This window comes from Paractinoplanes atraurantiacus (assembly GCF_900215205.1).
GTDB lineage: Bacteria > Actinomycetota > Actinomycetes > Mycobacteriales > Micromonosporaceae > Actinoplanes > Actinoplanes atraurantiacus.
In genome coordinates, this window is the sequence record NZ_OBDY01000013.1 from 1 (window position 1) to 56,035 (window position 56,035).

The window sequence follows — 56,035 nt, forward strand, 5'->3', positions numbered from 1 at the left end:
CACGCCCCCCTTCCCGCCGCAGCCCTCGGCACGCCCCCCTTCCCGCCGCAGCCCTCGGCACGCCCCCCTTCCCGCCGCAGCCCTCGGCACGCCCCTCCCCCCGCCGCAGCCCTCGGCGCGGGCCCGGGCAAGGAGGGCCGGCGCGGGCCCGGGCAAGGAGGGCCGGCGCGGGCCTGCGGCAAGGAAGGTCGGCGCGGCCCGGGCAAGGAAGGCCGCAGGCCTGCGGCAAGGAAGGTCGGCGCGGCCCGGGCAAGGAGGGCCGCAGGCCCGGGCAAGGAGGGCCGGCGGGCGCCCGGGGCAGGGAAGGCCGCAGGCCCGGGGCGAGCAGGGGCTGCCGCTGGGTTTCCGGGGCGCGGCGGTCGGGTGACATGTGTTGCGAGTCGGGGTGGCGGTGGGTTTCGGCCGTGCAGGATGGGAGTGTGGAGACGGATCTTCAGCTGGCCCAGCGGGCCGCCCTGACCGGGGCTGCCGTGGCGCTGCCCCACTTCGCCGCCCTGGCCGAGCTGCCGCGGGAGCTCAAGGCGGACGGCTCGGTGGTCACCGCGGCCGACCGGGCCGTCGAGGCCGCCATCCGGGAGGTGCTCGGCGCGGCCCGGCCCGGCGACGCCATCCTCGGCGAGGAGGAGGGCCAGACCGGCGACACCGGCGGCCGCCGCTGGATCATCGACCCGATCGACGGGACCGCGCTGTTCGTGGCCGGGGACACCCGCTGGCTGATCCTCATCGCCCTCGAGGAAGCCGGCGCGATCACCGCTGCCGTGGCCGCCCACCCCGCCCAGGGCAGCCTCTGGTGGGCCGCCCGCGGCGAGGGCGCCTTCGAGGGCCGCATCGTCGGCGGCCGGGTGGTGGCCGAGACCCGCGTCCACGTCACCCCCGACGGCGCCGACAGCCTGACCGGCAGCCGTTTCGCCGTGGTTCCCGAGGACTGGGCCAAGGAACTCGTCGCCCCCATCAAGGCCCTGACCCCGGCCATTCCCTGGCCCATCCATCCCGCGCTGATGATCGCCCGGGGCGACCTCGACGTGGCGGTGCAGACCGGCGGCCAGATCTGGGACTTCGCCGCCACCTCCCTGATCGTCCAGGAGGCGGGCGGGGTCTACAGCGGCATCGACGGCCGCCCCACGCCGGGGCCGGGTGCCTCGGTCTATGCCCGCGGCGAAGCCCTTCGCCAGGCCGTAGTCGATCTCGTCAACACCCCTGCCACCGCGTAGCACTCCGGCCTGAAAGACTTTCACCCATGACGACGCCGCAGCACCCGGACCCCACCGAGCCCGCGAACACGGCGCCGCAGGCCGGTTCGGAGCCGTGGGCCGCGCCGAGCCACGGTCTGTTCACCGATTCGCCCGCGCCGGGCGCCGCCACCACCACGATGACCGGGCTTCCTTCGTACGAGCAGGAAACCCCGCGCCGTCGCACCGGCTCTCTGCCTCTGCTGCTGACCGGGCTCGCCGGCCTGCTCGTCGGCGCCCTCATCGTCGGCGTGGTCTGGGCCGCCAGCTCCTCGCTCGGCGGGGACAAGTCGAACGCCGCCGCCGACGTCCGGGCCTCCTGCGACATCCTCGATCGTCTGCCCGGCACCTGGACGCGGGAGAGTTTCGACCTGGCCAACACCAACCGCCTGGCCGCCGCCTACGCCCTGGCCGCCTCCGCCGCCAAGGACGACACCCGCTACCAGACCTTGGCCGAGACGGAGCAGGCCGCCCACCAGGCTTCCCTCTCGTTCCAGTTCGACATCCTGTCGATCCGCGTGCAGGACGCCCGAAACGAGTGCGACAAGCTTTAATCACTGGCATGGATATCCTGGCCGGCCCGGCGATCGTCGCACTGCCCGACCGGCACACGGCCGGCATCCGCGTCACCACCCCTTTCCGCGGCATGTTCGCCGTCCGCGACGAATTGATGCGGGAGTTGTACGCCGGGCTCGACGCTCACGGCCTCGACTACGGCGTCACCTTCTTCCGGTTGCACGTCGTCGCCATGGAGGCCGACATGCAGGTCGAGGTCGGCGTGGTCACCGGCGCCCCGGTCGAGCCGGCCGGCACCCGGATCGCCGCCGGCGTTCTCCCGGCCGGGCGGTACGCCACCATGACGTACGTCGGCCACGGCCGGCGGGCCAACGGCACGCTCATCGACTGGGTCAACGCCGGCCCCGAGTCCTTCGACCGCACCGAGAGCCCGGCCGGCGACCGGTTCGGCTGCCGCTACGAGGCCTACCTGACCGATCCGCGCAGCGAGCGCATGAAGACCAGGTGGCGGATCGAGCTGGCCATCCGCCTGCGTGACTGAACGGCGCCGGCTGTCGTATTCTGGCCGACTTTGATCGTCACGGGAGGTTCAGTTGACCGAGTATCCGCGGGAAGTCCGGCAGCGCTTCGACGGCACCCCTGATCAGAACGCGACAGCCCTGGTCCGCGAGCCTCCGAAGGGCTGGCGGACCGTCGTCATCGAGGACTACGACCCGGCCTGGCCGCAGCGCTATGCCGCGGTCCGGTCGGCGCTGTACGAAGTGCTGGGCGACGCCGTCCTCGGCATCGAGCATGTCGGGTCCACTTCGGTGCCGGGCCTGGCCGCCAAGCCCATCGTGGACATCGACCTGGTCATCGCCGACACCGCCGACGAGTCCCGCTATGTTCCCGCGCTCGAGGCGGCCGGCTACTGGCTCATCCTCCGCGAGCCGTGGTGGCACGGGCATCGCATGTTCGTCGACGCCGACGAGGACATTCATCTGCACGTCTGGCCGCCGGACGCGCCGGAGACCGTGCGGCACCGGCTCTTCCGTGACTGGCTGCGCACACACCCCGAGGACCGGGAGTTGTACGCCTCGACCAAGCGCCGCTTGGCCGGCGAGACCGGTGAGGGCTGCGACTACACGATGGCCAAGAGCGACGTCATCGACGAGATCTTCGGCCGTGTCTTCACGGCCGGGCCGCCCGCAGCGCCGTCAGGACCGCGGTGATCTCGGGGCGGGGGCCGGCCGGGCGGCGGACCGCGGCCGTGATCCGCCGGGTGACCGGTGGGGTGAGCGGCCGCGTCGTCACGCGGTAGCGCGGGTCGACGGCCAGGCGGGGCAGCAGGGCGATCGAGCCGCCGTCCTCCACGTGCCGCAGGGCCAGCATGTAGTTGTTGAAGCGGCAGATCACCTCCGGTTCGAAGCCGGACTCGCGGCAGAGGCGGGTGGCCAGCTCGGACATGTAGGAGCCGGCCACGTCGAACGTCCACCGATGGCCGGCGCACGCCGACAGGGGCACCGCGTCGTGCCCGGCCAGCGGATGGCCGGCGGGCAGCACGAGCACGACCTCGTCCGAGCCGATCGGCATGAGGTCGATGGCCGGGTCGAGCGACTGGCCCACGAAGTCGGTGGTCGTGATGATGACGTCGGCGTCGCCCCGGCGCAGGGCGGGCATGCTCTCGTGCGGTTCCAGCTCGAGCAGCACGACCGTCACGCCGGGGTGACGCTCGGCCAGGAGCTCGACGGCCGGGGAGGCCAGGGCGTGGACGGCGCTCTGAAAGGCGGCCAGTGTCACCGTGCCGGCCGGCTCGTCGGCCAGGCCGCGCAACTCGGCCTCGGTCGCGTCCATCAGGGCCAGGATCTCGCGGGATCGGCCGGCCAGCAGCACCGCGGCCGCGGTGAGCCGCACGCGGCGGCCGGTGCGCTCGATCAGGGCCGTGCCGGTTTCCCGTTCCAGGGTTGCCAGCTGTTGTGACACCGCGGACGGACTCAGGTTGCCCCGCTGCGCCACGGCGCGCACCGTGCCGTACACCGCAAGCTCTGTCAAAAGGCGAAGCCGCCAGGGATTGAGCGTCACGACGCGTCACTGTACGGCTGTGCTTAACAGCGTACAGCTGTGCTTAACAGCGACAGCGGAAATGTGAAATGGACGCGGCCGGCGGCGGGTGGCAGCGTCGGGGGCATGGACGACTTCTGGGGAGACGCCGAGCGGCATCTGATCCGCTACAACGGCGCGGGACGGTTCGTGCCGGAGATCATCGAGCGGGCCGAGGGCAGCTTCGTCTTCACGGCCGGGGGCCGGCGGCTGCTCGACTTCACCTCGGGGCAGATGAGCGCCATCCTCGGGCATTCGCATCCGGCCGTGGTGGCCACGATCCAGCGCCAGGCGGCCACGCTCGACCATTTGTTCAGCGGCATGCTGAGCCGGCCGGTCGTCGACCTGGCCCGCAATCTCGCGGCGACGCTGCCGGATCCGCTGAGCAAGGTGCTGCTGCTGACCACGGGGGCCGAGTCGAACGAGGCCGCGATCCGGATGGCCAAGCTCGTCACCGGCCGCCACGAGATCATCTCGTTCGCCCGCTCCTGGCACGGCATGACCCACGCGGCCGCCGCCGCCACGTACAGCTCGGGTCGCAAGGGTTACGGGCCGGCCGCCCCCGGGAACTTCGCCATCCCCACGCCGAACGCGTACCGGCCCGATTTCACCACCGACGGTCAAGAGCTTGATTGGGTACGCCAGCTGGAGTTCTCGTTCGAGATGTTCGACGCGCAGTCAGTGGGCAGCCTGGCCGCCTGCATCGTCGAGCCGATCCTCAGCTCGGGCGGCGTCATCGACCTGCCGCCGGGCTATCTGGCCGCGCTGCGCGACAAGGTCCACGAGCGCGGCGGCCTGCTCATCCTGGACGAGGCGCAGACCGGGCTGTGTCGCACGGGCGACTGGTACGCGTTCGAGCGCGACGGCGTCGTCCCGGACATCCTGACCCTGTCCAAGACGCTCGGCGCGGGCCTGCCGCTGGCCGCCGTCGTCACCACGCCGGAGATCGAGCAGGCCGCCCACGAGCGCGGTTTCCTGTTCTTCACCACGCACGTCTCGGATCCGCTGGTCGCCGCCGTCGGCAACACCGTCCTGGACGTTCTCCAGGGCGACGGTCTCGATCGGCGGGCGGCGGAGCTCGGTGCGTACCTCAACAAGGGTTTGACCGAACTCAAAGAACGCCATGAGGTGATCGGTGATGTGCGCGGGCGCGGCCTGCTCGTGGGCCTGGAACTGGTCGAGGACCGGGCGACGAAGAAGCCGGCCGACGAGCTGGGCCAGGCCGTGACGCGGCGCTGCCTCGAGCTGGGCCTGCACATGAACGTGGTGCAGCTGCCCGGCATGGGCGGCGTCTTCCGGATCGCGCCGGCGCTGACCGCGACGACCGGCGAGCTCGACCTGGGGCTGGAGATCCTGGACCGGGCGATCACCGATATTCGCTAGCCCACCGCTCGCACCGGCGGGGAAGATCGTCGGATGCCACTGCACCCGGATGAGATCGTGATCGACGCCGAGACCGTCCGTTCGCTCCTGGTTTCACAATGCCCGCAGTGGGCCGATCTCCCCCTCTCCCCCGCCGGCGGCGGCACCGAGAACACGATGTACCGGCTGGGCGACGACCTCTTGGTCCGCCTGCCGCGCAGCGTCTCCCGGGCCGCGCCACTCCTGATCGAGCAGCGGTGGCTTCCGCGGCTGGCTCCGCATTTGCCGCTTTCCATTCCGGTTCCTTTGTACGCGGGCCGGCCCTCCGCCTCGTATCCCGCCGCATGGTCCGTGCTGCGCTGGATCGACGGCTCACCGCCGTCCGGAGACCTTGATTGGGCTTCCTTAGGGCGCGACTTGTTCGGATTTGTTGCTGCTTTGCATGACATCGACATCGAGGACGCCGTAGTTCGCCGCTGGTATCGAAGCGGTGAGCTCGCCCCCTGCGACGAGGACGCCCGCAAGGCCCTCGCCGCCTGTCGCCCCCTGGTCGGCGACACCATCGACATCGACCTGCTGGAAGACCTGTGGTCCGCCGCGCTCACCCTTCCCCGGACCAGCTCCGCCGAGGTCTGGCTGCACACCGACCTCAAACCCACAAACCTTCTGGTACGGGGTGGGCGCCTGTCGGCGGTGATCGACTTCGGCGGCCTGACGATCGGCTTCCCCGACGCCGAACACGCCCCCGTCTGGGACCTGCCACCAGCGGCCCGCGACGCCTATTGGAACGCCGCCGGCCTGGACGGCGCGACGTGGCAGCGCGCCCGGGCGTGGGCCATCTTCATCGGCGCCAGCGGCATCCCGTACTACTGGGACACGTACCCCGCCTTCGTCACCGAGTGCCGCTCCCGCCTGCAGGCGATCGCCTCGGCGTCCTCCCGGAGCTGACCACAGTGACCGTCGACCGCGTCGCCCTACCGGACTCCCACCAGCTCACCTGGCGGGACGTCGACCCGGCCACCCGCACCGGCTTCGATCCGGCCCGGGCGGCCGAACTGGTGCGGTCGCTGCCCCCGGCCGCCGAGATGCCCCCGGCCGGCACCGACTGGAGGCTCGCCGACTTCTGGTGGGACCGGATGACGGAGGCCCTGGTCGAGCGCCTCGGCGCGTGGGCGGTCGGCTGGCAGCACACCGTCGCGATGGAGGACTACCCGGACCGCGGCGTCATCCCGATCTGGCGGACCGTCGATCCGCCGATCACGACGCCGGCCGCGACGTTGGACAGCCTGGCCCGCGCCCTGGTCGCGTGGCATGAGCTGACCGTCGAACTGGCCACCGACGCTCGCGGCCGCTTCGCGGGCTCGGCGCCGCCCGTCACCGACAGCACCGGCGATCCGGCGGCCTGGCGGGCGGTGAAGGCACCCGGCATCAGCCGCTTCACACCCGGGCACTTCACACGGAGCCTCCCGCACCGGGCCCGCCTGAGCTGGGCCGACGTCGACCCGCGGTCCCAGCACTTCGACCCGGCAGCGGTCGCGGCCGTGACGGCCGAGCTGGTCACCGCCGGCACCGTCCCGGCCCAGGGCGCGGACTGGCGCCTACGCGACCTGTGGCTGGAGAGCGTCTCGGCCGGTTACGCCGAACGGTACGGGCTGTGGGCGATCGGCTGGCGCTGGTCGGCCGGCGAGTTCCTGGAGGCGGCCGGGATCGCCCCCGGCGAGCACCGGAAGCTGCTCGGCCGCGCGATCGGCGGCCGCTTCGCCAGCTGGGCGGAACCGGACCGCGAGCTCGTCACCTCGGTGGCCGAGCGCCTGGCCGGCCGCGGGTCCCGTCATGGCCGTACGGGACGGTTTCACCGCCCATGCCTCGATCGGCGAGGACCTTCAACGCCAAAACCTGTTGCTGTCCGCGTACGAAGACGTCCGGCGCACGGCAGCGACCGGTGCCGCCCTCACTTCGGAGGTGACGGCCCGCTGGAACGGCATGCTGCGCGGTCTTCCGCCGGCCGCCTTCCGCCAGGGCCCGGCCTTCGCCAAGAACGGCCGCGAGCGGTACGGCCTGCACGCCGACACCGAGCAGCGCTACGCGTCCTGCCTGTCGCAGGCCGCCACCCCGACGATCCCGGCCGCGGCCCGCGCCTATCTGGACGTGGCCTTCTTCCACCCGTACGACGACGGCAACGCCCGCCTGGCCGCCTCGTGTGGCGGCGATGTGGTGCGGGTGTGGCGGCGCCCGTGACGCTGCTGCTCAACCGCCGGAAGCTCCGGCGAGTGAGGAGACAGCGACATGACCACCTACGAGATCGTGGTGCGCACCGGCACCGAGAGCGGCGCCGGCACGGATGCCGACGTGTTCCTGACCCTCTACGGGGAGCGGGGCATCGCACACCAGGTCCAGCTCGGCAACGACGACGACAACTTCGAGGCCGGCGACGTCGACCGCTTCATCAAGGACCTGGAGGACGTGGGCGACCTGCGGGCCGCCCGGGTGTGGCACGACAACAGCGGCAGCCGGCCCGGCTGGTTCCTCGACCAGATCGTGGTGACCAAGCAGGATCCGCCCATCACGCAATGGGTGTTCCCCCTGCACGACTGGCTGGCCTCGGACGAGCCCGGCGGTACGGAACGGATGCTGTTCCCGGCCGGCGGCGGCGGCCGCGTCCTCGCCCGGCCGGAACGCGCCGAGGCCGACCTCCTGGGCAACTGGGAGTCGGTCGCCAAGGAACTGGAGACCCGGATCGGCGGCGCGGTCGCCGACCCGGCGTTCCTGACCGCCGCCGCGCTGGCCAACTCCACCGCGGCCGCCACCGCGTTCTTCGGTGTGGCCCCGGATCCCGTGGCCGGCGACCGCGGTGGCCGGCTGGCCCAGGCCCGCGGCGGCACCGTGGTCCGCGCCTTCTGGTGGGGCTTCCATGTGCAGTTCAGCCACGAGGATCTGGTCACGATCCTCGACTCGGCCGACATGATCAATACGACGGTGGCGGTGATCGGCGGCAACATCCCGAGCCCGGCCGCGCCGTGGATCAAGATGCTCGCGCCGTTCGTCGCGGCCCTGCACAACGGGCTGCGGTCCCTGGACCACGGCAACGGCATCTACGTCAGCATGAGCTGGTTCGCCCCGGGGGTCTTCGTACCCACCACCGTCTGACGAGTCAGCCCGAGCGCACCGGGTGGCCACGCAGGATGGCCTGGTAAAGGCGGCGCAACTCGGCGCCGGGCTCGACTCCGAGCTCGGCGCCGAGGGTGTGCCGGAGGCAGTGGTAGGCGTGCAGAGCGGCCGCGGGCTCGCCCGCCTCGTACAGCGCCCGCAGCAGCAGCCCGTGCACGCCTTCCCGGCGCGGATGCTCGACGACGAGCTGGCGGAGGTCGGCCACGACGCTCTCCGGTTCGCCGGCGGCGCAGGCCGCGTCGACCAGGTCGGCGTAGGCGCGGAGCCGGATCTCCTCGAACCGGCAGGCGATGCCTTCCGCCACCACCGAGCGGTCGCGCATGGCGGCCGTGAGCGGCGGGCCGCGCCAGAGCTCCACCGCCGCGCGCAGCACCTGCACCGCCCGGCCGGGACGCAAGGTCCGGCCGTAGGCGGCGAGGTCGACGAAGCGGCTCAGGTCGCATTCGCCGGCCGTCAGGTCCAGGCGGTAGGTGCCACATCCGTACGCCAGGCGCCGCTCGCATGTCAGCACGGAGCGAACCCGGGACGCGTACGTCTGAAGGTTGGCCGTCACGGACCGCGGCGGCCGTTCGCCCCACAAGACGTCGATGATGACGTCGATGCCGACCGGGCGGCCCTGCCCGGCGACGAGCAGGCGCAGCAGCTCGCCCGGCTTGCCGCGCACGGCCGGCGACGATCCGGCGCCGTCACCGACGCGCAGATCGCCGAGCACGTCGACGCGCATGTCCCCGCTCCCCTGCCCTCAGTCCATTGCGACCTGTGCGGTGAACTCGCCCGTGCTGTCGCCGGCGTCCAGGTCGTTCGTGCCGAGATAGAGCTCGCCGCCGCCGGGGGCGCGCAGCTCGGTGCCCGCGCCGACCTCGAAGGGCGCCGCACCGCCGATCCGGCCGATCAGCGCGCCGTAGTTCGACGAGGACAAAAGCCGCAGGCCGGGGTACGTCTGGACGGACAGCCCCTCGGGGCCGGCGGCGATGCCGGGCCGCGGGCTGATCCGCCCGGAGGCGGTGATCCGGACGTGCTGGCCGGGCTGGAGCACGACGCCGGTTCCGGTCCAGGTGACGTTGGCCGGCACCGCCACCGACGTACCGGTGCCGCCGACCCCGGACAGGACGGTGAACGCGACGCCGGCCACGGCCACCGCCAGACCGCCGGAGGCGAGCGCCCACCAGCGGCGAACGGGCACGCGGCGGCGCCCGGCCCGGCGGGCCGTGACCGACGGCGGCGGGCGACGCGACGGGGCCGGCGCATGAGGCGAACGCTCGGGCGACTGTGCGGGACGGGGTGATGCGGTGCCCGGCGATCCGGTGGGCGGCGAACCCGTCCGGGAAGGTGAGTGGCGCGGGGGCGCGGACCGGGCCGGCACCTCGAACACCTGCCCGTCCCGCTGCCGCAGGAAGAGCACCGGCGTACCCCACTCCAAGGTGTCCGGGAAGGCCAGGCTCAGCTCCAGCCGGGCGTTGCGCACAGCCACGTCCAGCGGCAGCCCGGACGCCACCCCGGCGTAGAAGGACCGGGTGAACTCGACCGCCGCCCGGTCGGAGATGTCGAACTGCATCGCCAGCACGGCCGGCACGCCGCGGCGGATCAGCGTCGTGGCCGTGCTGGAGAACGGGTCGTCCGCGCTGCCCGTGGCCGACTCGCACGAGTTCAGCACGATCAGGCCCAGCGACGGGTGCAGCGCGGCGATCTGTGCGAGCCGGCTGGCCCGCAGCGGATAACTCGCCCCGCCCTCGGTGGCCAGGAAGAACACGCCCTCGCCGTGTCCCTCGTCGTACGCGCCGTGCCCGACCAGGTGCAGCACGTGCCACTGTCCCCGGCCGAGCGCGTTCAGCAGGTCACGCCACGTCTCGCCGGTCGCCCAGTCCAGGGTGACCCGGCCGCGGCGGTCGAGCCCGCTGATCGCGGTCTCCAGATTTGCCCGTTCCGCCGCGGCGTCGATCTCGTCGAGGGTGCGCGGGCGGGCGCTGAGCGCGACCACCCGCAGCGGCGGCTCGACCCGCAGCGGCCGCACCGGGTCCATCACCTCGGGGAAGCGCACCAGCGGCATGCTCAGCCCGAGGTAGTCGTCGCGGCGCTGGTCGTACAGGAACTCCCACGGCAGCGCCGCCAGCTCGGGCGGCCGCACGCGCAGCACCAGCCGGACCCGGCTGCCGCGCAGCGCCGCCTGCTGGCGGGTGGTGTCGAACAGCGTCCGCACGTCGCCGGTGAACAGCAGGTCGAACAGCGTCGTGCCCAGTTCCTGCGCCGCCTTCTCGTCGCGGGCCGCGACCCGGCGAGTCCCGGCCGCCGACGACAGCAGCGCCACGTGCAAGCGGCGCAGCCGGCGTTCCAGCGTCCGGTCCTCCGGGTCCCACCGGGTGTCGACGGCGCACTCGCCGCCGACACCCGACCGGCTCTGGATCCGGAAGCCGCCCGCGGTGGCGTCGACGTCCAGTTCCAGTTCGATGCTCGGTTCGGTCATCACAGTCATCCGGTCAGTAGAGGGGCGCCGAGGTGACGCCGCCGGTGTTCGGGTCGGCGGGCTCGGCGCCGGTGAGCTGGTTGCCGCAGGAGGAGCAGAACAAGGCTTCCGGCTCGTACGGGCTGCCGCAGCGCGAGCACCGCGCCCGGTCCGGGATCACCACCCGCCCGATGACCGCCGTGTCCGCCGGGAGAACGCCGATCGCCGTCGTGCCGCGGTAGATCTGCGAACTGCGGTGCTTGCCGGTCCGGCGGCGCATCAGCAGCCACACCACGACCGCGACGGCGATCAGCAGTGCCGCGGCGGCGGCCCCGATGATCAGCAGCCGGGACCGGCTCGCCGGCTCCGCGGCGGCGGTCGGCTTCGCCTGGTCGCCGTGCCGCTGCCGGTACTCGACCGCCTGCTTGCGCTTCTGCGACGCCAGGTGGTGAGCCGGCATCATGGCCAGCACCTGGTCGAACTTGGCGATAGCGTCGGTGTAGTAGCCGCGGTAGAAGTCGTCCAGCCCGGCCCGGTACGTGGTGTCGATCGCCCCGAGCTCGTTGCGCACCTGGTGCTTCGCGAGCAGGTCGCGGATCACGTCGGCGGGCACGATGAAGTTCGTCTCGCCCACGATCTCGAAGCTGGCCGTGCCGACGACCTGTCCGTCCAGGTTGACCGCCGGCCCGCCGCTCTGCCCCTGCGTCACCTTCGCGCTGACCTCGTAGAAGCGGTTGCCCGGCCCGTGGATGCCCTGGGTGTCGACGCTGCTGATCTCGCCGCTGCGGTTGGAGAGCGAGATCTTCTCGCCGTCGGTCAGGTGGAACGGGTAGCCGATGACCAGCACCTCCTGGCCGGGCTGGACCTCCTGGTCCCCGGCCAGCTGGGCCGCCGGCAGGGTGGACGACTCCAGCTTGAGCAGCGCCACGTCGCCCTTGGCGAACGGCAGCGACTCGAGCACCCGCGCGTCGACGCCGCCCTTGGCGTCCCGTTCCCGGGGCCAGGTGGCGACGCCACCGCCCACCTGCACCTGCATCTCGGGTTCCGGCGCGGCGGAGGAGTTGTGCTCGGTGATCCGGGCGTTGCCGGTGGTCGCGTCCTCGATCGCCTCGTCGCGGAACGAGGCCGCGATGATGTCCTCCTCGATCAGCACGTCGACGGCGCTCTCGACGGCGTAGTCGCGGGCGTCCTCCGGACTGGTGCAGTGGCCGGCGGTCACCACGTAGCCGGTGCCGTTGACGATGAAGCCGCTGCAACTGCCGGTGTACGGCACCCGGACCGTGAGGCCGAACAGGTGCACGTCGAGATCCCAGTCGGAGCGGACCATGACGATGGCCGGCTGCACCAGCTCGATGGCCCGCAGCTGCGGGGTCACCGGTGGCAGCGGCCCGCCCGGCCCCGGCGGGGAGGGCGCGCCGGCCGCGGGCACGGCCGAGACGAGCAGAACCGCGGACGCCGCGGAGGCGAGAACGGCGGCCCGCAGCCTCGATAATGGACGGGACATGGTCATCGGATTTCTCCTTCGTGAGGTGGTCGCGATGGAACTATCGGCCGACCTGCTGGTCGACCCGGGCGTGCCGGCGGCGGACGCCGACCTGCTGGCCGAGGCGCTCGCGCAGTGCGGTGTGGCCGCCCAGGCAAAGGTGCTGGCCCCTCGGCGGGCCGGTGAGCAGCTCAGCTGGCTGGTGCTGCTGGCGCTGCCGTTGCAGACGTTCCTGACCACCGTCGGCGAGACGGCGGCCCGGGACGCCTACGCGGGCCTGCGGCGCGCGGTGGGCCGGGTGCTCGGCGCACCACCGAGCGATCCGGCGGCCGCCGAACGCCCGATGGTGTTGCAGGACGAGGAGACCGGCTTGCGGATCGTGCTCTCCGCCGGCCTGCCGCCGGAGGCGTACCGCACGCTGGTGCAGCTCCGCCTCACGGACTACCGGGAGGGCCCGCTGCATTACGACCGGCATCAGCGCCGGTGGCGCTCCATTCCGGACGAGATTCGATGACATCCGCCGGCCCCTTCCCCGGGTACGTGGCAGCGCATCGCCGGCCGAGCGCTCCTCACACGGTCGGCTGAGGGGCCGGCCGTCCGCGCCGGGGAAGTCCCTGGGTTCGGTTCAGTTCGGCAGCAGCGGCCGCATGAAGGTCCGCTCGTACCGCACGACGCACCCCGATTCGTCGCGGATCCGATCCGCGGCGACGAACTCCGGGTCGTCACCGAACCGGGAGCGGTAACGCTCGTACGCGGCCAGGCTCTCGAAGCTGAACAGCGCCTCAGCGCGATCGCTGGCGCCTTCGGCCGGAAGAAAATATCCGTGATGCACGCCGCCGTGCTTCGCCACCAGCCGCATCCATTCGCGGGCGAACCGTGGTCACCGTCGAAAAATAGTTCCCCTGGGGGCCGTCCCGGGCGAATCGGATCGGCATGATGGGCAGCTGCGGTCAGCGGGTCGGTGTCGGCGATCGAGGCGGGAACAGTCCGAACGCCGCCACAAACGTCCTGATCGGCGAAAGAGTTTAGGGAACAGCCATCGACCGGCCTACCGTTGCGGACATGCCAGTCGTCTATTACCGCGCCCCCCCGAATCGTCGTCACCAACGACTCCGCTCTCGATGGAGCGTGTGCGACCCTCATGGCGGCGGCGGTGTCACTGATGATCGCGCTGAGGTCCGGCTCGATCGGTGTGGCGCTCACCGCCGCTGCGATCTTCCGCGGCCGCACTGCCCGCGTCGCCGGCGTTCTGATTCGTTTCCTCGTGCTGGTCGCGGCTCGTTTGAGCCGGCCGTTGCGAGGGAGCCTGCGCTGGACAGGTTTCCCTTCCTCACCGCAGGGAGACCCTCATGCCCGCACCATTTCACCTGGACTCGCCGTCTGATCTTCTGCCGGCACTGACACCGCTGCTGCCCGATCCCACTCCGTTGTGGTGGCTGGGTGGCGGAGTCGCGGCGGCGTTCACCGCGTACGTCCTTCTGCTCCTGCCGTTCGCCTTGTGCGGCGGCGAGGTCGGACGGAATGCTCGTGCCATCTTGCGGCAGCTGTTCGCCCTGTTCCATGCCCTCATCGACGTCTTCCGGACGCGGAGCGGCGGCGGTCGATGAGCCGGCCCCGTGCGTGCCCGGACGAGACTCTGCTGCTCGTTGCGACCGCGGTCCGGGACGGGATGCCCTATCGGGCGCTCGCTGCCCAACTCACGGCCGATGGTGTGCCGACGCCGGGCGGACGGGTCCGGTGGTATCCGCCGACCATCACCAAACTGCTGCAGACCGCGGCCGGCAGAGCTGTCCTCGACGCCTTGGACCGGTGATCCCTCCTTTTAAATACACCACCGGGCGTACGAAAGAAACAGTCTTTTTCTTGTACGCCGGCGCGTGAACCATGGTGGCCATGCAATGGACACCTGATGCGACCATCAAGAACGCGTTCTGGATCGGTGGCGGGCAATGGGCCGGGAAGACGACGGTGGCCGGCATTCTGGCCGAGCGGCACGGGCTGGTGCACTATTACTACGATTTCCACGCCGCCCGCGCGCACGATGACCGGCGCGTGGCCGCCGCCGTCCGCCAAGGCGGGAGCTTTCAGGCGACCGACTGGGAGAAGGTGTGGATCGGCCCGACGCCGGACCAGATGGCGTCGGACGTGCTGGCGAGCTTCCGGCAAGGGTTCGAGTGGGTGCTCGACGACCTGCGCGGCATCGGCACGGCCCACCCGGTCATCGCCGAGGGCTGGGGTCTGCGCCCCGAACTGGTCGCGGCCGTGACCGATCCCGCCCGGATGGTGGTGCTGGCCCCCACCGACGAGTGGCGCCGTCATCAGGTGGCCCATCTGCCCCGCGCCGGCAAGATCAGTCACCGGGTGAGTGATCCCGAGCTGGCCGGCCGCAACCGCTTCGCCCGCGACCGTCTCGTCACCGCCGACGCCGTCGCCGGCGCCCACGAACTGGGCATTCGCGTGATCGAAATCGACGGCACCCGGCCGGCACGAGCCATCGCCGACGATCTGGCAGACCATTTCCGATTGGGTACGCAGCCATGACCGTCACCGTGCGAGCGGCCACCCCCGCCGACCGCGACCTCGTCGCCACCCTGCTCACCCGCTCCTGGGGCAGCCCGATCGTGGTCGCCCACGGTGTCCGCTACGACGCTTCCGCCCTGCCCGCCCTGATCGCCTGGAACGACGACACCCCGGCCGGCCTGCTCACCTACCGCGTCGACGGCGACGGCCTGGAGATCGTCACGTTCGACGCCCTCACCCGCCACCAGGGAGCCGGCACCGCCCTGCTCACCGCCGCCGTCGCGCGGGCCCGGGAACACCGAGCCACCCGCGTCTGGCTGATCACCACGAATGACAACTTGGACGCCCTCCGTTTCTACCAGCGCCGCGGCCTGCGCATCGTCGCCGTCTCCCCCGGCGCCGTCGACGAGTCCCGCCGCCTCAAGCCGTCCATCCCTTTGGTCGGCGACTACGGCATCGAGATCCACGACGAGCTCACCTTGGCCCTTACGTTGAGTCGCGACCCATTGACAGAATGACGTCGTGCCGGAGTCGATCCAGTCCATCCGCCGCCGTCGCCGCGGCGCCGCGTTCGTGGGCCGCGGCGCCCAACTGGCCCACTTCCGGGCCAACCTGGAACTTCCCGAGACCGACCCGGGCAAGTGCTTCATCTTCAACGTCCACGGCGAGGGCGGCGTCGGCAAGTCCACACTGCTGGAACGCTGGCGTCAGATCGCCCGTGAGCTCGGCGCCGCCGTCGCTCTGGTCGACGAGCACGTCTTCGACACCCCGGAGGCGATGTCCGCCATCGTGGACCAGCTGTCGGCGCCCGCCGAGACGAAGGAGTTCCGCGCCAAGTATTCGGACTTCGTCAAGGGCCGCGAACGCCTGGAGAGCGACCCTCAGGCCCCGCGCGAACTGTGGAGTCAGGTCGTCCGCACCGGGGTCAAGGCCGGCCTGCACGCCTCGAAGGCCCTCCCCGGCGCCGCACCCCTCGTCGACCTGGTCGACGGCGAGACGGCCGCCGACGCCGTGGACCGCGCCCGGCAGTACGTCATCGGCAAGATCCGCGACTTCCGCGAGGCCAAGCTGCTCCTCTCGCCCACCCAGGAGCTGAGCCCGGCCTTCCTGGAGGCGCTCGGCCGGATATCCACCGGGCAGCCGGTCGTCCTGTTCTTCGACACCTTCGAGCAGACCGGCGTCTTCCTGGAGGACTGGCTGCTGGACGTCATGCTGGGCACGTACGGCGATCTGCCCGGCACCGTCACGCTCGTGATCGCCGGGCGCCACCCGCTCGACCCCAACGCCTGGTCCGAGCTGCTCGACCTGGTCGCGGCGGCCCCGCTGAACCCGTTCACCGACGCCGAGTCCCGCCAGCTGCTGTCGGCACAGGGCATCACCGACCCGCGCACGGTCGACACCATCATCGCCCTCTCCGGAGGCCTGCCCCTGCTCACCGACATGCTGGCCAAGGGCCGCCCGGTCAGCTCGGCCGACGTCGGCGACCCGACCGGCACGGCCGTGGAGCGCTTCCTGAAATGGGAGACCGACCCGGCCCGCCGAGACGCCGCCCTGGCCGGTTCCCTCCCCCGGCTGATCGACGAGGATCTGCTCACGGCGGCCACCGGCAAAGATCGCCTGCCGGGCCTGTTCGACTGGCTCACCGACCAGGCCTTCGTGCGCTTGCACACCGACCGCTATCGCTACCACGACGTCGTACGCCACCCGATGGTCCGCTGGCAGCGCCAGCGATCACCCCAGCGCTGGCGCGAGGCCCACCTGCGCCTGGCCACCGTCTTCCGAGACCGACGGGCGCAGACCGACCCGGAGCCGAAGTGGTCGAACACTGCCTGGCAGGAGAACAACATCGAGCTGACCTACCACGAGCTGTGCGCCCAAGTGACCAAACTGGACAGCACGCTGGCCGACGGCGTGAACGCCGCGACGGCCGGTCCCGCGGTGGCTCGCCGCTGGGCCGAGATGGTGGTGGAGGCCGGCCGCGACGTCGAGGACCCGGAGCTGCTCGGCATCGGAAGCGCTCTTCTCGAGGCCGCCAACGCTGAGGAGGACGACTGCGGCCGCTTCCTCACCGTTCTTCTGAACAGTGGCCGGCTGAATGCTGCGGGAATGGCCTCCTGTCTGCTGGAAAGGGCGCGCATCCACCACTCGGCCGACGAATCGAACGAGGCCGTCCGGGACGCCACCGAGGCGATCAGGCACAACCCGGACCTCGCGAAAGCCTATGTGGTGCGGGCCATCGCCCGCGGCTACCTCAACGATTACGACGGAGCCCTGGCCGACTTCGCGGAAGGGCTCGACAAGGGCGCGGACCCGCACTGGACGGCCGGCCTGCGGGCCGACGCCCTCAGGATGATGGATCGTCATGAGGAGGCGCTCGCCGACTTCGAGCTGGCTATCCAGCACAATCCGGCTGATGCATGGCTCCTGTCCGGCCGCGGGTACGTCTACACGGCGACAGGCCGCTACGACGAGGCGCTGACGGACCTCGGCCGGGCGATCGGGATCGATCCCACCTACGCCTGGGCCATGGGCCAGCGAGCTAAGACGTACCGCCTTCTGGGGCGACACGAGGAGGCACTCGCCGAATTCGATCGGGTGATCGGGCTCGACCCCGCCTACGTCTGGGCGATCGTTCAGCGAGGGATGACGTACCGGGTGGCCGAGCGGTACGACGAAGCGCTCGCCGACATCGATCAGGCGCTCGATCGGCAACCCGGCTCCAGCTGGATACTCGGGCAGCGGGGCGAGACCTACCGCTTGATGGACCGGTACGGGGAGGCGCTCGCCGACTTCGACAAGGTCATCGAGCTGGACCCGGAGGACGCTTGGGCCCTCGCCAGCCGAGGGCAGACCTATGCCGCTCTCACCCGTTTCGACCAGGCGCTCAGGGACCTCGAGCATGCCGTCGAACTGGGCCTCACCGACAAGTGGGTGCTGGCGGAGAGAGCGTCCGCGTACCGCCGGGCGGAACGATACGACGAGGCGCTCGCCGAGTTCGACCACGTCATCGACCAGAATCCCGACTACGCCTGGGCGATCGGCGAGCGCGCGGAGACGTACCGGCTCATGAAGAGTTACGACGCCGCCATCGCCGATTTCACCCGCGCCGTCGGGATCGATCCCGCCTATGCGTGGGCGTTCGCCAGCCGCGGGCAGACCTACACGAGCATGCTGCGCTACGACGAAGCACTCGCCGACCTGGACCGCGCCATCGAGCTCGATCCGAACTACACCTGGGCGATGACGCAGAGAGCCGTCACCCTGCGAGCGAAGGGTCGTTACGACGACGCGCTCACCGGCCTCGACCGGGCCATCGAGATCGACCCGGCCCAGAGATGGACGGTCGCTCAGCGAGCCGAGACGTACCGGTTCATGGGGCGATACGACGACGCCCTCGCCGGTTTCGACCGGGCCATCGAGCTCGACCCCTCATACGACTGGGCGATCGCCCAGCGGGCGGAGACGTACCGTCAGATGAGGCGGTACGACGAGGCGCTCGCGAGCCTGGCGGCCGCCCTCGCCCGGCCGGAGGCATCCAGCGTCATCGTCGCCGAGCGGGCCGAGACCTACCGCCACATGGGGCGGAACGACGAGGCACTCGCCGACTTCAACCGGGCCGTCGAGCTCGATCCGACCTATGACTGGGCTCTAGCTTGGCGCGGACAGTACTGGCGCCAGATGAAGCGGTACGACCTGGCCCTCGCCGATCTCGATCGCGCCGTGGAGGCCGATGCCGAGGTGGCCGAGACCTTCGTGCTCCGCGGTCTGGTCCACCGGGATCTCGATCGGCGGGCCGAGGCCACCGCGGACTTCGCACAGGCGGCCCGTCTGGAACCGCTGATGAGCTGGGCCGTCCGCGACCATCTGGTCGAGTTCGAATATCGGGCCGCGCAGGATAGAGAGTGAAAGCAAGAAACGATCATCGAAAAGCGGCCCACAATCGCCTTCCGGACAAATGCAACGAGCATCTTTACCAGTTCGGACGCGTAATTCTTCCTGCTGTTGACCCGGCCTGAGCTGCGAAAGTTCTGGGCGGCGGAAACGTCCGCCGACACGGAACAGGGGGGAACACGCATGAGTCTCGGAGCTTTCCGAAATCGACGGGTACTCGTTCGCGCCGGGATTTTCACGGCGCTCGGGGCGGTGCCTGTCCTGGTGCTTTCGGCGCCGGCCTACGCCGCCACGGGTACGGCCAAGGTCGGTAACACCATCCAGGTCAACGCGGCCAACAACCGGGCCAACAACATCACGATCACCAGGGCGGGCGCCAACTTCTTCATCACCGACCTGGGTGACACCCCGGCCGCGGGGGCCGGCTGTGCCGTCGCCGGCGTGCGCACCGTGCGCTGTTCGGCGGCCGGTGTCGTCCGGCTCGTCGTCAACACCGGCAACCTCAACGACCGGGTGAACAACCTGACCGGCACCCCCTCCACGCAGAACGGCGGGCTCGGCAACGACACGCTGCTCGGCGGCACGGGGCCCGATCTGCTGATCGGCGCCGGCGGCAACGACGGCATGACCGGGCGGGCCGGGCTGGACACCCTGCTGGGCCAGGCCGGCAACGACACCGCCAACGCGCTGGCCGTGGCCGACGGCCGTGACGTCTTCAGCGGCGGCGTCGGCAACGACACCACCAGCTACGCCAACCGTGGGGCCCGGGTCGTCGTCACGCTCAACGGTGCCGCCAACGACGGCGCGCCCGGCGAGCTCGACAACAACCTGGCCGACGTCGAGAACATCAACGGAGGGCGGGGCAACGACCTGCTGGTCGGCAACGCCGTGGCCAACCGGATCAACGGCAACCTGGGCAACGACACGCTCAACGGCCTGGCCGGCAACGACACGCTGACCGGCGGCTTCGGCAACGACACGTCGATCGGTGGTCTCGGCAACGACACCGCCGTGGCGCTGGCCCTGCGCGACGGCCGGGACACCTTCAGCGGTGGGCCGGGCGTGGACACGACCAACTACGCCGCTCGTGCGCTTCCCGTCAACGTCACCCTCAACAACATCGCCAACGACGGTTCGGCGCCCGAGTTCGACAACAACCTGGTCGACGTGGAGAACGTGATCGGCGGCCGGGGTTCGGACAACCTGGTCGGCAGTGCCGCGGCGAACCGGATGTTCGGTCTGGGCGGCGCCGACTTCATCTTCGGCGGCGCGGGCAACGACACCCTCGTCGGCGGGGCCGGCGGCGACCGGATGTTCGGTCAGGCCGGCAACGACACCCTGAACAGCGTCGACGGCGTCCGCGGCAACGACCGCAACGACGGCGGCGTCAACGTGGACCGCTGCGTGGCCGATCTGCTCGACGTCAAGATCAGCTGCGAGCTGTAACCGACCCTAGCGAGCCCTGGCTCGCAACAAGTTCAAGTCGATGACGGAGACCGAGCGGCGCTGCGTGGTGATGACCCCGTGGCGCCGCAAGGTGCGCAGCGCCTTCGTCACCGATTCCCGGGACGAGCCGGTCCACGCGGCCAGCTCGTCCTGGCTCAGCGGCACGGTGATCTGCACGCCCTCGGAGCCGGTGGCGCCGAACCGCTCGGCCAGCTCGACCAGCCGCAGCGCCACCCGCCCGAGGGTGTCGTACGTGCCGAACTCGACCCGCTTGCGGTCGGAGTCGCGCAGCCGGGCCACGATCATCCGGACGATCCGCATCGCGGCCGCCGGGTGGTCCTGGAGGAACTTCAGGAACGAGCTCACCGGCACGACCAGGGTTTCCAGGGGTTCCAGGGCCGCCACCGACGCCGACCGGGGCGCCCCGTCCAGGGCCGACATCTCCCCCAGCAGCGCACCCGGTCCGCGGATGGCCAGCAGCACCTCGCCGCCGTGCGCGGTCAGCGAGAACACCTTGGCCCGCCCGGACAGCACGAACACCACCGTCGTGGACTGGTCGCCCTCGCTGAACAGCGTCGCCCCGCACGGCCAGCGCCGCCGCCGTCCCGAGCGGAACAGGTCGTCGACCTCCTCGCCGGCGAGCTCGCCCAGGAACTCCCCCGGATCGGTCACGAGCGCCACATGTCCTCCTCCCGCAGACCGTTCAGGACGTACGCCGGGACCGGCTGCCGGCGCCCCTTCACCATCAGGTCGCCCAGCGGCGTCACCAGCGCCGATGATCCGATCCGGTCAAGTGTCGACCCGCCGATGACCACCTGGCCGGGCGCCGCCCGCGTCTCGAGCCGGGCCGCCACGTTGACCGCGTCGCCCATCGCGTTGAAATTGCGCAGTTGCGTGCCGCCGATGTTGCCGACCAGCGCCTCGCCGGTGTTGACGCCGACCCGGAACCGCGGCCAGCCGGGCCGGCTCGCCGCGATTTTGTCGACCGCGCATTGCATCATCAGCGCCGCCCGGGCCGCCCGCAGCGCGTGGTCGGGTTGCCGGGCCGGCGCGTTGAACAGCGCCATCAGCGCATCACCTTGGAATTGCACGACAGTGCCGCACTGCCCGAGCACCACTTTGGTCGCCACGTCGAAATACTCGTTGAGCATCGTGACGATTTGCCCCGGCGTCGACTCCTCCGAGAACGTCGTGAAGCCCCGCAGATCGGCGAACAGCGACGTCACCTCGACCACGGCCCCGCCCAGCGCCGCCTGCGACGGGTCCGCGACCAGGGCCGTCGCCACATCGGGCGACATGTATTGCCGGAAAAGCACGTCGAGCTGCCGATAGAGCCGCGCGTTCTCCAGCGCGATCGACAATTGGGCGGCCAGCGATTTCAGCAGCGCCGCGTCCCTTTCCGGGACGACGGAGCCGCGCCCCGCGATCAGCACGCCGGCCGGGTGCGTTTTGACGATCAAGGGCAGGACCAGGTTGCCGTACGCGTCCACGAGCGGTTCCCGGCATTTCAGGGCCGCCTGCGCCTCCCGTACGGAATCAATCTGAACCGAACCGCAAGCGAGCGACGGCCGGAAGACCAGCCGGTTGTCCTCGACCAGCCCGATCTGGACCGCATATCCCTCGAACGCCTCCGCGATTCGGCGTGCCGCGCCCTCCAGCAGATCCACATCGGACACCAGCACCCTCGCATCGCGGCCGACCGCGACCAGCGCGCCCAGCTTGCGGATCTGATCGCGCTCGCCGGCCAGCGCGTCGGCGGCCCGGCTCAGCACCGCCGCCTGCCCCTCGGTCAGCTCGAAGCGCCGCGCGACGACCTCCATGGCCGACGCCCGCGGCCCCCCGCGCATCGCCTCGACCAGCGCCTCCAGCGCCGCCCCGTACTCCGCCTTCAGCCGCCGCACGGTGTACTCGGCGCCGACCGCGCTGAACAGACCGGCCGCCGCGCCCTCGTTGCGATATTGGACCCAGGCGCTGTACGCGACGTAGCCGAACCCGGCCGCCATCAGCAGATGCCACTCCCACCACGACGCCTGCCAGTTGCGGCCCACCGCCATCGCCACCGCCGACTCGGCCAGCAACGTGAACGCCGTCATCACCGACAGCAGCATGACCGCGCGGCGCTCCCGGTAGAGCGCGTAGTAGCGCAGCGCCGCCGCCGCGAACAGCGCGAACGCGATCAGCGAGAGCGCCTCGGTCGGCGGCGCGAGCCAGGCCAGAGCCCCGGCCAGCGCGAACGCGCCCACCCCGAGCCACAGCGACCAGCGCATCAGCGTGGCCGGCAGGTCGACGGCCGACGCCGCCGCCAGCACGGCCGCCACGGTCAGTCCCACCGGCGACGCGGACGCGAACAGCTCGTTGGGCCCGCCCAGCAGCATGTGCGGGGTGGCCAGCGCGTGCAGGGCCAGGAAGGCCGCGGCCACCAGGAACGACAGGCCGACCAGGAAGAGCCGGATGTCGGCCCGGCGCCGGGCCGCCTCGCCGACCAGCACGGCCATCGTCAGGCTGACCGCGGCCACGGCGAGCACCAGCCAGAAGTGGGCCGCGTCGTGATGCCAGCGCCCGTCCAGGGCGGGCCGGGAGATCAGCAGCCAGAGGCCCACCATCGGGGCGGCGAGGTGCGCGGCCCAGACGATCACGCGCGCCGGTCCGCCGCGACCCGCCACTGGATCCATGCACTACGACGTTAGTCGCATCGGCGCAGGTGACGCGCCCGGGAAAGGTGTCGGAAAAGCGCGAAAGGGGCCCCGAGGGACCCCTTTGGCGACAGAGCGGACGACGGGATTCGAACCCGCGACCCTCACCTTGGCAAGGTGATGCGCTACCAGCTGCGCTACGTCCGCGCTGAGGAGAACACTACCGGATGCCGTCCAGGGGCCTCACCACCGGGTCGGCTGTGTCGGGCGTGACCTTGAGCCGGGCGGCCCCACTCTGGGAACATGCGCCGATGGTGACGCCTTTCCCGGAGCTCGGGGAGCAGTTCGAGGAGCTCGCGGCCGCCGCCCTGGTGGTGCTCGACAAGGAGCAGTTCACGCGCGCGATCACGTACGGTCAGCCGCAACCCGTCAAGGCCGGTGACACTCTGTTCGACATCGGCGACGAAAACCTCGATCTGATCCTGATCGAGTCCGGCGGGGCCGACGTCGTGCGCGCCGGCGGCGACGAGCCGATCCTGCACGCGGGCCCGCGTCAGTTCGTCGGCGAGCTCAACCTGCTGACCGGCCAGACCCGCTTCCTCACCGCCCACGCCACCGCCGACGGCGTCGTGCACCGGGTCACGGCCGCCGCGTTCCGCCGCCTCATGGCGCAGGACACCGAGCTCAGCGACATCCTGCTGCGCGCCTTCCTGGCCCGGCGCCAAATCCTCGTCTCGCATGCCGCACCCAGCCTGGACGTGGTCGCCGACGACGGCACCGCCGAGGGCCTGGCGCTGCGCACCTTCCTCGTCCGGCAGGACCTGCCGTACCGCTGGCTCCAGCCCGGCACCGCCGAGGCCGAACAGGTGACCGCCGGCGCCGGCCTCACCCTCACCGACCTGCCGGCCGCGATCACGCCGCGGCTGACGCTGCGCAACGTCGACCCCGGGACGCTGAGTCATTCTCTGGGTCTCACCTACCGGCGTACACCCAAAGGAATCGCCGATCTGACGATCGTCGGAGCCGGACCGGCGGGACTGGCCGCGGCCGTCTACGGCGCGTCCGAAGGACTGGAAACGGTGCTGCTCGACGCCGTGGCCACCGGCGGGCAGGCCGCCGCGAGCTCACGCATCGAGAACTACCTGGGCTTCCCGTTCGGGCTCAGCGGCGAGGCCCTGGCCGCCCGGGCCGTCGTGCAGGCGCTGAAGTTCGGCGCCCACCTCGGCAGCCCCTGCGGCGTCGCCGCCCTGGCCACGCGGCCCGACGGCACCCACCTGATCACGCTGGTCGACGGCACCGAGATACCGACCCGCACGGTGCTGATCGCCACCGGAGCCGCCTATCGCAACCTGCCGCTGGGCCGCTGGGCCGATTTCGTCGGCGCCGGCATCTACTACGCGGCGACGGACCTCGAGGCGAAGGCGGTCTCCGGACTTCCGGTCACGGTGGTCGGCGGGGCCAACAGCGCGGGCCAGGCGGCGATCTATCTGGCCCGGCACGCCGGTGAGGTCACTTTGGCTGTACGCGGTGACAGCCTCACCAAAGACATGTCGAACTATCTCGTCGAGCGGATCCTGGCCGACCCGCGCATCACCGTGCGCACCGCGACCGAGGTGACCTCCCTGGCCGGCGGCCACCGCCTCGAGGAGATCACCCTGACCGAGCGCGGCACCGGCGCCGGCGACGCGTGCGGCTGCTTCGGCCTGTTCTGCTTCATCGGCGCCCAGCCGGCGACGGGCTGGCTGACCGATGTGGCGCTGGACGAGAACGGCTTCGTCCCCACCGACGTCCAGTTGGGCGGCCGCTGGACCGGCACCACCCGCCCCGCACTCCCGTTCGAGACGAGCATCCCCGGCGTCTTCGCCGCCGGCGACGTCCGCACCGACTCGATGAAGCGTGTGGCGGCGGCCGTCGGTGAGGGCGCCAGCGCCGTCCGTAGCGTCCACCAGGCCCTGGCCCACCTGGGCTGACGCGAGATGCCGCGGTGGTGCGGTCCGGGTAGCATCTCCGGAATGCCGATGGAAGCCACGATTCTCCACGAACCAGCCGATCCCGACGGCCTGGTCGTAGCCTCCCTCGCCGGTGAGCTCGACCTGGACCGCGCCGACGACGTCCGCGACGCCCTGGCCACGATCGCCGCCGACCCCGCCTGCCGCTACCTGCGCATCGACGTGGCCGGCCTCGACTTCATCGACTCGTACGGCCTGGGCGCCCTGGTCAGCGCCCGCAACACCGCCGCCGCCCACGGCGTCTCGTTCACTTTGGCCAAGCCGTCACCCCCGGTGCAGAAGGCCATCGAGGTCACCGGCCTGGGCCACGTCTTCGGCCTCTGACCGGTCAGTGCCGCGTCCACCAAAGGGTGGCGGCGGCGACGAGAACGTAGGCGAAGACGACCGCCGGGCCGCTGCCCAGCCGGTCGGTGACCTCGCGGCCGGGGTCGCCGGCGGCCAGGGAGAGGTCGCGCAGGCGCATGATGACCCCGCCCCAGCGGTCGGCCACGCCGGTCAGGTGGATGGCGTCGCCGGGTTCCCATGCGATCCACAGGCCCTTGTCGTCGCGGCGCACGCCGTGCAGGCGTGTCCACGGCACATGACGGACGCGCATGCGGCCGTGCACCACGAGCCCACCTTTCGTCAGCTCGGCGCGCGCGGTCAGGCGGCGCCATCCGCCGTAGGTCAGTGAGCCGCCGAGCCAGAGCACGACCAGGGTCTGCCACCAGTCCTCGGGCAGCCCGGCCAGCACGACGGCGGGCCCGGCGGCGAAGCCGAGAAGCGACAACGCCCCGAGCACGCGCTCCCGCGGGCGGGGCCGCAGGACGACCGGCAGCTCGGTCAGTTCTTCGCGGCCGGCCGAGGGCAGGGGCACTCCAGGAGGGGCATCGGGCACCGATTCGGGGCTACGCATCGGCATGCGCAAGGGCGCCTCGGGCAGCAGAACGGCGGAGTCCGTGATCAGCACGACCCAGCCGCCGTCGCGCAGGTCACCGGCCACTGTCACGGTCTGCGGTTCACTCCCGCGAACCCGGCTCGGCGGGCTCTCCCCCCGCCACTCCCGGCCGAACTCCTCGACTTCCTCGACCGTCCACGCCCCGTCCCCGTCCTCGTCGTCAGCCCCGTCCTCGTACTCGTGCTCGTCGTGGTTGGCGGTCGAGTCGGCGCCGTCGTTCACGGACGAGTCGGCGCCGTCGTTCACGGACGGGTCGGGCGGGAGGAACGGCGCGGGCAGGACCGGCACCAGCGCGCGGCCGCCGAACATCACCGCACGGTCCGCAACCGCCAGATCGGCGGCCACTTCGACGGCGGCCAGCGGCCCCCGCGACAATCGCCGGCGCGCTGAGCGCCGGCTCTGCTCGCGGAACAGCAGGATGCCGGCCAGGGCGAGCGCACCGAGCCCGGCGCTGAGCCACACCGTCACATCCTCGGGTTCGGCCACCAGGCGTACCCACGAGCCGTCGACCAGCACCGGAACCACCTGCCCGGCCCGGTACGAGCCGACCACGTCGACCCGCACCGGCTCGGGCACGCCGACCGTGACCACACCCGAGGCGTTGTCGGCGCTGCGGATGACCGCGTCCGTCCGGACCGCCGCCGCCTCGTGCGCCGCCACCTGAGCGTCCCGGTGGCCGTACCAGGCGAGGCCGCCGGCCCCGGCCATGCTCAGGGCGACGGCCGCTGCCGTACGCCATCCCCACCCCGGGCGATCCTCCCGGAGCCGCTCGTCTAGGCGCACCGTCCCGGCCGCCTCCGCGACGATGGCCGCCTGCCGCCGCCGCGCCACCACCAGCCACGCCGCCACGGCCAGACAGAGCAGCCCGAAGACGCCGAACGCCACCCGGGCCACCGGCTCGTCGTCGAGGACCAGATCGAGGACGGCGAAGAGCACCCCGGCCCCGCACCCGGCCAACGGCAGCCACCACAACAGGATCGGCGTGGCCAGCAGGACGACGATAACCACCGCGAGCGTCACGTCCGGCCCGCACACACCCGGATCCGCGGCCGTGCAGGAGGACGGGTCGCCCACCGCCGCCGCCACGAACGCTCCGGCCCACGCGGCGACCAGCACGAGCCGCGGCACCCACCACGGCACCGCCGCCTTGATCCACCGCTGGATGCGCGCGCCGTCCAGCACGGGTGCACCGACATCAGTCACGCAGCGAAGATCCACTTCAACCGCCCTGGCCGTCAAGCTGGAGAAACGGGGCTCACAGGCCGCCTCAACTCGCCACCTCGGCGACCGACTGAGGAGCGCGACGATGAGGCGACAGGGGGGACTTGCGTGCGGCTGCGTTATCTGGTGCCGATGATGGCCGGCGGGATTGCTGTGTCGCTGACCGGCCCGATTCCGGCCGGGGCGGCCGCGCCGTCCACCGCCGTCGGCGGGGTGCGCCGCGCGTGCACGATCGTCGGCACCGCCGGGAGCGACCGGCTGCGCGGAACCTCCGGCAACGACGTGATCTGCGGCCGGGGCGGCAACGACACCATCGACGGCGCCGGCGGCAACGACGTGATCGACGGCGGAGCGGGCAACGACAACGTCAAGGGCGGCACCGGAAGCGACCTGATCACCGGCGGCACCGGCAACGACCTGATCACCGGCGGCATCGGAAGCGACCTGATCACCGGCGGCGACGGCAACGACCTGGTCACCGGCGGCGACGGCAATGACCGGATCGAGCTCGGGAGTGGCGACGACCGGGCCACGGGCGACGCGGGCGACGACCGGATCGACGGTGGCGCCGGCGATGACCGCCTCAACGGCGGGCCCGGCGCCGACTACCTCGAGGGCGGCGCCGGCATCAACACCTGCCTGCGCGACGCGACGGACACGTCGCCGGCGACCTCCTGCTCCGACCTCAAGGCCCCGGTGCTGCACACCGGCACTGCCGCCTGGGCCGATGCGGCGACCGGGGACAACGCGACCGCCCGGACCCTGCGCCTGCGGATGCGCGTCACCGACGACCGGGCCGGGGTGCGCTTCGCGATGCTGCGCTACAGCAACGGCCCGACCGAGGTTCGCTTCGTCAGCCAGGCTCTGCTCTCCGGCACCACCACCGACGGCGTCCACGAGTTCCGCGCGACCGTGCCCGCCTTCGCTCCGGCCGGTGAGTACCGCCCGGTCGGAGCGGTCGCCGAGGACCGGGTGAACCGGCTGACCACGGCGGCGGATCTGACCGCGCTGCCGTCGTTCACCGTGACCGGGGCCTCCGACCTGACCGCGCCGGCGGCCGACGTGTCCTCGGTTCGGTGGGTCACCCCCACCACCCTCGACAACAGCACGGCCCACCCGCTGCGGCTGCGGATGCGCGTGACCGACGACCGCGCCGGCGTCGGCTCCGGCTATGTCATCGTGAGCGGGAACAACGACGGCCCGGCGATCTACCTGAAGCAGCCCCACCTGGTCTCCGGCACAGCGACCGACGGCGTCTGGGAGTTCTCCGGCTCGATGCCCGCGAGCGCCGCGCCCGGCGAGTGGATGGTCAACTCGATCGAGCTCACCGACCGGGTCGGCCGCGAGTCGTCGGCCTCGGCGACCGAGGTCGCCCTGACGGTCACCGGCGTCGCGGACGTCGCCGACCCGGTGGCCGACCTCTCCAGCGCCCGCTGGATGACGCCGCGGACCCTCGACAACGGCGCCGACCGGGCCGTACGCCTGCGCGTCCGCCTGACCGACGACCTCTCCGGCATCCGCCTGCCCAACAACTGGACGCTCGCCCTCTCACCGGTCGACGACCCCAGCGCCGGCGCCTACATGTCGACCATGCGCCTGATCTCCGGCACGGCCACCGACGGCGTCTGGGAGTTCAGCGGCACCCTGGAGGCTTCGTCTCCGGCGGGTGTCTGGCACGTGCGCGCGTTCTCGTTCCACGACGGCGTCGGGCACGCTACCTACCTGACCGACGTCGACCAGATCCCCACCTTCACCGTGACCGAGCCGCGTGGGTGACGCGTCAACTCGGCCGCTATAGGGTGAACGCGTGGCCGACGGTGAGCACGCGCTCGACGCACGACAGTTGCACGCGTGGCGGGTCTTCATTCAGATGCAGGAACATCTGCGGTCCCGTATCGAGCAGCAACTTCAGGCGTCCAGTGGCCTGTCGATGGCCGACTACTCGGTGCTGTCGGTGCTCGCCGGGGCCGGGAGCGGGCGGCTTCGTGCGCACGAGCTCGGCGACAAGCTCGGGTGGGAGAAGAGCCGGCTGCACCATCAGCTCACCCGCATGACCAAGCGCGGGCTCGTGGAGCGCCGAGCCGGTCCGGCGCGGGCCGTGCACGTCGAGCTGACCGATCAGGGGTGGGCCGCCCTCACCGAGGCCGCGCCGCGCCACAGCGCGCACGTTCGTGAGCTGGTCATGGCGCCGCTCACCGATCAGGAAGTGGACCAGCTCGCCGGCATCTCGGCCAAGCTCCTGGATCGTTTCCAGAGGTCGGCCCCGTAGCTCGTCGCCTCCGGCGCGGCCTCGTGCAGGCGGAAGGAGCGATCGCGCCCGGCCCGGAGGAACACCGCGGGCGGACCGTCCTCGTAGAGGCCCCGCGCCAGCTCGTGCAGGTGGGTGACGAAGACGACCCGCACGCCGGCCCCGGTCATGGCGTCGATGATGCGGCGGGCGATGTCGGAGCCCTCCCGCTCGTTCGTCGACTGGAAGGACTCATTGCACAACAGCATGCCGTACGGGCCGATGACGTCGGCGATCTGCGACATGCGCCGCAGCTCCTCGTCGAACTTGCCGCTGGTCAGCGAGTCGTCCTCGTCGGTGGTGAAGTGGGTGAAGACACCGGTGCCGATCGAGGTTGTGAACGCGGTCGCGGCCACGAAGGCTCCGGCCGCCGCCATCAGCTGGGCCAGGCCCACGCTGCGCAGGAACGTGGACTTGCCGCCCCGGTTGGCCCCGGTGACCATGATCAGCGGCTTCCCACCGGCGTCCAGGTCGTTGGTGGCGGCCGGGTGGTCGAGACGAAGTTGCAGGCTCGGGTCGTACAAACCCGCGAAGGCGAAGGCCGAATCGTGCAGCGTCGGCCGGCACACCGCGGCGCCCCGGGCGATCAGCGCCTCGCGCAGGTTGAGGCAGCCCAGATAGAAGGCCACCTCGGTGCGCAGCGTGGTGAAGAACGCCAGCACGTGCCGCGCCGACTGGTCGGCGGCGCCGGCGAGACCGGCCAGGGCCTGATCTCGCAGGGAACTCAGCGCCCGGCTGGCGGCTTCATCCCCGTACGGAAGCTTGTAAGTGGCCTTGGGTGTGGTGTTGCGGCGGAACAGACCGCGGGCCTGGCGCTCGGGGCGGCGCAGCGCGAAGCCCTCGCTCTGGTTCCCGGCGCCGAGCCGGGCCGAGACCAGCAGGTTGCCGTCCAGGCCGAGCTGACCGATCCGGGCCGTCGCCGACGCCAGGTACTCGTCGTCGAACTGGTCGCCGACCATCGCGAAGAACTGCTGAAACCCCGCCGACGACACCCGTGACCGATAGCGATCGACCAGCGATCGCAGCTCGCGCAGCAGGCCCACGAAGGAGGTCAGCGTCGCAATCGACTGGTTCAGCAGGGTCTCAGGCGAGTCGAAGTAGACGGACCGGGCCGCGGCGCGCTGGGCCTCGACGGCGCGGCCGGCCAGCTCGTACAGCTCCCGGCCGAGCTTCGGCTCGCGCAGGCAGTCGGCGAGGACGTCCTGGCGGTAGACGACGTTCTCAGAAGCGACAGGCACGGACAACAGGACCGTACGCGCGGTCTCGGCGAGGAAGTCGTCGCCGGCGGCCATCGCGTCGATCACCGTGGACAGCCCCAGGTCCTCGGCCACGCGATCGGCCAGCGGCGGCAACGGGCCGGAGGAGGACAACAGGCCCGGCTTCACGCGTGGGCTCCGATCCGCGCGCGCAGCTGGTCCTGGGTGAGGCCGTACCTGGTGGCCAGGGCGAGCGCGTGGGCCTCACCGTCGGCGCGGCCGCGCGTGACCCGGAAAGTCCCGGCGCTTGTGGTCAGCGACACGACACGCGGGTCGAGCCGCGACAGCTCGTCGATGAACGTGACGCAGACGCCGACCGCGCCCGCGTCCAGGACGTCCCGCAGGACGTCGATGCTCATGGCCCGCGCGTCGGCGAACGTGGTGGAGCTGAACATCTCGTTGAGGATCACCACCGAGCGGTTCGTGACCTTCGGCAGCATCTCGGTCATCCGGGTGATCTCGTCCTCGAGCCGGCTCCGCAGGTCGCCCGCGCGGTCGCCGCGGTCGAAGTGGGTGAGGATCGCGTCCGGCGCGTGCAGGGCCACCGAGCGCCCCGGCACCGGCAGGCCCAGAGCGGCCAGGTGATAGAGCTGCCCGATCGTGCGGGCGAAGGTCGTCTTGCCGCCCTGGTTGGGCCCGGTCACCACGAGCACCGACTCGCCGTCGCCGAGCGCGACGTCGTTGGTGACCGGCGCCCGGCTCGCCGCGAGCAGCACATCGAACGTGTCCGTGACCTCGAGCCGGCCGGCCGGCCGCAGGTTCGGGAGGCAGAACGGCAGGCCCGCCCGCTGAGCCGGGGCGATGAAGTCGAGCCAGGCCAGCGCGAACCGCAGCTCGCGCTCGACCACGTCGATCACCGGATGCCGGACCGCCGGATGCCGGTCGACGAAGCGGGCGACCCGGTCGAACACGTCCGGGAACAGTTTCACCACCAGGTCGAGGACGGCCGCGTGGAGCTCGTTCATCTCGGCCCCGGCCCGCAGGTCGAACTCGTGCGGCGCGACCTCGCCCTCCCGGAAGCGCTCGAAGGTGTCCAGGGTGCCGGCGTTCAGATCCTCCTGATCGGCGAACGGACTGGCCGTGATCTCGTCGCCGGAGATCGACAGGGTGTACCGCAGGCCGCCGAGCTCGGCCAGCAAGGCCCGCGCCTCGGACGCCATCGCGGCGACGTCGGCCGAGGCCCGGTATTCACGCAGCCAGTCCAGCCAGCCGCGCAGGCCGGCCGACTTCTCGAGCGCGGCGATGGCGGCGTCGACGACACTCACGTACGAGGCGATGGCGTTCAGCCGCCACCGTTGCGCCTGCCGGGGATGGCGCACCCGCGCCGCCGCCTCGAACTGCCGCTCGCACCGGGCCAGGCCGTCGCCGAACGCTCGCATCGCCGCCAGCAGATCCTCGTCGGCCAGCTCGGCGAACACGGACTGCCGCTGCTCGATGGCCGCCGCGTCGTCCAGCCGGGCCGAGAAGGCCGGCACGAGATTGTGCCGTTCCCGCCCCTTCACCACCGCTTCGACGAGCTGGTCGAGCTGGAGATCCGCGAAATAGCCGGGCTCCCGGGCCTCCTGGGGCAGCGGAGCGCCGAACAACCCCGCGAAGGGCGGCGAAACGATCATGCAGACGAGCATACGTCGGCGAGGTGACGCATCAACTCAACCGGCGAAGGTGGCCTTACGGGCGTACTCCTCAATTGTCTTGATCTCCGCCTCCGACAGGCCGATCTCGGTCCGGGCCGTGGCGTACTCGCCGGAGAGGGTGATCGCCGAGGCGCGCGGGTCGTCGGTGGCCAGGGCGACCGGGACGCCGGCCGCCAGCAGCCGGCGCAAGGGGTGTTCGCGGTAGCTCGGGGCGACGCTGGTGTGCAGGTTGCTGGTCAGCGCCACTTCGAGCGTGATCCCGTGCGCGGCCAGGTGCTCCAGCAGCGCCGGGTCCTCGACCGAGCGGACGCCGTGGCCGATGCGCTCGGCGCCGAGGTGGTTGATCGCGTCCCAGACGCTGTGCGGGCCGGCCGCCTCGCCCGCGTGGACCGTCACGTGCAGGCCCGCGTCCCGGGCCTTGGCGAAGGCGGGGGCGAACTCGGCCGCCGGAACACCCGCCTCGTTGCCGGCCAGGTCCACCGCGCAGAACACCTCGCGGCGCGACAGCAGCGTGTCCACCTGGGCGACGCCCTGATCCGGGCCCAAGTCGCGCAGGAGGATGCCGATCAGCGCCACCGGCAGGCCCGTCCCGGCCGAGGCCGCATGCACGCCGGAGGCGACCGCGTCGATGACGGCCTCGGGCTCCAGGCCGGTCTCCCGGCGGATGAACCACGGGCTGAACCGCAGCTCCAGGTAGCCCAGGCCGTCATCGGCGGCGTCCCGCACCACCTCCGCGGCCGCCCGCTCCCAGTCCTGGGGGCGCGGGAGGGCGGACGGCGCGGCGTCGACCTTGTCGAGGAAAGGGACGAGGCCGCCCAGAGGGCCCCGGGCCACGAGCAGGTCCTCGGGGTCGGCCGCGACGGCCAGGGGGTGTCCGTCGCGGTGCGCCAGCTCGAGGACGGTGGATACTCGCAGGGAGCCTTCCAGGTGGCGGTGCAGGTCGATCATGGTCACGAGGTCAGGAGCTTAGCCCAGCCACGTGGCGAAGCTGATCGCGCCGATGCGGGCGCCGCTGCCCTGCGCCGGGGCCAGCGACTCGACCTGGGCGCCGAAATATCCGGCGGCCGGGTCCTCGATGACCTTGCGGGTGTCGCCCTTGGCCTCCAGGTAGCGGCGGACGAACGACGCCAGCGTGCCCGCCTCGGGCCCGGCCAGCTCGACCACGCCGTTGGTGGCGGGCTGCTCGACAAGGGCGGCCAGGGTGGCGGCGACGTCGTCGGCGGCGACCGGCTGGAATCGGGCGGTCGAGCCGTGCACCTCGCCGTCCTTGGTCGAGAAGTCGGCGATGCCGGCCAGGAACTCGAAGAACTGGGTGGCCCGCAGGATGGTGAACGGCACGCCGGCCTCGCGGATCTCGCGCTCCTGGGCGACCTTGGCCCGCATGTAGCCGCTGTCCGGGATCTGGTCGCAGTTGACGATCGAGACCGCCAGGTGGTGGGTCACGCCGGCTGCCTTCTCGGCCTCACCCAGATTGGCGGCCGAGGTCCGAAAAAACTCGAGCACCTCGTCGTCGCCCCAGGACGGCGCGTTGGTCAGGTCGACCACCGTGTCGGCGCCTTCCAGCGCCTGGGCCAGCCCTTCGCCGGTCACCGAGTTCACGCCCGTCGAGGGCGACGCGGCGACGGCGGTGTGCCCGGCCTGGGTGAGCAGCGGGATGAGCTTCTTGCCGACGAGCCCGGTGCCCCCGATGACCACGATCTTCATTGCCTTACCCCTAACTCGGATATCTCTTGTCCGGGTCAACTCTACTCGGACAACAAGTGTCCGAGTCAAGTAGGATGTGACCATGAAGATGTCCGGCGGGGTCGAGTGGGCCTTGCACTGCACCGTGGTGCTGAGCGCGGCCGAGCGTCCCGTGCCCGCCGCCCGCCTGGCCGAGCTGCACGACGTCTCCGCCAGCTACCTGGCCAAACAGCTCCAGGCGCTGTCCCGCGCCGAGATCATCCGGTCCGTTCAGGGCCACGCCGGCGGCTACGAACTGGCCCGTCCGGCGTCGCGGATCACCGTGCTCGACGTGGTCGAGGCGGTCGACGGGCCACAACCGGCTTTCGTGTGTACGGAGATCAGGCAGCGCGGTCCCCTGGCCGCCTCCGCCGAGGCGTGCGAGAAGCCGTGCGCGATCTCGCGGGCGATGAGCGCCGCCGACCAGGCGTGGCGGGCCTCCCTGCGCGCGGTCACGATCGCCGACCTCGCGGCCCAGGTGGGTTCGGACTACGACGCGGACGTGTTCGCCGGCGTACGCGCCTGGCTGTAAAAGATCTCAAGCACGGCGAAGAACCGCCGATCTCAGGGGCACGACCGCGGGTCCCGGCGAGCGCAACCGGGCCGCACCGTCACGGGCACCGGGCCCGCACCGTACGCCCTGGAATCTCTTCTCATGCCCGGCCGACAACGGCCGGACAACAGGGGGAGATTAGATGCTGCGGAAGTCCATGTACTCGCTGGCCGCGCTCGTCGCGGGCCTCGGTGCGGCGCTCGCCGGACCGGTGGCCGCGCAGGGCGCGACGACGCCGGCGGCGCCGGCGAGCAAGTGCGTGACCGACGCCAAGCTCGTCCCCACCTGCGGCGTCCTGTGGGGCGCGGCGGCCGGCGGCTTCAGCACCCTGCCGCGCGACCAGGAGCTCAAGACCTGGGAGCAGAAGTCGGGGCGTACGTCCTCGATCTTCCACGTCTACCACAAGGGTGACGAGAAGTTCCCGACCGCGTCCGAGATCGCCATGGTGCGCGACAAGGCCAAGCCGCGCGTGCTGCTGATGAACTGGCGCGTCGAGTACGGCTCGACCTGGGCCAACGTCGCCGCCGGCAAGCTCGACGCGCGCATCGACGCGTTCGCGGCGCGGGTCAAGGCGACCATGCCGGAGAAGTTCTTCCTCGTGCTCAACCACGAGCCGGAGGACGACGTCCGTACCGACGCCAAGCTCGGCATGACCGCGAAGGACTTCGCCGCGTCGTACCGTCACGTGATCAAGCGCCTGAAGTCCAAGGGCCTCAACAACATGATCAACGTTGTGGCGTACATGGGCAACGAGAAGTGGATGGCGCAGTCGTGGTGGAAGGACCTCTACCCGGGTGACGACGTCGTCGACTGGATGGGCCTGGACTCGTACGTCTCCTCCGAGCAGAACTACTACCACGCCGGCGTCTTCGCCGACCTGCTCGACCGCAAGGCCAAGGGCGGACAGGGCTGGTACGACTGGGCCGCCAAGAACCACCCCACCAAGCCGATCATGGTGGCCGAGTGGGGCGCCTACCACCGCGTGGGCAAGGTCGTCGACAAGTCCAAGCAGTTCAACTCGGTGCTGCCCGAGCTGGCCAAGCGCCCCAAGGTGAAGGCGATCGTCTACTTCGACACGAAGAAGGACCTGTTCGGCGACCGCGACATCAGCATCGACAGCTCGAAGGCCTCGCTGGCGTCGTTCCGCAAGCTGGCCGCGTCGCCGAAGTTCAACGTCACCCTTCGCCTTCGTTGATCAACTGAGATTCACCGGCAGGGCGTCCAATCCGAAGACGATGGACGCCCTGCGGTATGTCAGCTCCCTTTCCGGCACGGCCAGACTCATCTGCGGGAACCGCTCGAACAGGGCCGGATACGCGATGCGCAGCTCCATGCGCGCCAGTTCCGCGCCGATGCACCGGTGAATCCCGTACCCGAAAGCCAGGTGGGACCTTTTCATCGGCCGCCCGGTGTCGAGTTTCTCCGGTGCGGGGCCGGTCGCCGACGGATCGCGGTCGGCGCCGCTCAGCGAGCAGATCACGATGTCGCCGGCCCGGATGTCGGCCCCGCCCACCTTGTGATCGCGGATCGCCACGCGAGGGAACGCCACCTGCACCACGGTCATGTAGCGCAGCAACTCCTCGATCGTGTCGTCGAGGTTCTCGCTCAGCCCGGCCCGGAGCCCGTCGTCGGTCATCAGCGCCAGCGCACCCAGGGCGATCATGCTGGCCGACGTCTCGAGGCCCCCGGTCAGCACGCCGTCGGCCAAACCGGCCAGTTCCCGGTCGTCGATTTCGTTTCCGTGTGTACGGATGAGCGAGCCCAGCAGTCCGTCACCGGGCTCCCGCCGCTGCTTGTCGATCAGGCCGCCCAGATAGGTCAGCGACTCCCCCACCGCGTCCAGCGACGCGCCGGCCCCGTCCGCGAGATCGAACCGCGCCGTGCTCAGCTTCTGGAAGTACTCCCGGTCCTCGTACGGCACCCCGAGCAGCTCGCAGATCGTCAGAGCCGGCACCGGCAGCGCGTAGTCGTTCCACAGGTCCACGTCCCGCTTGCCGGCCATCTCGTCGAGCCGGCCCTGGACGATCGCCTCGATCCGGGGTTGCAGGCGCGTCAGGCGCCGCATGGTGAACTCCGGCGTCAGTGCCTTGCGCAGCCGCGTGTGCACCGGCGGGTCGGCGAAGCCCAGCCCGCCGGGGTCCTGCGTCACGTTGATGCCCACGCGCCCCGCGAACTTGCCGAAGTCGTTGCTGTAGCCGTCGAGGCTGCCCAGCACCTCGCGCACCGGCTCGTAGCCGGTGATCAGCCAGCCGCGCATGCCCAGCGGCAGCGGCAGCCGGCTGACCGGGTCACCTTCGACGCGGCGGGCCATCTCCTCGACCGGGTCGAGACCGTCACGGTGCAGCGGCCACAGCAGCTTGTCGGGCAGCATGGCCAGTCCCGCATAGGGGCCGTTGCCGCCCGCGAACCTGCGCGCGAGCAGCCCGAACACCTGCGATCGCACCGCCGACACCAGCGAGGTCATCCCCACCCGGTTTCCTCCCCATCCTGGAATTCGCAGAAGATGATCACATGGATGCGGCGGAAAAGGACGCACGCCAAGATTAATTTTCATATGTACAGACGTACACATCCTATGTACGCTCGTACGCATGACGCTCCTCGCACCGGCCGCGCCCTCCCGGCAGGCCCGCCGGGCCCGCCTCGCCGTGGCCGCGGTGTTCCTCACCAACGGTGCTCTGTTCGCCAACGTCGTGCCCCGCTATCCCCAGATCAAGGCGGATCTCGGCGTCACCAACGCCGTCCTCGGCACGGCCATCGCGGCCATGCCGCTGGGCGCGCTGCTGGCCGGCTTGCTGGCCGCCTCGGCGATCCGCCGCTTCGGCTCGGCCCGCGTCGCCGCCCCCGGCATCGTCCTGCTCGCCACCGCGACTTTTCTCCTGCCTTTCGCCCCGACGTGGTACGCCTTCGCCGGCGCCATGTTCGTCGTCGGCGCCCTCGACGCCATCGTCGACGTGGCCCAGAACGCCCACGGGCTGAGGGTCCAGCGGCTGTACGGGCGTTCGATCGTCAACTCGTTCCACGGCGTGTGGAGCATCGGCGCCGTCCTGGGCGGCCTCATGGGCTCCGCGGCGGCCGGCCTGGGGTTGTCCCTCACCGTCCACCTCGGCATCTCGGCGGCCCTGTTCAGCGCGGTGGCGCTGGCCGCCTTCCGCTTCATGCTCCCAGGCGGCGAGGACGCGGAACGAGCCGTTACCCCGTCCGATACCCCCGCCCCGCGCCGCGCGGTCACCGGCACGGCCGTCCGCATGCTGGCCATCCTGGGCATCCTGGCCGCGTGCGGCGCCCTGGTCGAGGACGCCGGCTCGTCGTGGGGCGCCCTCTACCTGACCGGCGACCTGCACACGAGCGCCGCCACGGCGGGCCTGGCCTTCGTGGCGCTGCAGGTGGCGATGACCCTGGGCCGCCTCACCGGCGACCGGGTGGTCGACCGTTTCGGCCAGCGCACGGTGGTCCGGGCCGGCGGCGCCCTGGCCGCGGCCGGCATGGGCGCGGCCCTGCTGTTCCCGTCGGTGCCGACGGCGCTGGCCGGTTTCGCCCTGGCCGGCCTGGGCGTGGCCACCTTGGTGCCGGCCACGATGCAGACCGCCGACGAGATCCCCGGCCTGGCCTCCGGCACCGGTTTGACCATCGTGAGCTGGCTCCTGCGAGGAGGATTCCTGCTGTCACCCCCACTGGTCGGCTTGATCGCCGACCAGACCAGCCTCCGGGTGGGCCTCCTGAGCGTCGTCCTGGCCGGCGTCCTGACCTTCGCCCTGGGCCGGGTCCTGAACAACAACAAATGATCCACCGAGTTTCCGCCGCCGAGCCGCGCCTTCTCACGCTGGCCGTCCGCCGCTTCGGAGGCGGCGGCACCGGTGCCGCCGCCTTCACGGCGACGCCGGGGACGATCGCCTTCGTGGCCGCCGACGGCGATGACGTTCAGGGCTGGTGCTGGGGTTACCTGCTGCCACGCCCCGACGGCACCAGCATGCTCTATCTCCACAATCTCGAAGTGGCCCCGCAGCACCGCCGCCGCGGCGTCGGCCGCGGCCTGCTGAGCGCCTTTCTCCAGGCCGGCGTGAGGGCCGGCGCCCGCACCATGTTCCTGATCACCGGCGAGCACAACACCGCCGCCCGCCGCCTGTACGAGTCGATGGGCGCCGGTCTCGCCACCCAGGGCCCAACCGTGAACTACTGGTTCGTGCTGCCCGCGACCGAGTGACTCCGCAGCGCCGCCAGCACCACTGGCAACGCGACGATCAGGACAGCACCCCGCACCACCCCGCGATCGGATAGGCCGCGCGCATTCCCCAATCGTGGGCGACGAAGCCCCCGGCCACCGCACCGAGCGGCGTCAAGCCCGCCGACAGCATCCGGTAGACCACGTTCACACGTCCGAGCAGAGCCGCCGGCACAACGGTCTGGCGCAGGCTGACGGTCACCACGCTCACCGCGAGCAGCACCAGAGTGACCGTGGCCAGCTGAAAGCAGAAAAGATTCAGAGCCAAGAGAATTGCGAGGGCACGCAGGAGCCGGTGCCCAGCCAGCCAGCGCAGCCCCTCCCCCACGGCACGCCGCATCGGCACTGGCGAAGGCCCCGGCCGCCGACGCGGAAGCCGCCGCAGCAGTACCACCGACGCGGCGAACGAGACCGCGTCGAACACGAACGGCAGCCCGGCCCCCATCCCGAAGAGCAACCCACCGATCGGCGGCCCGGCGAACGTCCGCGCCGTGTTCGTGGCCGCGAACTGCCGCCCGTTGGCCCACCGCAGGTCCTCCACGGGCACAAGCGAAGGTAGGGCAGCGTGGGCGGCGTTCCCCGCCACCACCTCACAGGCACCGAGCAGAAAAGCCGCCACGACCAGCCACCGGATTTCCACCGCCCCGGCCGCGACCGCCGCCACCAGCGAGACCAGCCGCATGTCACGGGTCACGGTCACAGCGAGCAGAGGAACAGCCGCGACGAAGGCACCGTCCCCCAGGTTGCTGACGATGGCTGCCGCTTGCAGACGCCGATAGGCGGCGGAAGTCGAGTCACGGCGACCAACCTCGGCGCGGCCGTAGCCCATGGACACCATGTAGCTCTCCGCTACATAATCCGGCGTGCCTTTGACGGTGGACCTCGACGTTGCCGAGCTGGCCGGCACGAGGTTCGCCATCTCCCCGCTCGCGGAAACCGTCGGTGCGCTGCTCCTGCTCGGCGCGCCCGCCACACCCGAACCCCATCGCCGCTGGCGGCGCTGGGCCGAACGCGAGGCCCGGACTCTGCACCTTCCGTCGACCTGGCCCCTGCTGGTCAACGACCGCCCGTCCTGGCCGGAGTTCCTGCTGCCCGCCCCCGGCGCTCGCGCACCGTCGATCGACGACGACCTCGAGGCCCCTGCGCCGAACTACGGCCAGGCAGGTCCGCGCCACCCCGACTTGGACTGGCGCGACGGCCGCCTTCTGCAGCACAGCCGCCAAGGCAACCGCGTGATCCGCCCCGCTCCGGGTGGCCTGGTCCTGATGCCGTCCGCCCTGGGCCCATCGACGCCCCACATCAGAGCGTCGACCTCGTCGTGGACAACCGTCCGCTACCCGGCCCGCGGCCTGGCCACCTTGTGGACCGCCGGCACGCACCCGGCCACCGGCGCCGTCGCCAACCTGCTGGGCCGCCCCCGAGCCGACCTGCTGGAGGCCCTGCGCTCCCCCACCACCGTCACCGACCTGGCCCACTCCACGGGCGTCACCCCGAGCGCGATCTCCCAGCACCTGCGCGTCCTGCGCGAGGCCGGCCTCATCGCCGGCTCCCGCACAGGCCGGCGCGTCCTCTACACCACAACCACCCTCGGCCTGGCCCTGTTGTGCGGCGAGGTGACGCCGTCACCGGGACAGGTCGGGGAACGTCCCGAACGGAGCGACCGGGCCGCTGAACATCGTCAGCTGGAGCGCCCCGGCCGGCACTGAGGACAGGTTCGGCAGTGTGGGTGGCTCGGCGGTCACCCCCAGCGTGATGTGCGGCCGGTAGTCCTCGTCCACGAGCCCCAACGGCTGGTGCCCGAGCCGCAGGAACTCCTGGTGCAGCGCGTTCAGCTGCGGACTGCGGATGACTTCCAGCCCGAAGTAGTAGCCGCCGGTCGGCACGTAATAGTCGCCGGGCGCAATCACCGAGTACAGCAGCCCGATGACCTTCGCCTCGAAGACCCGCTCCCGATGCGGCGCGGTAGCCGCGACGATCCCCGCCACCTGCTCCTCACCACAGTCGACATGCAGGACCGACACGTGCGGCGGCGCGTCGTCCCCCAGCAGCATCAGCGGCCGGCGCCCGTCGCCGATCGCGTGTGACAGCCCGACCAGAGACCGCGACGCCTCGACATCCGGCCGCAGTACCACCCCGTACGCCATGATCTGTCTCCTACATCTCCGTGCGTGCCTGGTCGAGCTGCCGCACGATGGCGCCGGCCCCGTTCTTCTCCGCGAGGGCACGCCCCTCCTCGAGGATCGCGACGGCGTCCGCGCGGCGCCCCTGGGCGGCGGCGATGTACGCCAGCCCGACCATGTTCGCGGCCACCCCCGCGAACGCCCCGATCTCCCGGCGCAGCCGCGTCGACTCCTCCAGCCGCTCGCGGGCCTCGTCGAGGCGGCCGGCGGCGTGGGCCGCGATGCCCAGGTGCCGCAAAGCCTCGCCCTGGGTCACCCGGTCGCCGGTCGCGGCCGCCAGCCGCAATGAGCGCTCCAGCAACGGAACCGCGGTCTCGTTGTCGCGGCGGATGAACTGGTGCAGGCAGCCGATCCAGAACAGGGCTTCCCCCTCACCGCGCTCGTCGCCGAGCGCGCGGTACAGCTCTGCCGCCCGCTCGAACAAACCGAGCTCGGCCGGGTCTTCGACCTTGTCGCCGTGCATGAACCTCGCATGCAGAATCTGCCCCCGGGCCAGCGCCACATCAGCTTCGACGGCGTCCAGCCCTCGTTCGGCCTCCACCAGCACTTCGAGCTCACCGCCGTGGACGGCCCGCTCGTACAGTGGCCTGACCCGTGCGATCCGGTCTTCGGCGTTCATCTCAGCCCCCGCTTCGACGTCGAACGATGCGCGACCCGCAGCCTAACGCTCGCCGTTCTGGTCGCGACTCTGCCGGACATGATGCCGACCGGGCGGACCGTGGCGCTCGATCTCTTGTCCACCATCGCGACCGCCAAAGTCACCGGTCCGGCGCACGAGCAGATCGGCGCAGTGGACGCCGGCGAGATCCGGCAGGCCGTAACGGCCGGCTTCCCCCACTATGTAGCCGTCCTCCGCGCCGAGTCGGGCCCGTCAGCCGACAGGGCGGAGGCCATCGCCGTGCTCAGGCAGTACGCACGAGCGGCCGGCCACCGAACCTGGCCGTGGCCGTCGAGAACGCACTCGACGACCTGACCGGCCGGCTCAGCCCGGCGCGTCTGGCGCGACGGAGGATCTTCGCCCGGCTCGACGGCGGTCTGACCGTCCTGGCTCCGAACACCGACCCGGTCCGTCCATGTTGTACCTTCCGCGGATGGTGAAGTCGTGGCAGCTGGCCGGGGCCGGTGTATGGGCGGTCGCGGTCAGTGTGACGGCGCAATGGCTTGCGTGGCAGGCCGGGCAGGACACGGTCAAGGCGGCCGGGGAGCAGCCCGCCGGCGGGACCGCTGTCGCGTACGGTGTGCTCGGCGCGGTGCTGGCCGCGATGCCGTCCGGGCTGCTTCTTCTCCGCCGGCGGGACGCGGTGGCGCGGGTCTGGGTGTGGGCCGCGGCGGCTGGCCTGGTGCTCGCCACGGCCCGGTTCGTGCCGGTACCCGAGCATGAGCTCTACCTGTCGCTGCTCGCCGTGCTGGCCGTGCTCGGCGCGCTCGTCGCCCGCAACCGCCGGCCCGCCGAAGACCGGACCGTCCCGGCCGCGATCGTCGCCGGGGTGGGGCTGCTGCTGCCCTGGCTGTGGGTGGGCGCGCTCGGCGGGCCCGTCGAGACGGCGCTGGCGGTGATCGCGGCGGGCGCGGTCGGGTGGCTGGCCGCGGCGGTGCTCGCCCCGGCGTACCCCGGAAACGGTTTGGTTCTCGGTGTCGGTCTGGTTTTGATCACCGCCAGTGTGGGTCAGCCGGGTGCGAATCTGGCGGTGTTCGCGCTGGCGCCGGCCGGGTTCGTGGTCGCCCGGATGCGCGGCCGGGCGGCGGTCGGGGTGCTGGCCGGGCTCGGCGTGCTCGGACCGCTGGCGTTCGTCGGCCCGGAGGAGGTGACCGTGACGCTGACCGGCCGGGACGTGCCGATCTGGACCGCGGTCGCCGGGGTGGGGACGGCCGTGATCGCGGTGGCGGCCGGCGTGGTCTTCCGCTTCGGGATTCCCGGGCGGGGGTTCGCGGCGGCGCTGCTGCTGACCGGCGCGGTGGTGCACGCCGGCGCCGGGCAGCCGGGGTTCCATGGCGACCGGCTGTTCGTGATCCTCGCCGACCAGGCCGACCTGTCCGATATCGATACCTCGCGGACCGGCCCGTCCGGGCGGGACGCGCGGGCCGGCGAGGTGCATGATCGCCTGGTGTCGCAGGCCGAGCGCACCCAGGCCGTTCTGCGCCGCGACCTGGACCGCCTCGGGATCGGCTACACCCGGTATTACCTGATCAACGCGCTCGAGGTGAACGCCGGCCCGTGGTTGCGGCCCTGGCTGGAAGGTCGAGCCGACGTCGGCCGGGTGCTGATCAGCCCGCGTCTGCGGCCCCTGCCCCGGCCGCGCGACACGGACGACGGCCCGGTCGACCCTGCCCCCGGCGACGGCTGGAACATCGCGGCGATCGGGGCCGACCGCGTCTGGTCCGAGCTGGGGGTCCGGGGCGCCGGCGTGGTCGTCGGCGCTTCCGACTCCGGGGTGGACGGCACCCATCCGGCGCTGTCGGCGAACTTCCGGGGCGGCGACGACTCCTGGCTGGATCCTTGGAACGGCACCCGGGCGCCGGTCGACAACGACGGCCACGGCACCCACACGCTCGGCTCGGCGGTCGGTGGCGGCATCGGGGTGGCGCCGGGCGCCCGATGGGTCGGCTGCGTGAACATGGACCGCAACCTGAGCAGCCCGGCACGCTACCTGGACTGTCTGCAGTTCATGATGGCGCCGTTCCCGGCCGGAGGCGATCCGATCGCGGACGGGCGGCCCGGCCGTGGCCCGCAGGTGCTGACCAATTCGTGGAACTGCCCGGCGGTCGAAGGTTGTGACCTGGCCACGTTCGTTCCGGCCACCGCCGCGTTCGCGGCCGCCGGGACGTTCGTGGTCGCCTCGGCCGGCAACAGCGGGCCCGGCTGCGCGACGGTGGATCTGCCGCCGGGGCCGTACCCGGATGTGGTCACCGTCGGCGCGACCGACCACGCGGGTGTGGTGGCGGCGTTCTCCAGCCGGGGGCCGGGCGCCAAGCCGGACCTGGTCGCACCGGGAGCCCGGATCCGGTCGGCGTTGCCGGGCGGCGGCTACGGCGAGATGTCCGGCACGTCGATGGCGACGCCGCAGGTGGCCGGGGTGGTGGCGCTGATGTGGTCGGCGGCCCCGGGGCTGATCGGCGACCTGCCCCGGACCCGCGCGCTGCTGACCTCCACGGCGACGCCCGTGACCGGGCCCACGGCCGGCTGTGGTGCGGCCGGCGCCGGCCTGGTCAACGCCCCGGCGGCGGTCCGCGCCGCCCTTGAGGTCGCCAGGAGCGACCGCCCTCTCAGAAGGGGAAGCTGGCGGGCTGGCTGCGGACCGTCACCCAGCGGGTGTCGGTGAAGGCCTCGATGTTGGCCGCCGCGCCGCCGAAGCGGGAACCCGTGCCGGAGGCTCCGGTGCCGCCGAACGGGGCGTTGGCCTCGTCGTTGACCGTCTGGTCGTTGATGTGGGCTATGCCGGTCGGGATGCGGTCGGCCAGCTCCACGCCTCGCATGGCGTCCCTGGTCACGATGCCCAGCGACAGGCCGTACTCCGACGTCGTGGCCAGGGCCACCGCCTCGTCGAGGCTGCCGAAGCGGGCCACCGGAGCGACCGGGCCGAAGATCTCCTCGGCGAAGGCGGGGGTCGACGGGGTCACGCCCGCGATGACCGTGGGGCGGTAGAAGAGGCGGTCGTACTCGCCGCCGGCCGCCACCCGGACGCCGCCGCCCGCGCTCGACGTGACCAGGGAGTGGATTTTGTCGCGCTGGCCGGCGTCGATGACCGGGCCCAGGGCGACCTGTTCGCGGGCGGGGTCGCCGACCGGCAGTTTGGCCGCCTTGTCGGCCAGGCGCTCGACGAAGTCGTCGTACAGGCGCTCGTGGACCAGGTGGCGGCCCGTGGTCATGCAGATCTGGCCCTGGTGGAACCAGCTGCCCCAGGCGGCCAGGTTCACCGCCGCGTCGACGTCGGCGTCCTCCAGCACGACCAGGGCCGAGTTGCCGCCGAGCTCCAGGTGGGCCCGCTTGAGGTGCTGGCCGGCCAGCGCTCCGACCTGACGTCCGGCCCCGGTCGATCCGGTGAACGAGATGACCGACACCTCGGGCGCCGTCACCACGGCCTCGCCGACCTCACGGCCGCCGGGCAGCACCTGGAGCAGGCCGTCGGGCAGCCCGGCCTCCTGGAAGATCCGGGCCAGGACCAGGCCTCCGGTCACGGCCGTTCGGGGATCGGGTTTCAGCAGTACGGCGTTGCCGAGCGCCAGCGCCGGCGCGACCGACCGGATGCCCAGGATGATGGGGACGTTGAACGGGGAGATGACGCTGACCACGCCGACGGGGTAGCGGCGGGTCATCGACAGGCGCGGCTCGCCGGTGGGGATCAGCTCGCCGTACGGGCGGCCGGGCAGTGACGCCGCCTCCCAGCACTCCTGCTCGGCGGTGTGCACGGCGAAGCCGGCCATGCCGGGGACGGCGCCGACCTCGCGCACGTTCCACCAGGAGATCTCGTCGGCGTGCTCGGCCCACAGGGCGGCGGCGCGGCGCAGCACGGCGGCGCGCTCGGTGTGCGGGGTCGCCGCCCACGACAGCTGGGCGGTGGCGGCGGCACGGGCGGCGGCCTGCACGTCGCCGGGCGTGGCCAGGTTGATCCGGGCCAGGGTGCCTGAGGTGGCGGGCTCCACCACGTCCATCGACTCGCCGCTGCCGGCGCGCCAGGCTCCGTTGATGTGGAGCAGATCGTGCCAGCGGTCCTCGCTCAAAAGCACCATGGGGCCGACCCTAGGCGCAGTGTTTCCGAGCAATCAACACGGTGTTTCAGATATTCGAATCGGGCCGGTGACCGAGCTGGTGGGAGATGTCGGCGGCCGTACGCAGGAGCGGGCCGGACAGGCGCGCGATCACCGAGTCCACCGAGGCGGTCCAGGTGGTCAGGTGGACGGCGATGTTGATGGCGGCCACCACGTGGCCCGAGCGGTCGCGGATCGGGGCCGCGATCGAGCGCAGGCCCGGGGCCAGCTCCTCGTCGTTCACGGCGATGCCGCCCCGGCGCACCGCGGCCAGGGCGCCGACGAGCTGCTCCCGCACGGTGATCGTCTTCGGCCCGCGGCGGGCGAGATCCATCCGGTCGAGCAGCGGCCGCAGCGCCGCCGGCTCCCGATAGGCCAGCAGGACCTTTCCCATCGAGGTGCAGTACGCCGGAAGCCGCGAACCCACGTGCAGGTTCAGGTCGACGTGCACGCCGGTCTGCCGCCGGCTCCGGCGCCGCTCGACGTAGACGATGTCGGCGCCGTCGAGCACGGCCATGCTGGCCGCGCACCCGGTCTCGTCGGAGAGCTCCTGGAGGTAGCCCGCGGCCACGCCGGTGATCTCCATCGAGCTGATCGCCGCGAAGCCCAGGTCGACCAGCCGCGGCCCGAGCGAGTACTTGCGCGTGTCCGGGTCCTGCTGGAGGAAGCCCAGCCCGGCCAGCGTCGCCACGTAGCGGTGGGTGGTGCTGCGGTTGAGATCGACGGCCCGGGCCAGGTCGGCGATGCCGAGCACCGGCCCGTTCTCGGCGAACTCGGTCAGGATCCGCAGGCCGCGTTCGAGCGACTGCGACGTGGAGGGATTCACCCGGGCACTCCTTCGAGTGGCGTTCCAGCTATTCGAACACAGGTGGCCGGTCGGTTACACTCTGCATCCCTATGGCTCGCGAGGTGTCGCACCACATCGGCGGGGCGGCGGTCGGGTCACTGAGCGGGCGGCGCCATCCCGACTACGACCCGTGGACCCGTGCCGTGCTCGCCTCCGTGTCGTCCGGCGACGGCGACGACGCGCGGGCGGCCGTTTCCGCTGCTCATTCCGCTTTTCCGGGCTGGGCCGCGCGGTCACCGGCCGAGCGCCAGATCATCTTCATCCGGGCCGCCGAGGAACTGGCGCGGCGCGCCGGCGAGGTGCTCGGCCTGCTGGCCGCCGAGACGGGCTGCGGGCCGTACTTCGGGCGCGTGCAGCTCGACTTCTGCCTCGCGCTGCTGCGGCAGGCGGCCGGCCTCGCCCACCAGCCCACCGGTCAGATCCTTCCCACCGATCTTCCAGGGTCAAGGGCTTTGGCCGTACGCCGTCCGGTCGGCGTCGTGGCCGCCATCGCACCCTGGAACGCGGCTCTGAGCCTGGCCGGCCGGGCCGTCGTGGGCCCCCTGGCCCTGGGCAACACCGTGGTGCTCAAGCCGTCGGAGGAGTCGCCGATCACCGGCGGGACGCTGTGGGCGGAGATCTTCGCGGCGGCCGGGCTGCCGCCGGGCGCGGTCAATGTGGTCACCCACGCGCCCGGGGATGCCGGGGAGATCGCGTCGGCGCTGGTCACCCATCCGCTCGTCCGCAGGGTGAGCTTCACCGGGTCGACGGGCACCGGGCGGCGGCTGGCCGAGCTCGCGGCGCGTCATCTGAAGCGGCCGGTGCTCCAGTTGAGCGGGCACAACGCGCTGATCGTGCGGGCCGACGCCGACCTTTCTTTAGCGGTCAATGCCGCCGCATACGGGGCTTTCGTCCACCAGGGCGAGGTCTGCATGTGCGTCCGGCGGATCATCGTGGAGAAGCCGGTGGCGCCGGCGTTCACGTCACTCTTTGTGCAAAAGGTGGCCGGGCTTGCGGTCGGTGATCCGCGAGACCCCCGTACCGTGGTCGGGCCTTTGATCAATGAATGGGCTTTGTCCCTGGTGGCGCGACGGGTCGAGGAAGCCGTCGCCCTCGGCGCGCGGGTCCTGACCGGAGGAACGGCGGCGCCACCCTGCTATCCGCCGACGGTGCTCACCGACGTTCCGGCCACCGCCGAGATCGCCTTCGAGGAGACGTTCGGGCCGGTGGCGCTGCTGGAGACGGCGGCCGACGGCGACGACGCGGTGCGGCGGGCCAACGCGTCCAGCTACGGGCTGACCGCGGGCATCATCTCGGCCGACACGTACGGAAGTCTCGAGCTGGCGCGGCGCCTCGAGGTCGGGATCGTGCACATCAACGACCAGACCGTGAACGACGAGCCGCAGATGCCGTTCGGCGGGCTCAAGGACTCCGGGTGGGGCCGGTTCGGGCTGGGCTTCGCCGACGACGACTTCACCGAACTTCAATGGATCACCCTGCGGGACAAAAGCCGCGAGTACCCGTTCTGAACCATGTGCGGCCCGGTCCCGTAGTGCTGGTCGTGCTCTTGACAAAGATCCGCCGCGCGCTCGGCCCCCTGGTCACCATCGCCGCGGCGGTCCTGATCGTGACCGCGCTCGTGGTGCCCGACACGATCGCCCGGCCGGCCGACGGCGCGTTCGTGCCCGGAGCGTTCCTCCGCCTGCCCATGGAGCTGATCTTCGCGGGCGCGGTGGTGCTGGCGGTCTCTGCCCGCTGGCGCCGGCCGGTGGCCGCTCTCATGGGACTGGGCATCGGCGTACTGGTCATCTTGAAGATCTTCAACGCCGGCTTCCGGACCGTGCTCGGGCGCAAGTTCGATCCGGTGCTCGACCCGCCGCTGTTGCACGACGGCTACAACGCGCTGACCGAGACCGACGGCTCCACTGTCGCCAACCTGGCGGTGGCCGGAGCCGTCCTGCTCGCCATCGTCGTCCTCGGTTCCGTGGCGCTCTCCGCGGTGCGGCTGGCCTCGGTCACCGGGCGCCACCAGCTTCCGGTGCGCCGCACCCTGATCGGCTTGAGCGCGGTCTGGCTGGCGCTGGCCCTGAGCGGTCTCACGCTCTACCCGAACAACCCGGTCGCGTCCGACTCGGCCGCCGCCATGGTCAAGACCCTCGCCCGGCAGGTGCCGGCCACCATCCGCGACGAGCGCCAGTTCGCCGCGGCGGTCGGCCACGACGCGTACGCGGGCACCCCGGCCGCCGATCTCGTCTCGGGCCTGAAAGGCAAAGACGTGGTCATCGGGGTGGTCGAGAGCTACGGCCACAGCGTGCTGACCGACCCCGCCATGAACGCCATCCTGACCCCCGCCCTGACCAGCGCCGGCTCCCAGCTGACGGCGGCCGGCTTCCACGCGAAGACCGGCTGGCTGACCTCGTCCACGTACGGCGGCGGCAGCTGGCTGGCCCACGGCTCGTTCCAGTCCGGCTTGTGGGTGACCAGCCAGCGCCGCTACGACGAGATGGTCAGCGGCGACCGGCTCACCCTGACCCGCGCCTTCCACGAGGCCGGCTGGGAGACGGCCGGTGTCGAGCCCGGCAACACGAAGGACTGGCCGGAGGCCGGCTTCTACGGCTACGACAAGATCCTCGACTCGCGGAACATGGGTTACCAGGGCCCCGACTTCGGCTGGTCCCGCATGCCCGACCAGTACACCCTGGCAACGTTCCAGCGCGAGGTCTACGCCAAGGCCCAGGGCCCCCTGATGGCCGAGATCACCCTGACGTCCAGCCACGAGCCGTGGACCCACATCCCGTCCATGGTCGACTGGGACACCATCGGCGACGGCTCGGTCTTCACGTCGATGGACGGCACGGCCCAGGAACGAAAGGTCCTCTGGGGCGACCCGGCGAAGACCCAGGCCCAGTACGCCAAATCGGTCGGCTACTCGGTGGACAGCCTCATCTCGTGGGCCACCACATACGGCGACGACAACCTGGTCCTGGTCATGTTCGGCGACCACCAGCCCATGTCCATCATCACGGGCCCCAACGCCAGCCACGACATCCCGGTGACCATCATCGCCAAGGACAAGTCGGTCCTGGACCGCATAGCCCCGTGGCAGTGGACCGACGGCCTGCGCCCCACCGACACCACCCCGGTCTGGCGAATGGACGAGTTCCGCAACAAGTTCTTCACCGCATACGGCCGCACCCCGGGCGTGGCCCTGGGCAAGCGCTGACCTTCACCTCCAGAACGACTCGCGGTTACCAGGCCAATAGGCGAACTCCGGCTCATCGGCCACCTGCCGAGCCTTGAACGTGGGTTCCACCCATGAAAGTCGGGAAGCTCGCACTCTCTGAGGTCGATGCTGAATTCACACCAATTCGACGGCCAGCGAGCCGGCCACCGCCCGCCGGGCGACCTCCCCAGCGATCTGGGCCGGCATGAGTGTGGAAACGGTCGTTGTTCTCACTGCGGCGCTAAATTCGGTGTCCGACACCATCCTCAAGCTGGCCACGATTCTCGCAAGCCGCCGTTGGGTGCTCGGTCTCGCCGTTGTCGCCTTCACGGTTGCGGGCACGTCATGTGTCGTTGCCTCGGGCGTTCTCTTCGAGACTTGGTGGCAAGCCTTCTTCTTGGAGGTTGGAGTCGGACTTCTACTAACCGGGATCGTTGACCTGGCGATACTTGGGCTCATCAGCAGGCTGAGCGATCAGGCGTCGCCCGGTGGCACGCGACCTAGCATAGTGATAGAAGCCAAAGGTGAATTCCCCTCGTCGTTACTGGAGATGGCTCGAAGCAAAGGGCAGGAGGTTGTTGTCCGGATCAAGCCGTAGGTCATTCTCGGGAAATCATTCTCGCCCAGCACCAGCGTTAGAGGGTCGAGTGCCGCGGGCAATCCCGTCGTCGACATGCCCGCCGAAACACCAGCACGGCCCGCGCGCCTTAGCGAGGAACGTCCGATTTGAATGGAACTTCAGAAAGGCAACTCTCCGTTCTCGTCCCGCAAGGTTCCCGTCGGGCCGTCCGGGCCTAGCGTCGCCAAGCCGACGATGACGCGGGCGCTCTCCGCCGGTGGGCGGCCTATGCCCCAGGCGGCGGTCATGTCGGTGGCGGTGGGGCCGGGCTCGACCGCGTTGAACTTGATGCCCGGGTTGGACTTCGCGTATTGCACGGTGAGCATCGTGGCGGCCGCCTTGGAGGCCGCGTAGAGCGGCAGCGGCAGCCCGTGCTCCGGCCGGTCGGGGTTGGTGACCGCCCAGAAGGAGCCCATGCTGCTGGAGACCGTGACCACCGTGGGGTTCGCCGACTTGCGCAGCAGGGGCAGGGCCGCCTCGGTGACCCGGACCAGGCCGGCCGCGTTGGTGTCGAACGCGCGCAGCGCCGCCGGGCCGTCGACGGGGCCGTCGGCGAGGATGCCCGCGTTGTGCACCAGCACGTCGAGGTGGCCCTCGGCGGCGGCGATCGTGGCCAGCGCGGCCGGCACCGACGCGTCGTCGGTCACGTCGAGCTGGACGAAACGGGCACCCAGCTCGGCTGCTGCTTTCGCCCCTCGTTCCGGGTCGCGCGCGCCGACGTACACCACATGGCCCAGGTCTTGAAGTTGCCTTGCGGTCTCGAAGCCGAGGCCCTTGTTGGCCCCGGTGATCAGTGTGACGGTCATGGCGGAAACGGTAGGCAGGGCCGCGGGCGCCAACCAGATCCCTCTCGTGCCAGGGGAATGACAGGACCCCCTCTGTTCGCGTACGCCGAAATACGCTGGCCTGGTGAGCGAGACGACCAACGCCCTCGGCGCCTTCCTGCGCGCCCGGCGCGAACTGGTGACCCCCGAGCAGGCGGGCATCCCCGACGGCGGCGTGCGGCGCGTGCCGGGCCTGCGGCGCGAGGAGGTCGCCATGCTCGCCGGGATCAGCGCCGACTACTACCTGCGTTTGGAGCGCGGCCGCAACCGCCACCCGTCCGTGCAGGTGCTCGAGGCGATCGCCCGTGTGCTCCGGCTGGACGAGGACCACTTCGCCCACCTGCTGACCCTGGTCGCGGAGGTTCCCCGGCGGCGCCGGCGCCGGCCCCGCAAGCAGACCCCGCCGCCGGGCGCGCTCAAGCTGCTGGACTCGCTGATCCAGCCCGCCTTCATCGAGGACCGGTACTTCGACATCCTGGCCTCGAACAGCCTGGCCCGGGCCCTCTCCCCCGGCCTGGCCGCCGGCGGCAACCAGCTGCGCGACCTGTTCCTCGACCCGGCCGAGCAGGCCCTGCACCCCGAGTGGGAGAACGTCACGGAGTGTTTCGTGGCCAACCTGCGCCAGGCGGTGGGCAACGACATCGACGATCCGCGCTTCATCGAGCTGACCGGCGAGCTGACCCTGGCCAGCCCCCGTTTCCGCAGTCTGTGGGCCCGTCATGAGGTACGGGGCCAGACCGGTGCCCCGATCAAGATCAACCACCCGCAGGTCGGCGAGCTGACCCTCAACCGGGAACGCCTGGCCATCAGCGGCACCGACGGCCTGATGCTGGTCGTCTTCCACCCGGACGCCGGGTCGAGCAACGCCGACAAGCTGGCGCTGCTGGCCTCGGCCGCCCTGCCCGAGGCCGCCCGTGACGTGGCGCCACGGCACGCCTGACACGATGCTGTTCACGGTGGCCGGGTCGAGCTGCTCCGGAAAGACGACCGCGGCGCGAGCCCTCGCGGGAATCGACGGTCTGCTCGTGCACGACTTCGACGAGATCGGTGTGCCGCGCGGCGCGGACAAGGTGTGGCGGCAGCGCGCCACCGAGGAATGGGTCCGGCGGGTGCTGCAATGGCAGCAAGAGGGACTCGACGTCATTCTGACCGGGCAGTCGCCCTTGGGTGAGGTGCTCGCCTGCCCGTCGGCCACCGAGGTGGACGGGATCGCCGCGTGCCTCGTCGACGTCGACGACGCGGTGCGGTGGCAGCGGCTCGAGGACCGCGATCCCGGGAAGTGGAGCGAGGACGCCAAGCGGGCCTTCATCCGGTGGGCGCGGTGGATGCGTGGTCACGCCGCGGATCCCCGGCACATGCCGGAGGCGATCACCCGCGGCGGCCACGGGACGATGCGGTGGGAGCGCTGGCGCGGGTGGGCCAGGGGCGATCGGCGATGGGTGGTACGGGTCGTCGACACCACCGGGCGCACGGCCGGGCAGACCGCGGCCGACCTCACCCGGTGGGTGGCCGAGGCCCGCGCCGACAAGGCCGCCGGGCGGCTCGCCCTGTCCGGCCGGTGGGCGCGCTGACGATAGGGTCGCGGCCATGCGACTGCCCCCGCTTCCCGCACCGGCCGCGCCGCTCACGCCGGAACAGATGGCTCGCCGCGCCGTCGGCGACCGTGCGCCCGAGGTCAGCAAACCGATCGAGGTGGTTCCCTACGATCCGGGATGGCCGGGGCGCTGTCGGCGGCACGAGGAGCGGATCCGGGCCGCGCTGGGTGGGCGGGCCCTCGCCGTCGAGCATGTGGGCTCGACGGCGGTGCCGGGGCTGGCGGCCAAGGACCGCGTCGACATCGACGTGATCGTGGTGGATCCGGCGGACGAGGAGGCGTATGTGCCGGCGCTGACCGCGGCCGGTTTCACGCTGGCCGCCCGGGAGCCGCACTGGTACGAGCACCGCTGCCTGTGGTCCGAGGGTCACGACGCCAATGTGCACGTCTTCGGCCCGGACTGCGACGAGCATCTGCGGCACCTGGTCTTCCGCGACTGGCTGCGCGCCCATCCGGAGGACCGGGAGCGCTACGCGGCCCGCAAGCGCGAGGTGGCCGCCGAGCATCCACTGTCGATGGCCCGGTACATCGCCGGGAAGGCCGGCGTCATCATCGACATCCTCCGCCGAGCGGGCCTGTCCTGATGGAGAGCAGGACGACGATCGTCGATCTGGTCACTTGCGGTGCCGGGCGCTGATCGGTGCCGCCGCCACGGTGAAGACCAAGGCGAGTGCGGCCACGCCGGCCAGCGCGCCGCGAAGGCCGGTGTTCTCGGCCAGCAGGCCCACGTAGGCCGGGCCGAGCAGGAAGCCCAGGTACGCGGTGGCGGCGACGGCCGAGGTGGCCCGGCCGTGCTGAGCGGGGTCGGTGTCGCGCAGGCTGCGGCTGAGCAGGGTGGGGAAGAGCGTCGCGGTGCCGAGCGCGGCCAGCACCAAGCCGGCCAGGGCCACCGCGACCGAGGGGGCGGTGGCCAGCACCAGGCTGCCCGCGGTGGCCAGCGCGCCCCCGCCGAGCAGCATCGCGGTGGGGTGGCTGCGGGAGAGCGGGGCCAGGCTCAGCCGGGCCAGCGCCGCGGTGGCGGCGAAGGTGGCCGGGGCCGCGGCCGCCAGCTGGGGTGAGGCGGTGAAGACGTCGGTGAGCATCACCGCTCCCCAGCTCTGGTGTGCGTTCTCGACGGCGTAGGCCAGGGCGGCGACCAGCCCGACGGCCAGCAGCGGGACCGTCAGGGCCCGCGCCCCGCCCTTCTCACGGGCGGTGTCTTCCCGGTGCACCGCGATCCGCAGCGATGCGCTGGTCAGGTGGGCGGCCGCGGCCAGGGCGAGCATCACCACCGCGACCACCGCGAAGGCCGCCAGAAGCGACAGTCCCGCGCCCAGCAGCGCTCCGGTGGACAGGCTGGCGATGACCACGCCCACGGAGAACAGCCCGTGGGAACGGGTCAGCAGCGGCTTGCCCGTGGCGTGCTCTGCGCGCCCGGCCAAGGTGTTGATGGCGACGTCCGCGGCACCGGAGGCGGCGCCGACCACGAGCATCCCGACGACCAGCAGCACCACCCCGTCGGCGCCGGCGGCGATGAGGAGACCGGCGCCGGCCAGCGCCGCCAGCAGCCATGCCACGACGCGAAGCCCGAAGCGGTCCACCGCCCGGCCGGTGAAGGCCATCGTGGGCAGCGCCCCCAGCCCGATGAAGAGCAGGGCGGCGCCCAGCTGGCCTTCGCTGACCCCGGCCTGGGTGCGCAACGCGGGCAGGGCCGCTCCCCAGGCGCCCCAGAAGATCCCGAACGCGGCGAACGCCGCGTAAGGCGCGTAGGCGGCGCGGAGCGGGGACGCGACCAACTCTGAGCTCATGAATCGTAACGTTACACATCTGGCTATGATCCTGTTGTGCCCACACCCGCTCCCCGCCGCCCCACCGTCAAAGACGTCGCCAAGCAGGCCGGGGTCGCGCCCATGACGGTCTCCTACTCCTTCAACCACCCGGCGCGGGTCGCCGAGGCCACCCGGGCCCGGGTGCTGGAGGCCGCGGCCCAGCTGGGCTACCGCCCCGACAGCACCGCCCGCGCCCTGCGCTCGGGGCGCGCCAACCAGCTCGGCGTGGTGGTCGGTGAGCACCTGTCCTACCTCCTCGACAACCCGCAGGCGGCGCAGTTCCTGGCCGGGATCACCGACGTCTGCGTCGACGAGGACCTGGGAGTGGTGCTGATTCCCACCCGGGGCGATGCCTCCGACGTCGACCGGGTGCTGGCGGCGTCGGTGGACGGCTACGTGCTGTGGACCACCGTCGCCGACGACCCGGTGCTGGCCGCCGTCGCGGGCAGCGGGCGGCCCGCGGCCATCCAGGGCGGCCCCGCCCACCCGGGCCTGGCGATCATCGGGCCCGATGACCGCGCGGCGGCGGCCGCGGTCGCGGCGGCCACGCCGCTGGCCGTGGCGACCCCCGTCATCATCAGCTTCCCCCTGGACCGGCGCCGCACGGGCGGCGTCCTGCGCGGCCACGACCTAATGGACCCAGGGTCGGTCCCGTTTCCCGTTACCGGGACTCGCCTGGCCGGCTACCGCGACGCGCTGACCGCGGCCGGTCACGACTGGGGCGACGTGCGGATCGCCGTGGTGGAGCGCAATCAGCGCGAACTCGGCGAGGAGGCCGCCACGGCGTTGCTCGAAACGGTCGAGGGCCCCGTGGTGATGCTGACGATGAGCGACGAGCTCGCGATGGGAGCCCACTCGACGGTGGGGCGCACCCGGCGGGAGGTGACGCTCACCGGGTGGGACGGCTCGCGCGAGGCCACCACCTCGGGAGTCTGGTCGGTGGCGGCCTCGTTGCGCGATCAGGGCCGGGCGTGTGCCCGCGCGGCCCTGTCGGGCGAGCCCGGCCGGCATGAGGTGCCCTGGACCGTGGTCGCGCCCGATCGGTGAGCCTCAGGCCGCCAGGGCCGGCTCGGGCTCGGGCGCGGTGCGCTTCGGGGCTCGGGCCAGCGCGGCCGCCGCTCCCATCACCGCGAGGCCCGCGACGGTGATGCCCGCGCCCGCCCACAGCGGGGACGCGTACCCCAAACCGGCCGAGATCGTCAGGCCGCCGGCCCAGGCGCCCAGCGCGTTGCCCAGGTTGAACGCGGCGATGTTGGCCCCGGAAGCCAGCGTCGGAGCGCCGGCCGCGTAGTGCATCACGCGCGTCTGCAGGCCGGGCACCGTCGCGAAGCCGAAGGCGCCCATCAACAGCAACCAGACGATGGTGGCCCACTGGCTGTGTGCGGTCAGCGCGAAACCGGCCAGCACCACAACCAGCCCGGCCAGCACGGTCACCAGCGTGCGGTCCACGCCACGGTCGGCCGCGCGGCCGCCCAGGACGTTGCCGATGAACAGGCCGGCGCCCACGATGACCAGCAGCCACGGCACGGCGCCGGAGGAGAAGCCCGCCACGTCGGTCAGCGTGTACGCGATGTAGGTGAACGCGCCGAACATGCCGCCGAAGCCGA

At 71.6% G+C, this 56,035-nt stretch carries 54 protein-coding genes, 1 tRNA gene and 1 pseudogene (1 of these 56 cut by a window edge); 33 read left to right on the forward strand and 23 right to left on the reverse strand.

Translation table 11 applies throughout. The features are described 5' to 3' along the window. Positions 1-419: 419 nt before the first annotated feature. The 4 genes from CRP55_RS26655 to CRP55_RS26670 are packed head-to-tail and all read left to right on the forward strand — an operon-like array spanning position 420 to position 2,956. On the forward strand, positions 420-1,211 hold the full coding sequence (locus CRP55_RS26655) for an inositol monophosphatase family protein (RefSeq protein ID WP_245923388.1): 792 nt from the start codon (positions 420-422) through the stop codon (positions 1,209-1,211). 26 nt (positions 1,212-1,237) lie between these two features. Beyond that, positions 1,238-1,783 carry a hypothetical protein gene (locus CRP55_RS26660; RefSeq protein WP_097322881.1) on the forward strand — a complete coding sequence of 182 codons (546 nt, stop codon included), beginning with the start codon at positions 1,238-1,240 and terminating at the stop codon, positions 1,781-1,783. A gap of 8 nt (positions 1,784-1,791) precedes the next feature. Continuing rightward, positions 1,792-2,286 (forward strand): GyrI-like domain-containing protein, encoded by a 495-nt coding sequence (locus CRP55_RS26665; RefSeq protein WP_097322882.1) that lies wholly within the window; start codon positions 1,792-1,794, stop codon positions 2,284-2,286. A 52-nt stretch (positions 2,287-2,338) separates the two neighbouring features. Continuing rightward, positions 2,339-2,956: a GrpB family protein gene (locus CRP55_RS26670; protein WP_097322883.1), complete on the forward strand. Its 618-nt coding sequence runs from the start codon at positions 2,339-2,341 to the stop codon at positions 2,954-2,956. On the opposite strand, the gene CRP55_RS26675 is transcribed toward CRP55_RS26670, so the two are convergent. Then, the gene (locus CRP55_RS26675; protein WP_097322884.1) at positions 2,916-3,806 is read right to left on the reverse strand and encodes a LysR family transcriptional regulator; all 891 of its coding nucleotides are present in this window, start codon (positions 3,804-3,806) and stop codon (positions 2,916-2,918) included. The two genes, CRP55_RS26670 and CRP55_RS26675, sit on opposite strands and share 41 nt — an antisense overlap. Positions 3,807-3,911: 105 nt before the next feature. Here CRP55_RS26675 and CRP55_RS26680 point away from each other — a divergent pair, with 105 nt between their 5' ends. Continuing rightward, positions 3,912-5,207 (forward strand): aspartate aminotransferase family protein, encoded by a 1,296-nt coding sequence (locus tag CRP55_RS26680; RefSeq protein WP_097322885.1) that lies wholly within the window; start codon positions 3,912-3,914, stop codon positions 5,205-5,207. A gap of 33 nt (positions 5,208-5,240) precedes the next feature. Continuing rightward, the gene (locus CRP55_RS26685) at positions 5,241-6,134 is read left to right on the forward strand and encodes an aminoglycoside phosphotransferase family protein (RefSeq protein ID WP_097322886.1); all 894 of its coding nucleotides are present in this window, start codon (positions 5,241-5,243) and stop codon (positions 6,132-6,134) included. A 259-nt stretch (positions 6,135-6,393) separates the two neighbouring features. On the opposite strand, the gene CRP55_RS26690 is transcribed toward CRP55_RS26685, so the two are convergent. Next, positions 6,394-6,627, reverse strand: a complete 234-nt coding sequence (locus CRP55_RS26690) for a hypothetical protein (protein WP_097322887.1) — start codon at positions 6,625-6,627, stop codon at positions 6,394-6,396. A gap of 392 nt (positions 6,628-7,019) precedes the next feature. Here CRP55_RS26690 and CRP55_RS26695 point away from each other — a divergent pair, with 392 nt between their 5' ends. Next, positions 7,020-7,424: a Fic family protein gene (locus CRP55_RS26695; RefSeq protein ID WP_097322888.1), complete on the forward strand. Its 405-nt coding sequence runs from the start codon at positions 7,020-7,022 to the stop codon at positions 7,422-7,424. A gap of 48 nt (positions 7,425-7,472) precedes the next feature. Next, a complete protein-coding gene (locus CRP55_RS26700; RefSeq protein ID WP_097322889.1) occupies positions 7,473-8,333 on the forward strand; it encodes a PLAT/LH2 domain-containing protein in 861 nt (286 codons plus the stop codon). A gap of 4 nt (positions 8,334-8,337) precedes the next feature. Here CRP55_RS26700 and CRP55_RS26705 read toward each other — a convergent pair whose 3' ends face one another. The 3 genes from CRP55_RS26705 to CRP55_RS26715 are packed head-to-tail and all read right to left on the reverse strand — an operon-like array spanning position 8,338 to position 12,304. Further along, complete coding sequence (locus CRP55_RS26705) at positions 8,338-9,078, reverse strand: AfsR/SARP family transcriptional regulator (RefSeq protein WP_097322890.1); 741 nt, start codon at positions 9,076-9,078, stop codon at positions 8,338-8,340. A gap of 18 nt (positions 9,079-9,096) precedes the next feature. Further along, complete coding sequence (locus CRP55_RS26710) at positions 9,097-10,824, reverse strand: CHAT domain-containing protein (RefSeq protein ID WP_097322891.1); 1,728 nt, start codon at positions 10,822-10,824, stop codon at positions 9,097-9,099. A gap of 4 nt (positions 10,825-10,828) precedes the next feature. After that, positions 10,829-12,304 (reverse strand): trypsin-like peptidase domain-containing protein, encoded by a 1,476-nt coding sequence (locus CRP55_RS26715; protein ID WP_097322892.1) that lies wholly within the window; start codon positions 12,302-12,304, stop codon positions 10,829-10,831. A 28-nt stretch (positions 12,305-12,332) separates the two neighbouring features. Between CRP55_RS26715 and CRP55_RS53250 the strand changes: the two genes are divergently transcribed. Beyond that, on the forward strand, positions 12,333-12,791 hold the full coding sequence (locus CRP55_RS53250) for a hypothetical protein (protein ID WP_179855345.1): 459 nt from the start codon (positions 12,333-12,335) through the stop codon (positions 12,789-12,791). A gap of 111 nt (positions 12,792-12,902) precedes the next feature. On the opposite strand, the pseudogene CRP55_RS26730 reads toward CRP55_RS53250, so the two are convergent. Next, positions 12,903-13,142, reverse strand: a pseudogene (locus CRP55_RS26730) (NIPSNAP family protein); the annotation flags it as partial. 484 nt (positions 13,143-13,626) lie between these two features. Here CRP55_RS26730 and CRP55_RS26735 point away from each other — a divergent pair. The 6 genes from CRP55_RS26735 (at position 13,627) to CRP55_RS26760 (ending at position 20,134) form a co-directional block, all read left to right on the forward strand. After that, the gene (locus CRP55_RS26735; RefSeq protein ID WP_097322895.1) at positions 13,627-13,884 is read left to right on the forward strand and encodes a hypothetical protein; all 258 of its coding nucleotides are present in this window, start codon (positions 13,627-13,629) and stop codon (positions 13,882-13,884) included. Next, positions 13,881-14,090: a hypothetical protein gene (locus CRP55_RS26740; RefSeq protein WP_097322896.1), complete on the forward strand. Its 210-nt coding sequence runs from the start codon at positions 13,881-13,883 to the stop codon at positions 14,088-14,090. Before CRP55_RS26735 ends, CRP55_RS26740 begins: the two co-directional genes overlap by 4 nt. An 80-nt stretch (positions 14,091-14,170) precedes the next feature. Continuing rightward, positions 14,171-14,818, forward strand: coding sequence for a hypothetical protein (locus CRP55_RS54930; RefSeq protein WP_097323083.1), 648 nt, complete (start codon positions 14,171-14,173; stop codon positions 14,816-14,818). Further along, the gene (locus CRP55_RS26750; RefSeq protein ID WP_097322897.1) at positions 14,815-15,315 is read left to right on the forward strand and encodes a GNAT family N-acetyltransferase; all 501 of its coding nucleotides are present in this window, start codon (positions 14,815-14,817) and stop codon (positions 15,313-15,315) included. Before CRP55_RS54930 ends, CRP55_RS26750 begins: the two co-directional genes overlap by 4 nt. Before the next feature lie 4 nt (positions 15,316-15,319). Then, entirely contained in the window at positions 15,320-18,703 is a 3,384-nt protein-coding gene (locus CRP55_RS26755) for an ATP-binding protein (protein ID WP_097322898.1), read from the forward strand. A gap of 237 nt (positions 18,704-18,940) precedes the next feature. Beyond that, positions 18,941-20,134: a calcium-binding protein gene (locus tag CRP55_RS26760; RefSeq protein WP_097322899.1), complete on the forward strand. Its 1,194-nt coding sequence runs from the start codon at positions 18,941-18,943 to the stop codon at positions 20,132-20,134. Positions 20,135-20,140: 6 nt separating this feature from the next. Here the strand turns inward: CRP55_RS26760 and CRP55_RS26765 are convergent, their stop codons facing one another. The 3 genes from CRP55_RS26765 to CRP55_RS26775 all read right to left on the reverse strand — a co-directional run bounded on the left by CRP55_RS26765 (position 20,141) and on the right by CRP55_RS26775 (position 22,974). After that, a complete protein-coding gene (locus CRP55_RS26765) occupies positions 20,141-20,815 on the reverse strand; it encodes a Crp/Fnr family transcriptional regulator (RefSeq protein ID WP_097322900.1) in 675 nt (224 codons plus the stop codon). After that, positions 20,803-22,806, reverse strand: a complete 2,004-nt coding sequence (locus CRP55_RS56050; RefSeq protein WP_342751578.1) for an adenylate/guanylate cyclase domain-containing protein — start codon at positions 22,804-22,806, stop codon at positions 20,803-20,805. Before CRP55_RS56050 ends, CRP55_RS26765 begins: the two co-directional genes overlap by 13 nt. A 95-nt stretch (positions 22,807-22,901) precedes the next feature. After that, positions 22,902-22,974, reverse strand: a tRNA-Gly gene (locus CRP55_RS26775). Positions 22,975-23,078: 104 nt separating this feature from the next. Here CRP55_RS26775 and CRP55_RS26780 point away from each other — a divergent pair. Together CRP55_RS26780 and CRP55_RS26785 are read left to right on the forward strand one after the other, a co-directional pair. Beyond that, entirely contained in the window at positions 23,079-24,737 is a 1,659-nt protein-coding gene (locus tag CRP55_RS26780; protein ID WP_097322901.1) for an FAD-dependent oxidoreductase, read from the forward strand. Between the two features lie 42 nt (positions 24,738-24,779). Next, a complete protein-coding gene (locus tag CRP55_RS26785; protein ID WP_097322902.1) occupies positions 24,780-25,100 on the forward strand; it encodes an STAS domain-containing protein in 321 nt (106 codons plus the stop codon). A 4-nt stretch (positions 25,101-25,104) separates the two neighbouring features. Here CRP55_RS26785 and CRP55_RS26790 read toward each other — a convergent pair whose 3' ends face one another. Further along, a complete protein-coding gene (locus CRP55_RS26790) occupies positions 25,105-26,916 on the reverse strand; it encodes a hypothetical protein (protein WP_143234886.1) in 1,812 nt (603 codons plus the stop codon). Positions 26,917-27,042: 126 nt separating this feature from the next. Between CRP55_RS26790 and CRP55_RS26795 the strand changes: the two genes are divergently transcribed. Continuing rightward, positions 27,043-28,710 (forward strand): calcium-binding protein, encoded by a 1,668-nt coding sequence (locus CRP55_RS26795; protein ID WP_097322904.1) that lies wholly within the window; start codon positions 27,043-27,045, stop codon positions 28,708-28,710. Positions 28,711-28,741: 31 nt separating this feature from the next. Further along, on the forward strand, positions 28,742-29,203 hold the full coding sequence (locus tag CRP55_RS26800) for a MarR family winged helix-turn-helix transcriptional regulator (RefSeq protein WP_218854703.1): 462 nt from the start codon (positions 28,742-28,744) through the stop codon (positions 29,201-29,203). On the opposite strand, the gene CRP55_RS26805 is transcribed toward CRP55_RS26800, so the two are convergent. From CRP55_RS26805 to CRP55_RS26820, 4 genes are read right to left on the reverse strand one after another with little or no spacing between them, the layout of a single operon-like run. Further along, entirely contained in the window at positions 29,134-30,606 is a 1,473-nt protein-coding gene (locus tag CRP55_RS26805; RefSeq protein ID WP_097322905.1) for a MutS-related protein, read from the reverse strand. The two genes, CRP55_RS26800 and CRP55_RS26805, sit on opposite strands and share 70 nt — an antisense overlap. Next, positions 30,603-32,090 carry a MutS-related protein gene (locus CRP55_RS26810; protein WP_143234888.1) on the reverse strand — a complete coding sequence of 496 codons (1,488 nt, stop codon included), beginning with the start codon at positions 32,088-32,090 and terminating at the stop codon, positions 30,603-30,605. Before CRP55_RS26810 ends, CRP55_RS26805 begins: the two co-directional genes overlap by 4 nt. 36 nt (positions 32,091-32,126) lie before the next feature. Further along, positions 32,127-33,059, reverse strand: a complete 933-nt coding sequence (gene add / locus CRP55_RS26815; protein ID WP_097323086.1) for an adenosine deaminase — start codon at positions 33,057-33,059, stop codon at positions 32,127-32,129. A gap of 18 nt (positions 33,060-33,077) precedes the next feature. Then, entirely contained in the window at positions 33,078-33,815 is a 738-nt protein-coding gene (locus CRP55_RS26820; RefSeq protein ID WP_097322907.1) for an SDR family oxidoreductase, read from the reverse strand. An 82-nt stretch (positions 33,816-33,897) separates the two neighbouring features. On the opposite strand from CRP55_RS26820, the gene CRP55_RS26825 reads away from it, so the two are divergent. Next, positions 33,898-34,365 (forward strand): RrF2 family transcriptional regulator, encoded by a 468-nt coding sequence (locus CRP55_RS26825; RefSeq protein WP_097323087.1) that lies wholly within the window; start codon positions 33,898-33,900, stop codon positions 34,363-34,365. Between the two features lie 163 nt (positions 34,366-34,528). Continuing rightward, on the forward strand, positions 34,529-35,581 hold the full coding sequence (locus tag CRP55_RS26830) for a glycoside hydrolase family 26 protein (RefSeq protein ID WP_097322908.1): 1,053 nt from the start codon (positions 34,529-34,531) through the stop codon (positions 35,579-35,581). On the opposite strand, the gene CRP55_RS26835 is transcribed toward CRP55_RS26830, so the two are convergent. Next, on the reverse strand, positions 35,582-36,850 hold the full coding sequence (locus CRP55_RS26835; RefSeq protein WP_097322909.1) for a cytochrome P450: 1,269 nt from the start codon (positions 36,848-36,850) through the stop codon (positions 35,582-35,584). A 127-nt stretch (positions 36,851-36,977) separates the two neighbouring features. On the opposite strand from CRP55_RS26835, the gene CRP55_RS26840 reads away from it, so the two are divergent. After that, positions 36,978-38,171 carry an MFS transporter gene (locus CRP55_RS26840; RefSeq protein ID WP_097322910.1) on the forward strand — a complete coding sequence of 398 codons (1,194 nt, stop codon included), beginning with the start codon at positions 36,978-36,980 and terminating at the stop codon, positions 38,169-38,171. Beyond that, positions 38,168-38,590, forward strand: coding sequence for a GNAT family N-acetyltransferase (locus tag CRP55_RS26845; RefSeq protein WP_097322911.1), 423 nt, complete (start codon positions 38,168-38,170; stop codon positions 38,588-38,590). Before CRP55_RS26840 ends, CRP55_RS26845 begins: the two co-directional genes overlap by 4 nt. A gap of 37 nt (positions 38,591-38,627) precedes the next feature. On the opposite strand, the gene CRP55_RS26850 is transcribed toward CRP55_RS26845, so the two are convergent. Next, complete coding sequence (locus CRP55_RS26850; protein ID WP_218854704.1) at positions 38,628-39,446, reverse strand: MFS transporter; 819 nt, start codon at positions 39,444-39,446, stop codon at positions 38,628-38,630. A gap of 25 nt (positions 39,447-39,471) precedes the next feature. Here CRP55_RS26850 and CRP55_RS26855 point away from each other — a divergent pair, with 25 nt between their 5' ends. Next, positions 39,472-40,314 (forward strand): ArsR/SmtB family transcription factor, encoded by an 843-nt coding sequence (locus tag CRP55_RS26855; RefSeq protein WP_218854705.1) that lies wholly within the window; start codon positions 39,472-39,474, stop codon positions 40,312-40,314. Here CRP55_RS26855 and CRP55_RS52275 read toward each other — a convergent pair. Continuing rightward, a complete protein-coding gene (locus CRP55_RS52275) occupies positions 40,231-40,752 on the reverse strand; it encodes a 2'-5' RNA ligase family protein (protein ID WP_143234890.1) in 522 nt (173 codons plus the stop codon). The two genes, CRP55_RS26855 and CRP55_RS52275, sit on opposite strands and share 84 nt — an antisense overlap. Positions 40,753-40,762: 10 nt before the next feature. Next, positions 40,763-41,251: a tetratricopeptide repeat protein gene (locus CRP55_RS26865; protein WP_245923390.1), complete on the reverse strand. Its 489-nt coding sequence runs from the start codon at positions 41,249-41,251 to the stop codon at positions 40,763-40,765. A gap of 9 nt (positions 41,252-41,260) precedes the next feature. On the opposite strand from CRP55_RS26865, the gene CRP55_RS54940 reads away from it, so the two are divergent. Both CRP55_RS54940 and CRP55_RS26875 read left to right on the forward strand, forming a co-directional pair. Beyond that, complete coding sequence (locus CRP55_RS54940) at positions 41,261-41,761, forward strand: hypothetical protein (RefSeq protein ID WP_245923391.1); 501 nt, start codon at positions 41,261-41,263, stop codon at positions 41,759-41,761. Positions 41,762-41,879: 118 nt separating this feature from the next. Beyond that, a complete protein-coding gene (locus tag CRP55_RS26875) occupies positions 41,880-44,108 on the forward strand; it encodes a S8 family serine peptidase (RefSeq protein ID WP_097322915.1) in 2,229 nt (742 codons plus the stop codon). On the opposite strand, the gene CRP55_RS26880 is transcribed toward CRP55_RS26875, so the two are convergent. Continuing rightward, positions 44,053-45,516, reverse strand: coding sequence for an aldehyde dehydrogenase family protein (locus CRP55_RS26880; RefSeq protein ID WP_097322916.1), 1,464 nt, complete (start codon positions 45,514-45,516; stop codon positions 44,053-44,055). The genes CRP55_RS26875 and CRP55_RS26880 overlap by 56 nt on opposite strands. Before the next feature lie 46 nt (positions 45,517-45,562). Further along, positions 45,563-46,360 (reverse strand): IclR family transcriptional regulator, encoded by a 798-nt coding sequence (locus CRP55_RS26885; protein ID WP_097322917.1) that lies wholly within the window; start codon positions 46,358-46,360, stop codon positions 45,563-45,565. A gap of 71 nt (positions 46,361-46,431) precedes the next feature. Here CRP55_RS26885 and CRP55_RS26890 point away from each other — a divergent pair, with 71 nt between their 5' ends. The 3 genes from CRP55_RS26890 (at position 46,432) to CRP55_RS26900 (ending at position 50,181) form a co-directional block, all read left to right on the forward strand. After that, the gene (locus CRP55_RS26890) at positions 46,432-47,889 is read left to right on the forward strand and encodes an aldehyde dehydrogenase family protein (RefSeq protein WP_097322918.1); all 1,458 of its coding nucleotides are present in this window, start codon (positions 46,432-46,434) and stop codon (positions 47,887-47,889) included. 32 nt (positions 47,890-47,921) lie between these two features. Next, positions 47,922-49,583, forward strand: coding sequence for an LTA synthase family protein (locus CRP55_RS26895; protein ID WP_097323089.1), 1,662 nt, complete (start codon positions 47,922-47,924; stop codon positions 49,581-49,583). A 205-nt stretch (positions 49,584-49,788) separates the two neighbouring features. Beyond that, positions 49,789-50,181: a hypothetical protein gene (locus CRP55_RS26900; protein WP_143234892.1), complete on the forward strand. Its 393-nt coding sequence runs from the start codon at positions 49,789-49,791 to the stop codon at positions 50,179-50,181. Positions 50,182-50,321: 140 nt separating this feature from the next. Here CRP55_RS26900 and CRP55_RS26905 read toward each other — a convergent pair whose 3' ends face one another. Next, on the reverse strand, positions 50,322-51,008 hold the full coding sequence (locus CRP55_RS26905; protein WP_097322920.1) for an SDR family NAD(P)-dependent oxidoreductase: 687 nt from the start codon (positions 51,006-51,008) through the stop codon (positions 50,322-50,324). 103 nt (positions 51,009-51,111) lie between these two features. Between CRP55_RS26905 and CRP55_RS26910 the strand changes: the two genes are divergently transcribed. Genes CRP55_RS26910 through CRP55_RS26920 form a run of 3 tightly spaced genes read left to right on the forward strand, consistent with a single transcriptional unit; the run spans position 51,112 to position 53,204 of the window. Further along, on the forward strand, positions 51,112-51,966 hold the full coding sequence (locus CRP55_RS26910) for a helix-turn-helix domain-containing protein (RefSeq protein WP_097322921.1): 855 nt from the start codon (positions 51,112-51,114) through the stop codon (positions 51,964-51,966). Positions 51,967-51,970: 4 nt separating this feature from the next. Further along, positions 51,971-52,597, forward strand: a complete 627-nt coding sequence (locus CRP55_RS26915; protein ID WP_143234894.1) for a DEAD/DEAH box helicase family protein — start codon at positions 51,971-51,973, stop codon at positions 52,595-52,597. Positions 52,598-52,613: 16 nt separating this feature from the next. After that, positions 52,614-53,204: a GrpB family protein gene (locus CRP55_RS26920; RefSeq protein WP_218854706.1), complete on the forward strand. Its 591-nt coding sequence runs from the start codon at positions 52,614-52,616 to the stop codon at positions 53,202-53,204. A gap of 30 nt (positions 53,205-53,234) precedes the next feature. Here the strand turns inward: CRP55_RS26920 and CRP55_RS26925 are convergent, their stop codons facing one another. Continuing rightward, entirely contained in the window at positions 53,235-54,407 is a 1,173-nt protein-coding gene (locus CRP55_RS26925) for an MFS transporter (protein ID WP_097322923.1), read from the reverse strand. Between the two features lie 36 nt (positions 54,408-54,443). Here CRP55_RS26925 and CRP55_RS26930 point away from each other — a divergent pair, with 36 nt between their 5' ends. After that, positions 54,444-55,475, forward strand: coding sequence for a LacI family DNA-binding transcriptional regulator (locus CRP55_RS26930; RefSeq protein WP_097322924.1), 1,032 nt, complete (start codon positions 54,444-54,446; stop codon positions 55,473-55,475). 3 nt (positions 55,476-55,478) lie between these two features. Here CRP55_RS26930 and CRP55_RS26935 read toward each other — a convergent pair whose 3' ends face one another. Then, positions 55,479-56,035 carry the 3' end of an MFS transporter gene (locus tag CRP55_RS26935; protein ID WP_097322925.1) on the reverse strand. It continues 631 nt past the right edge of the window, so 557 of the gene's 1,188 nt are visible here — the last part of the coding sequence; its start codon lies beyond the right edge, outside the window; the stop codon is at positions 55,479-55,481.

Coding starts and splice junctions, on each gene's coding strand:
- CRP55_RS26660 (WP_097322881.1), top strand. CDS start 1,238: ATGACGACGCCGCAGCACCCGGACCCCACCGAGCCCGCGAACACGGCG.
- CRP55_RS26665 (WP_097322882.1), top strand. CDS start 1,792: ATGGATATCCTGGCCGGCCCGGCGATCGTCGCACTGCCCGACCGGCAC.
- CRP55_RS26680 (WP_097322885.1), top strand. CDS start 3,912: ATGGACGACTTCTGGGGAGACGCCGAGCGGCATCTGATCCGCTACAAC.
- CRP55_RS26685 (WP_097322886.1), top strand. CDS start 5,241: ATGCCACTGCACCCGGATGAGATCGTGATCGACGCCGAGACCGTCCGT.
- CRP55_RS26695 (WP_097322888.1), top strand. CDS start 7,020: ATGGCCGTACGGGACGGTTTCACCGCCCATGCCTCGATCGGCGAGGAC.
- CRP55_RS26700 (WP_097322889.1), top strand. CDS start 7,473: ATGACCACCTACGAGATCGTGGTGCGCACCGGCACCGAGAGCGGCGCC.
- CRP55_RS26705 (WP_097322890.1), bottom strand. CDS start 9,078: ATGCGCGTCGACGTGCTCGGCGATCTGCGCGTCGGTGACGGCGCCGGA.
- CRP55_RS26710 (WP_097322891.1), bottom strand. CDS start 10,824: ATGACTGTGATGACCGAACCGAGCATCGAACTGGAACTGGACGTCGAC.
- CRP55_RS26715 (WP_097322892.1), bottom strand. CDS start 12,304: ATGACCATGTCCCGTCCATTATCGAGGCTGCGGGCCGCCGTTCTCGCC.
- CRP55_RS53250 (WP_179855345.1), top strand. CDS start 12,333: ATGGAACTATCGGCCGACCTGCTGGTCGACCCGGGCGTGCCGGCGGCG.
- CRP55_RS26735 (WP_097322895.1), top strand. CDS start 13,627: ATGCCCGCACCATTTCACCTGGACTCGCCGTCTGATCTTCTGCCGGCA.
- CRP55_RS26740 (WP_097322896.1), top strand. CDS start 13,881: ATGAGCCGGCCCCGTGCGTGCCCGGACGAGACTCTGCTGCTCGTTGCG.
- CRP55_RS54930 (WP_097323083.1), top strand. CDS start 14,171: ATGCAATGGACACCTGATGCGACCATCAAGAACGCGTTCTGGATCGGT.
- CRP55_RS26750 (WP_097322897.1), top strand. CDS start 14,815: ATGACCGTCACCGTGCGAGCGGCCACCCCCGCCGACCGCGACCTCGTC.
- CRP55_RS56050 (WP_342751578.1), bottom strand. CDS start 22,806: ATGGATCCAGTGGCGGGTCGCGGCGGACCGGCGCGCGTGATCGTCTGG.
- CRP55_RS26780 (WP_097322901.1), top strand. CDS start 23,079: ATGGTGACGCCTTTCCCGGAGCTCGGGGAGCAGTTCGAGGAGCTCGCG.
- CRP55_RS26785 (WP_097322902.1), top strand. CDS start 24,780: ATGCCGATGGAAGCCACGATTCTCCACGAACCAGCCGATCCCGACGGC.
- CRP55_RS26810 (WP_143234888.1), bottom strand. CDS start 32,090: ATGATCGTTTCGCCGCCCTTCGCGGGGTTGTTCGGCGCTCCGCTGCCC.
- add (WP_097323086.1), bottom strand. CDS start 33,059: ATGATCGACCTGCACCGCCACCTGGAAGGCTCCCTGCGAGTATCCACC.
- CRP55_RS26820 (WP_097322907.1), bottom strand. CDS start 33,815: ATGAAGATCGTGGTCATCGGGGGCACCGGGCTCGTCGGCAAGAAGCTC.
- CRP55_RS26825 (WP_097323087.1), top strand. CDS start 33,898: ATGAAGATGTCCGGCGGGGTCGAGTGGGCCTTGCACTGCACCGTGGTG.
- CRP55_RS26830 (WP_097322908.1), top strand. CDS start 34,529: ATGCTGCGGAAGTCCATGTACTCGCTGGCCGCGCTCGTCGCGGGCCTC.
- CRP55_RS26835 (WP_097322909.1), bottom strand. CDS start 36,850: ATGACCTCGCTGGTGTCGGCGGTGCGATCGCAGGTGTTCGGGCTGCTC.
- CRP55_RS26840 (WP_097322910.1), top strand. CDS start 36,978: ATGACGCTCCTCGCACCGGCCGCGCCCTCCCGGCAGGCCCGCCGGGCC.
- CRP55_RS26845 (WP_097322911.1), top strand. CDS start 38,168: ATGATCCACCGAGTTTCCGCCGCCGAGCCGCGCCTTCTCACGCTGGCC.
- CRP55_RS26850 (WP_218854704.1), bottom strand. CDS start 39,446: ATGGTGTCCATGGGCTACGGCCGCGCCGAGGTTGGTCGCCGTGACTCG.
- CRP55_RS52275 (WP_143234890.1), bottom strand. CDS start 40,752: ATGGCGTACGGGGTGGTACTGCGGCCGGATGTCGAGGCGTCGCGGTCT.
- CRP55_RS26865 (WP_245923390.1), bottom strand. CDS start 41,251: ATGCACGGCGACAAGGTCGAAGACCCGGCCGAGCTCGGTTTGTTCGAG.
- CRP55_RS54940 (WP_245923391.1), top strand. CDS start 41,261: ATGCAGAATCTGCCCCCGGGCCAGCGCCACATCAGCTTCGACGGCGTC.
- CRP55_RS26875 (WP_097322915.1), top strand. CDS start 41,880: ATGGTGAAGTCGTGGCAGCTGGCCGGGGCCGGTGTATGGGCGGTCGCG.
- CRP55_RS26880 (WP_097322916.1), bottom strand. CDS start 45,516: ATGGTGCTTTTGAGCGAGGACCGCTGGCACGATCTGCTCCACATCAAC.
- CRP55_RS26890 (WP_097322918.1), top strand. CDS start 46,432: ATGGCTCGCGAGGTGTCGCACCACATCGGCGGGGCGGCGGTCGGGTCA.
- CRP55_RS26900 (WP_143234892.1), top strand. CDS start 49,789: ATGAGTGTGGAAACGGTCGTTGTTCTCACTGCGGCGCTAAATTCGGTG.
- CRP55_RS26905 (WP_097322920.1), bottom strand. CDS start 51,008: ATGACCGTCACACTGATCACCGGGGCCAACAAGGGCCTCGGCTTCGAG.
- CRP55_RS26915 (WP_143234894.1), top strand. CDS start 51,971: ATGCTGTTCACGGTGGCCGGGTCGAGCTGCTCCGGAAAGACGACCGCG.
- CRP55_RS26920 (WP_218854706.1), top strand. CDS start 52,614: ATGCGACTGCCCCCGCTTCCCGCACCGGCCGCGCCGCTCACGCCGGAA.
- CRP55_RS26925 (WP_097322923.1), bottom strand. CDS start 54,407: ATGAGCTCAGAGTTGGTCGCGTCCCCGCTCCGCGCCGCCTACGCGCCT.